This is a genomic window from Nitrospira sp. BLG_1, assembly GCF_047338595.1.
In the GTDB taxonomy this organism is placed as follows: domain Bacteria; phylum Nitrospirota; class Nitrospiria; order Nitrospirales; family Nitrospiraceae; genus Nitrospira_D.
On the sequence record NZ_JBLFBO010000005.1, the window covers coordinates 57,672 to 115,342 of the forward strand.

Sequence of the window (57,671 nt, forward strand, 5' to 3'; positions counted from 1 at the left end):
CTAATATATTCAAGTCAGTTGTGGAATATTTTCAGGATCCCGACGTGATGTGGGTAGTAGGGAATCTCACATATCGTTTTGAAGACTCGAACGAGTCAATCCCAGGCAGAAGTCCTGTCATATCGTTTGATCGGCTCCTCAATAATCCTGATATTGTACGGCAGCAGTCAGCCTTTTTTCGAAAAGCTTTTATAGAGCGGGTAGGGGGGTGGAATTCAGAATATTTCATGGTGATGGATTTTGATCTCTGGGTACGTATGGCCAAGATATCCGCACCAATGATGGTTGATGAGAATTGGGCTTATTTTCGGCTGCACTCACTTCAGAAAACTTCCTATACCAATACGCTGCGGCAGGCAAGAGAGCTCGGTGCCATTCTGAAATGCGAAAAAGTGCATTGGGTAATAATAGCAAATCTCTGGCTGCGTAAGAGGTGGGCGAGTATGAAGGGATGTCTCAAAGAGTGTCTTGTAAATTCCAGGATTATCAATCCCAGATATCGCAGCAGACCTATGCGAATCACACGGGAGAAATAAGTCGTGAGGGTTGCTCATTTGATCTGGAGCTTGAAGGTCGGTGGCTCTGAAACTATGTTGGTGGACATCGCGAATGAGCAGGTGAATAACAACGAAGTAATTTTAGTAATAGGAAACAACGCTATTGATACGACGCTTCGAGAGGAGCTAAGCGATAGGGTCCATTTGCGGTTAATTGGCAGACCTGCTGGTAGCCGTAACCCTTGGTATGCGCTAAAGGTATTTCGCACCTTACTGAAGATTAGCCCTGACGTTATCCATACCCATCAGGAGAGCTTCCTTGATATTATTCGGTGGTTGCCCACTCCCAAAGTGCTTACTGTTCACGACACTCGCGTGCATCTGCGCACGGCAAACAAGTACCATGCCATTTATGGCATATCCGAGGCAGTATGTGCGGATATTGTCACGCGATGCCCTGCTACTTCTCCAACCGTCGTACACAATGGAATATGCCCTTCGAAAATTCCACAGAAGACACGATATGGGCAGCATCCGTTTAGGGTGGTTCAGGTAAGTCGCCTGTATCATGAAAAGAAGGGGCAGGATATTTTACTCAGGGCATTGCACTGCATGAGTGACGTAATTGAAGGAGGGCAAGTAGTAGTGGATTTTATCGGGGAAGGACCATCGATGGAATATCTAAAAAAGCTAGCCAGTGAATTAGGAGTGGCAAGATGGTGCAGGTTCTTGGGTGCCCGTCCGAGGAGGATGCTCTACGAACAGTTGCACACCTATGATCTACTGGTTCAACCTTCGCGGTATGAGGGATTTGGGCTCACGATAGTGGAAGCCATGGCGGCAGGTGTACCGGTCCTCGTGTCGAACATCGAAGGACCAATGGAGATTATCGACAATGGAAAATATGGGTATTATTTTCAGGTTGGCGACTATTTGGATTGTAGTCAGAAGATTGCCCATATCATGAAGAAGTCCGAGTGCCAAACCCTTCCAGAGCAACTTCAAGGAATTGCAGAATACGCCAGGCAGCGATTCAACATCACCGACACCGCAAATCTGTATCTTGACGCATATAGAAAGGTAATTTCACAAACTGTGAAGTGAACGAAGTCTCCCTTTATAATCATACCAAATGACGAGCTTGATTTGATGTCATCCCCGATCATTAGGCCTAGGTGTTTAGTCCCACCATTTGATGGGTTGGGTTAGAGGTAAATCGTTCTGGTTCTTGTGTCCAGATTTTGCCGGTGTATTCAAAGGGCGTAAGACCCTTGAGGGTTTTGAGCTGCCGCCCAGAATTATACGCGTTGATGAAGTCGTGAAGGTGGGCGTCGAGTTGCCGATAGCTCTCGTCATGATAGCGCTTGACGGTGGCGTCCTTGATCGTCCGGTTCATACGTTCCACCTAGCCATTGGTCCAGGGATGCTGGATCTTGGTGCGGTGCTCAATCCCGTGTTCGTGGCAGCGTATGTCGAACATATGGGCGATGTACGTGGCGGTCGGGCCGTCAGCGTAGCGCGGCGGAAACGTGAACTGGATCCCGTTGTCCGTCAGCACGGGGTGGATTTTGTAGGGAACCGCTGCGATCAGCGCAACCAGGAAGGCGGAGGCGGTGCTTCTGTTCGCGTGGCGCACAAGCTGGACGAAGACGAACTTGCTGGTGCGGTCGATCGCCACCTACAGGTACAACTTGCCTTCCGTCGTTCGGACCTCAGCAATGTTGATATGAAAGTAGCCGATGGGGTCTGTCGTAAATTTCTTCTTTGGTGGCTTGTCTCCGGTCACGTCGGGTAACCGGCTGATCCCGTGGCGCTGCAAGCACCGATGCAAGGACGACCAGGTCAGATGCGGGATCGTGGCTTGCAAGGCATAGAGGCAGTCATCCAGTGGCAGTAGCGTCTGTCGGCGGAAGGCGACAATGCTGGCTTCTTCCTCACTCGATAGTGTGGTGGACTTGGCCTGCTTCGGGCCGGTGGGGAGATCGTGGACAGACGTTCACCGCTTCCACTTCGCCACCGTTTTGGGGTTGGTCCCGTGACGGTTGGCGAGAATGATCAGGCTCTCTTGACTCTATTGGATCGCTCGACGCACCGCCGCTGTCGTGCGGGCGCTCCCGTGCAGTATTTGCCCCATAGCGCCTCCTTCCATTGATAGCTGAAGAGTACACCATCAAATGCTGGGGCTAAACACCTAGAGACTCTCTCCTGATGATTATCTAATGTTTTGCAGAAAGGTCAACCCCACCAATCGATAGACTCGTCCTGAAACGCTATTCTCCATCAAGGACATAGACTTTACACTCCAACGGACGGAATATATCATGGATACGGCCACTCACTATGGGAATCTCTCGAATTCCGAAGAAAGTCTTCGCGTGTAGGGTTCGATTAATAAATAACGACGCAGTTTCATGGGTGAAGGTTTCTGTCTCATTCCCGTTATGAGCCACGATTAGGAAAATACGCTGCCCTTGCTTCCATGCCGAAAAGAAGAAATTGGCTTTAGTAGTTGGGGAAAGGAGCTCACGAGCTTCTGGATTGAAAAACAGCTCCTCCGAGAGAAGTTTTACTTCCCGGTTTATTGTGGCAAGTCTGGCCCAGGTATCCTTGGAATTGGACTTGGTGTCCCAATAGCTTATATAGCCACCATAGATGAGATTGAGGTATGCCATATAATTGAGCTCATCGCCTGTTGGCTCTCGCCAGGCATCCATACTTCCATACAGCTGAATCCATGAATGAGATAGTCTGTTCCTCATTCTCGCTGTTGATAATGTCCGAATGGAAGTGCTTGTGAACCCTTCTAAGTTATGTCCCTGGCCAGTAAACGGATAGTAATCGCTGGAATACACGTCGGTGGAATGAAGTGTGCCGCGAGGTTCCTGTCCGATCACGGTTGGGATTCCATCGTATGCCCAGTTGATGAAAATAAGTCGGTAGGGATCGAGACGCTTGATTGAATCGTGAATTTCCAGTATCTCCTCATCTCGCCATGTATGAGCCGCCGGCTCGTCCACTGGAAACCATCCAATCACAGTAGAATTATCTTTGAAGTGTGTAATGAGTTTTGCAAAGCCAGCTAGACGTTGGCGCCAGTTTGCTGATTTTGCCCCGGCCAGAGGAATCCCGATAATGGCTTTCAGGCCATGGCGAGCAGCGCCTGAAACAAAACCTTCGACATTCTGAACCTCGTACTCGCCATTCTTGTCAGATGGACGGGTATAGAACACTGTATTTATTCCATGTGTGGCAAGGTCCTTGAAATACCAATCCGGCGGTGACTTCCAACTTCCAACTCCCATGCCGACGATGTGAAACGGTTCCTCGTTGATGAACATAATGCGCCGAAGTTGGTTGATTCGAACTTCAGTGGTGCTCGGCGGCCGTTTAACCAGCTTTACTGAAGTGACCGTACGCTTCGTGATCCCCTTGGCCGGCGAAACGATACAAGTGTATTCACCCGGAGACAAATCGCGAATGGAGACATCCACCGCAGTCTGGGAATCCTGGTGAGCCACCAAGTCACCATGAAGTGGCGTCGATACGTTCACATTTGTTACATCTGTACACTGTATCAGGAGTTTAGGGGTTGCAGCCGATTCTCTTGCTAGGATCAAACGAGCGATTGGCTGAGATGTATAGTAGTTGTATTCAAAATAGGCTGAGACGGCGGCCTGCTGATAGGAGGTGAATACCTTGCTCGCGTTCGTCAGGAAGTGCTTGAGCTGTTCCCGTGAGGAGTTCCTCGGCGCAGTAGGCATTTCGTCTTCGAGCGAAGGATGGAATGCGGTCGCGGCGTCTCCTTTTTCAAGCTGCGGTGCCGAAACATAGTATGTTCCCTGAGCAGGGAAGTACATGATTGGCTGAACCGGCGAGGCATTGCCCCGCACACCAGTGAAGGTAGCTGAGTATCGCCTCCACTCCGTCGTTAACTTATATGTGACAGATTCAGTGTCAGCCCAAGCACGAACCACCTTATATTCCATCCCCTCTCGCTCAGCTTTCACATACACAGAAAAAGTGTAAGCACTATTCGATAAGGGGGAATGAATCTTTCTAGGCATGACATTGAGGTGAGGGAACTGACTCTCACTGTTTGTTACCTTTAGTACTTTTGTGCCCGCTACTGGTGATTGTGCTGTATCGTCGATACCATATTGGTCGTGTAAATTGTCAAACGTGAGGGCTGCAGAATGATGGAGATCCCAATAATCCGGAAGCGAGTCATTCGTCTGCTGTTGAAAGGAGGAATTCCGAAGTAGGTTAGGGCTACCCGGATGTGGAGCTGCAACCCCAGACGAAGTCTCAAATTGATACCTGAGACGAGGTTCTCTAATCACATGTTCCCAAACAACATCCCTCTCTTTTGTGAGCAATTGGATTCTTGCCGGCGCGATACGATCCACGCAGCAGTCTAATCTATTGTAGAGTACGACGCTGCTGACTCGGCGCTCTTTCCCGAGGTTCAATTCCCACCACGAATGGCCTTCGATTGAGGTGCTGCTGACTGAATGGGCAAAGTAGTCCCCATTTGTATTTCCATCAATTGCTCGTTCAGCAAGGGCACCACTGGACGTACTACTTTGGGTCGCCTTCCCTTGACCAGCGATATTGATCCCATCTTCATACACTTGGACTTCCGCTAGTGAAAGGATTCGCTCGTCACCGGGCAATTCAATTCGAAGATACTGAGACTGACTGGTGTTTAGGGCTAATGTCGTGTCGGCCCACAGCGCAGCAAATATGCAAACGGACATGTGCGGAACCCAACCATTTCTGAGAATGCTCATAATGACTTAGGTTGCCCTCCCTGTTGTCCATTCATGGGATCGTCTGGTTCTTGGAGAAGCGTCGGCCCTCCACTAGCTGCGAATGGATGTGGCATAGCAGCTTGGATATTCGTCGTGTCTCTTTTCAAGAATACGCATATTTCTCGATCAATCTCAATTGAGGTTATATACTCGAAACTAGCACAGAGCAGGAATCTATCATTTTGTACACCAATGGCAACCTGAATGTAATAGTTGGTAAGCACCTATTGAGGCAGGCCAGAGGAGTTTAGGTGATGAAAACAGTATTCGAATAGGAGTGCCTCCTCAAGAGTACAGGTGTGAAGTGAATTCTAGGCAACGCATTCTGGCTGCTAAGCGAAACCTTTTCTGCGGAGAGCGGAAATCGTGATTCGAAGGAATGTGCCTTGTGTACTCGTGACCGTACCGTCTGCTAGTCAGCCCGGGGGAGTGTCTCAGTTGTTTGACGTACTCCGTGGGCACCTTGGTGACCGAGTGGATTATTTTGAGGTAGGGGCTCGGTCAGAGAGCGCCGGATTCAAGTGTGTTCTCTCTCGGTTAATTAAAGATTATGCTCGATTCATAAGAGTTCTATTGTCAGGCCGTTACGATGTTGTACACATTAATCCGTCACTGCTCCCTAAAGCGATCGTGCGAGATGGTATTTTTCTCATCCTGGCGAAGCTGCTTGGAAAACGTGTGTTGGTGTTTTTCCACGGGTGGGATGTCAGCTTTGAGAGAAAGTTGTGCCACTATTTCTCCGGAATATTTAAATGGACGTACTTTCAAGCCGATGTAGTTCTTGTCCTTGCGAGTGAATTCAGCTCTCGACTGATATCCATGGGATACTCGGGACCAGTGCGCATAGGCTCGACAGCGATCGATGACGTAATGCTTCTAGGTGGAGATTCTGAATCCTGTGCTCTGAAGTGCTCCCGAGAAGGCGAGCAGTTCCGCATTCTGTTTCTTAGTCGAATCGTGAAAAAGAAGGGTGTATTTGAGGCGGTGGACGCCTATTGGACTTTAAAGAGACGATATCCCCAAGTAAATTTAACCATTGCAGGTGAAGGGCCAGATCTAGGGAGTGTAAAGGCTTACGTTAGTGACAAATCCATTTCAGATGTCCGTTTTGCTGGTTTTGTGACCGGGAAGCTCAAAGTGGATGCCTTCAGGGGAGCGGATGTCTATCTCTTTCCCACCTACAGTGAAGGCATGCCGCTCTCTGTACTCGAGGCCATGGCATATGGTCTGCCAGTTGTTACTCGCCCTGTAGGAGCGTTACGGGATTTCTTTGAGGATAAGAAAATGGGCTGCATCATTGAAAGTCTTGCTCCCCACGATATCGCAGATGCTCTTGAATATCTATTGTCGAACCCGGAGCTATGCTTAAGAGTTTCAAAATACAACCACGCCTACGCCAAGCAGCACTTCGGTGCGAGGGGCGTTGCGCAGAAACTTTCTCGACACTATGAAGAGGTGCTGCTTTGATGCAGCGGATTCGCTGGGCTATCAAGCGGGCGAGCGTAATGCACCCACAAGAGGTGATGTACCGCATCGGGGAACGCCTTGTTCTTACTCAATTGCGCAATGCCCATAGAGAGGGTGGAGCACAATTGTCAATGGTTGAGCAGCCTGATCACTATACGTTTTGTACGGCAGCTGATGCGCAGCTTCCTCAATTGAACTGGCAGTTTGATCTTGCTGAGCCCGAAATCACTCGCCTTTTGGAAGGAAAATGGAAGGCTCTCGGTCATCCATGGAAATGGGATCCGACAACACCTACCTGGAATCTTTCGCCGGATACTGGAAATGTCTGGCCAAGAACGTTTTTTGGTGCCATTCAGTACCAAACAGGCAACCCCATTGGTGATATCCGTGTGGCTTGGGAACCGTCAAGGCTACAGCAACTTGTCAGTCTGGCACTACTTGCACGGTATCGGGAGGCGAGCGCTGCTGAGGCAATTCAACTATTAGAATCCATGTTGGCTTCATGGGTTGAGGAAAACCCGCCACTGACCGGTATTCATTATATTTCATCTATGGAGTGTGCTTTACGGTTAATTGCTGTATGCCATGCAGTGGACTTGGTGCGCACAAGACTCATAACCCCCTGTCATACATGGGTAAAGCTATTGCAGCTTGTCAGTTCTCATGCGTCTTTAATTGCCAAGCGATTGTCTCTGTATTCCTCTGCCGGAAATCACACCATTGCGGAGGGGTGTGGGTTGACTTACGCAGGAACGCTATTTCCTGAGTTCTTGGAGGCAAGAGAGTGGAAGGCCATAGGTATGCGCATTCTACTTCAGGAAGCCAGGAGACAAGTATTGCCTGATGGGGGTGGTCTCGAGCAAGCATTTGCCTATCACCGCTTTACTGTTGATCTGCTGGGACTGGTGAAGTCATTACTTGAGCATCATGGTGAAGGTGTGCCGACTCCCATCGCTGATGCTGTGCGGAGTGGTGGGGCTTTTGTGCGGGCCTTTAGAGGTCAGAACGGGAAATTGCCTCAAATTGGAGATGATGACAATGGGCATGCGCTTTCGGCCCATCTTCGCTTCAATTATGAAGAGGGAGGCATCCAGAGCACATCAAGCGTCACATTCCCCGATACTGGGTACACACTAGTATTGAGGCGTTCACCATTCCCTTTTTGTTTAACCTTTGATCATGGCCCGTTAGGTATGTCTCCATGCTTCGGACATGGTCACGCTGATGCGCTATCCATCATCTTAGACTATGGCGATCAGGAAGTGTTTATTGATCCAGGAACATATACATATACCAGCGATGCAGTATGGCGCTCATACTTTCGTGGAACTCGGGCACATAATACTGTTTTTGTCGATCAAATCGACCAAGCCGTTCAGGAAACTGCTTTTATGTGGTCGAAACCATTTCGTGTCCAGCTGATAGGCAAGAGCGAAGATCCTAGTGGTGGTTTTACGCTGATGGCGCGTCACGACGGCTACAAAGAGCGCCTCGGCGTCATCCACTGGCGTGGTATAGCATTTAGTCCTCACGGTGGTTGGTTGGTATGGGATTACCTATCTGGATCGGGCAGTCATTCCCTTGAGCTGAACTGGCATCTGGCTATTAGACCGACACGAACAACGGCTGGATATGCTGTGCAGACGGATTGGGGAGCTCTGCATTTGCATATCGATGGTGGTGCCACTTCCCTGCACAGAGGCGAGATGTCTCCCATTGGTGGTTGGAGGTCAAGAATATATGGCGTACGAGAACCAATCTCTACGCTCCGCACCATGTTCACCGGCACCTTGCCTCACGAATTTGTCACAGAAATTAGGTGTGAAAATTCCAGCTTTTCCGTTCCGCTGTCACGTGCCATTTCATCTTTTCGAGGAGTCATGCATGAAGCTACCTCGCATTGAAATTCTTGGCGTGCCAGTTGACTGCGTTACTATGGGTGAGGCGGTTGATCTCGCTGAATCCATGGTGAAGGACCAACAGCCGCGCGCCATCCTTGCGGTGAATCCTGAAAAGATTGTACGTGCTCAGCAGGATAGAAGTCTTCTTGCTCAACTCCGGAATGCAGCGCTAGTGATTCCGGACGGGATTGGCGTTGTTTTTGCGGCTAGACTATTGCGGGGTAGGTGTACGGAGCGTGTTCCTGGGTCGGAACTCATGCCGTTGCTTTGTCAGCGAGCCGCAACGAAAGGATATACAGTTTTTCTGTTTGGAGCGAGCCACGAGGTGGTCTCGCGTACTGCGGAAGTCTTACAGCAATGGTTTGCCGGTCTCAAGATCGTTGGTGCTCAGCATGGCTATGTGAAAGAAGACGAGATGCCAGTGATCATTTCAAAGATCAATTCTGTTCAACCTGACCTTCTCTTTGTGGCGTTGGGCAGTCCCAAGCAAGAGATGTGGATTACTCGATATTTGCCAGAATTGAGAGTTGGCGTTTGTCAGGGAGTTGGTGGCACCTTTGACGTTATTGCGGGTAGGGTGAAACGTGCCCCCGTTGTGTTTAGAGCCATACATCTTGAATGGTTTTACCGCTTGATTTCGGAACCCAGCCGTATCGGCCGTCAGGTCGCACTCCCCTTGTTCGTCTATCATGTCTTCAGAAGTCTGCTTCTAGGACAACCTTACCAACAACCTGATGCGGCAAGTAATGAGGCCACTAGGTTGTTGAGGGAGATGACTGAACTGGAGCAAGAGATTTATCAGAAAGACAAGGCTGCGTAGCTTCTATGGAAGGTTGTATGACTCGCTGCTTTTGCCAACCCTTGCGGCACAAATTTGAACGTTGTTGCAGGAATGTTGACACAGGTGCGGGAAGCGTCCACTGTCCACTACCTTAGTTTTCATGGACATAGCAACTTTGTGTGTTGGTCTGAGGTTTGCTAGAGAGTTATCCATTCCTACGTGTCCCTAATAGAGTAACCATTCGACAACCTCTAACAGGAGTGGTGGTATGCAGATGATGAAACAATGGTTTAGGCGAGGATTCATGCTTTCGGCTGCAGCGATATGTGTCCTCTCGGTTCCAGTCACGGCAGCCCAAGCAGCATTGATGACATACTCCTTTGCCGGCAATCTCGACGGTGACTCGACTGGTTCGTTTCAAATTGACGGACTGTTTAAATATGAGAGCTCGACGGTCGGGAGCGGTGGTGTCTTCAACGGCACGGTAAAGGATTACAACTTCAATCTGAGGTTTCTGGGCCCTAGTGGCCCACAGCTTCTCTACACGTCATCGTTCTCAGCAGGTGCGAATGCTGTCACGATTTCGAAGAATATTCCATTAGGAGGCGGCATTGGTGACCGATGGGAATTAGTTACTGCCGCTAGCGGTGATTCCCTTTCTGATGGCAGCACCCCATTTAGTTTTGGTCTTCGCCTAAACCAGATTGGAGGAGGATTGAATCTGAACGTTCAGGATCCTCCCGGTTTGGGCAGCCTGAACGGCGGGAGTGCGAGGTGGCGACTTCTTTTTGAGGATGCGGATGGTGTTCCCGGCGCCTATGTAGGGAATATCAGCAGTCTCACGGCCGTGCCGTTGCCGGCGGCGGTGCTGCTGTTCGGTGCGGGGCTGATCTCATTGGTGGGGCTGGGGGCTGGCGGATTGCGAAATCTTCGTACATCCAAGGTCTAGACGATTCCCTCGTTTCCGACTGCTGGGGCTTGATACCTCTACATAGGTATCAAGCCCGCTCTTTCTCCGAAATCAATCGACAGAGAATCGGTTCCGATAGACAATCAGGTTTCGCCGCGGTTGTTCGGATCGGCGTCGCTTGTTTGCCCCTTTACAATATTATCGAGTGAGTGAATCTGCCTTATGGCCAGTACGCGCGCTCTATGTGTTTCCTCGATCGTGATCATCGTATTTCTTGGCTATCTCTATGCCGACAGCCTTGTGTTTCTGATCAGTCGGTGGTTTGGGAGTGAGGATTATAGTCATGGATTGTTCGTCCCTTTCATTTCAGGGTTTCTCATCTGGCAATCCCGACACCGGCTGTCTCAACTGCCAAGAGAGCAATCATGGTGGGGCTTGGCCGTTGTCGGTCTTGGTCTCTTTCTCTATGTGGTCGGTGAACTCTCGACACTTTTTCTCGTCTTACACCTGTCGTTATGGATCGTACTCGTCGGATTGGCGATGACTCTCGTTGGGATTCGTGGCACGAAGGCGATTGCGTTTCCCCTCGGCTACCTCCTGACTGCGATCCCGCTTCCCACGTTTTTTTATGCAAACCTATCAAGCCAACTGCAATTGTGGTCGTCTTCGCTCGGCGTCGGCTGTCTACAACTTGTTGGGGTGATGGCATTTCGTGAAGGCAATGTCATCGATCTTGGGCCCGTTCAGCTGCAAGTCGTCGAAGCCTGCAGTGGGATTCGCTATCTGCTTCCTCTGCTCTCGCTTGCGTTGCTCTGCGCGTATCTCTTCAATGACAGGATGTGGAAACGAGTCCTCTTAGTACTCTCTGCTATCCCCATCTCGATACTGATTAACGGGTTCCGGATTGGCATGATCGGCGTGTTGGTCGAATTTTATGGGAAAGGTGCAGCAGAAGGGTTCTATCATCTCTTTGAGGGATGGGTCATTTTCATGGTCAGCTTTGGGTTGCTGATCCTCGAAGTGGCGTGCCTCGGAAGCCTTGGCGCAGAGACACCAGGGCGATCGTTGCGTGAGCATTTGAAATGGGGAACTCAGGAAGTGGAGACCGTCGTGAAGGGCGAGGTGAACGTCCTCCCCAACCGGATACTCTCACCCGGTCCAGCCTACTTATGCAGTGTGGCGCTGTTTGCCCCATGTGCATTGCTTGGTACTCTGCTTATGGATCGTGAGGAAAGTCCTCCTCCCCGAACCGCCTTTGTAGATTTCCCGATGGAAATCAGCGGATGGCGTGGCCAACCCTATCCGCTCGAACAGCAGTACATCGATACCCTTCGGTTTGACGATTATGTTCTCGCGGATTATCGACTGAGTCCCCAGCAGCAGGTGAATTTCTATGCTGCCTATTATCGGTCACAACGAAAAGGACAGTCGGCTCATTCACCTCAAAGTTGTCTGCCGGGTGGTGGCTGGGAAATTTCCTCATTGGCGCAAGCCGAAATACCGGTCTCGGATGCGACTATGCAACCGCTGCGGGCCAATCGTGTGGTCATTCAGAAAGGGGATCAAAAGCAAATCGTTTTATATTGGTTTAAACAACGCGAGCGTCAGCTCACGAGCGAATATCTGGTCAAAATGTACTTATTGTGGGACGCATTTTCTCGGCAGCGGACTGACGGGGCGTTGGTGAGGTTGGCTGCGCTTGTCAGCCCGGGTGAATCCGAATCCACAGTCGACCAACGTCTCCGGGAATTTGCAGTCGCAGTTGGGGGGGAGCTGCCGAGGTTTGTGCCGGACTAAACAACCCTGTACCTGATGAGCGAGCGTACCAATGCTGAATGAACTCTTTTTCAGTTCCATGACCGCCTTGCTGGTCTGCATGGCTCTGATTCCATTCCTGCGGATTGTGGCAGAGCGCTTCCAGATCATGGATCAACCGGGAGGCCGGAAAGTTCATGCGCATGCGGTGCCGCGGATCGGTGGGATCGCATTTGCCGTCGGTGCATGCGCCTCGATTGCCTGGTGGGGGCCTAAGGATACTACAACATTCTCGGTATTATTAGGATGCGGGATTATCGTGGTCTTTGGTGTATGGGATGACCGCGTTGATCTCGGCTACAGAACCAAAGTAGTCGGACAGCTGTGCGCGGCTCTTACTGTAGTATTAGGCGGAGATATCTGGTTTACCACTCTTCCCTTTCTCCCCGATGTAGAAGTGCCGGCATGGATCGGGATGCTTGTGACGGTGGTGTTCCTGATCGGCGTGTCCAACGCCGTCAATTTGACAGATGGTTTGGATGGTCTGGCTGGTGGACTGTCGTTTCTCACGCTCAGTGGGATCGCCTATCTGGCCTATCTTTCTGGAGACTCGACGGTTCTCGTGCTCGCTGTTCCCTTTCTTGGAGCAATCTTGGGGTTCTTGCGGTACAACACCTATCCCGCACGTATCTTCATGGGGGACGGAGGTAGCCAACTCTTGGGATTTATGATGGGTGTGCTGGCCGTCTTGCTGACAGACTCATCCCGTGGTCCCTTCAGCCCTAGCCTTGCGTTATTTCTATTGGGATTGCCGTTCTTGGACACGCTTGGGGTCACGGCGCAGCGGTTGGCTGAGGGGCGATCGCCGTTCGTTGGGGATCGCGCTCATATCCATCATAAATTGCTTAAAGTGGGGCTCACGCACTATGAAGCCGTAACCGTGATCTATCTGATACAGGCTGGTATGTTGGGGGTGGCTTATATGCTACGCTGGCAGTCCGACAAACTTATTGTTCCGCTCTATCTGACGCTCGTGTTCTTGGTCTTAATGCTGTTTATTGCGGCGGGACGAGGACTCCTTCCCTCTCCAACCTCAGGAGCAGGGTATGTTCTTTCAAATGCCACCATTGTCAGATTCGTCAATGGCCCTTGGCTGACGGATCTCCCGATCCAGTTCTTGGCGGTGACTGTTCCGTTGTTCCTGATTGCATTGGTATTTCTTCCATCGACGGTTCCCACCGACGTGGGGTATGTCTCGATTGGGCTCTTCGCGGTGGTGTTGATCGGACTCTCCTGCTCCTCGCAGGTTGCTCCGTACTTTGTGCGAGGAGGGCTTTATGTTGGGACCACATTCTTGCTTTATGTCTGTGAGGGTTCTCGGATAGGTGCTGTTTCTGCCGTCGCCATGGCGCACAACGTGTTCTTTGTCATTGCCGCTATTATGGTGCTATTAAGTCTTCGGTTCAATCAGGAGAGCCGTTTCCAGACGACACCGCTTGACTATTTGATGGTATTTATGGCTGTGACGTTGCCATTGCTTCCAGAGGTCAGCGCGGATGTCTCGCATTTAGGTGTCTTTGCGGCCAAATTGGTGGTGCTCTTCTTTTCCTTCGAGTTGCTCCTTCATGCATTTTCGACGCGTGTCAGACAATTAGGACTCGTGTCGCTCTGGATTCTCTTTGGGTTGGGAATTCGGATTTTGTTGTAGCGAACCGCATTACGTAATAACGTACAAGTATGAATTGTGAACACTTACAGAAGAGCTGTGGGCAGGGTGTCAGTAAAAGCGGAAGTGTCGGCATTCTTCTCCTCGCGGTACTGGCCTTGACCGCTTGTGGTGGTCCTGAAGAGAGAAAAGCAAAGTATTTTGCTCGAGCCACTGAGTATATGGAGGCTGCGAATTATCCCAAGGCAAGGGTGGCACTGAGAAATGTGTTGAAAATTGATCCCAAGGATCCGGATGCCTACGTTTTGTTTGCTCGAGTTGAAGAGAAGGAAAAGAATTGGCGCAATGCGGTGCAGCTCTATCAGGAAGCCGTACGACTGAGTCCTGATCATACCGCGGCATTGATTGCCTTAGGCAAATACTACCTGGAAGCGCAGTTGACCGATCGTGTAGTGGAAGTGGCAGAGGCAGTGCTCAGGGGCTATCCCGGCCATGCTCAGGCGCAGGCGCTAAAGATTGCCTCACAGGTGGTCTCGGACGCAGCCGTTCTTCCAGCGATTCCCAAGGCGGAAGCCCTGGCCAGAGAATTTCCTGCGGAGCCGGACGTTGCGATTCTTCTTGCGACGTTGTACGGCCAGCGTCAACGCTATCATGATGCCGAGAACGTATTGCGATCTGCCTTAAAAGCACATCCAGCTGATCTCGATCTCCTGAGTAGTTTGAATGCGGTATTGACCAGAGTCAATGATTCAGCCGGTGCGGAGAGAGTGATTCGTCGGATGATCGACGTCGAGCCGGAGTCGTTTGATCACCGGCTGAGACTGGCTCAGTTCTATGTCAAGGAAAGCGCCTATGGTCAGGCGGAAAGCGTGCTTCGTGATGCGGTGGCGCGTGACCCAAACAGTGAGCAGCGCAGACTTGTATTGGCGGAGTTCTTTGTCAATAGGAACGATCTCTCGTCCGCTGAACGCGTACTCTTGGAGGCCACGTCGCAGTTACCGTATGCGAGTCAGCTTCAATTTGGAGTTGCTGCGCTCTATGTGAGGATGGGCCAGGAGGCCAAAGCGCGCGATCAGTATGCTGCCTTGGTCCGTGAATACAACGAGAAGCCGGCTGGACTGGAAGCTAAGGTGAAGTTGGCGGAGATGGATTTCCGTGCCGGCAAACAGATCGACGCGGAACGTCAAGTGCAGGATGTCTTGAAAGAGAACCCTCGATCAACGGAAGGGTTGATCCTCACGGGGCGGATGGCGTTGACCAGAAGGAAGGGGAAGGACGCGGTCCAGGCGTTTCGCACCGTTCTGCATGATCGGCCAGAGTTAGCCACGGTGCATTATCTGCTTGGCCAGGCGTATCAACTCGCCGGTGATATCAATCTTGCAAAGGACAGTTTGGAACGGGCAGTGGCACTGTACCCGGACCAGGTGGATGCCAAACGATCCCTGGCATTGCTGGAGAGCCGAAGCGGACGACACCAGCAGGCCCGTGCGCGACTCGAGGATCTCTTGAAGCAACGTCCTCATGATATTACCGCGCTCGACATGCTGATGACGTTGGATGTGGTGACGAAGAATTGGCAGGAAGGGGAGAGAACATTAACACGACTTCGCCAGGTGTCGGGCGGCAATCAGGCTATTGCGTTGGTGGCTGAAGGGCGGTTCTATGAAGCGCAGCGCCGCCTGAGTGAGGCAAGTCGGGCCTACGAGCGAGCAACGGCAGTCGCTCCAAATTCGCCGGAGCCGTTACTGTCGCTTGTGAAAGTGGAGGTAGCGTTAGGGCAGGCTGCCCGCTCTAAAACCAGGCTGGAGTCTATCCTGGCTACCGATCAGAACCATCTCTTCGCGCACGGTCTCCTGGGGGAGATTTTGTCTCGTGCACAGCTGCACGAAGAGGCTGCATCCCACTATAGGGAAGCAGTTCGAGTCAATCCGAAGTGGGTGACCCCATGGCTCAATTGGGTCACAGCGGCATTGTCTCAGAAGAAACCTGACGTGGCGTTGCAGATCGTGCAAGAGGCACTTACAGCGAACCCCGAGAGCGAGGAGTTGCATATGCTATTGGCCTCGGTGCAGTCCGAGCGAGGACAGCTCGATCTGGCCATGGGCGCGTATGAAGCCACCTTGCGAATCAATCCGCACAACGTGTTGGCGGCGAACAACTTGGCTGTGCTGCTTGTCGATCACAAAGGAGATCCGGCAAGTTTGCAGAAAGCCTTCGGTCTCAGCAGAGAGTTTGAGAAGGAGGCACCGCATCCGTTGTTCATCGATACACTCGGGTGGGTTCGATTCAAGATGGGTCAACAGGAGGAAGCGATCCGTCTCATGAAAGATGCGGTCGTTAAATCTCCAGAAATGTCTATCCTTAATTATCACCTTGGGATTGCATTCTTGCGGTCCGGTCAACGAGCTGAGGCTCGCGCCTACCTCTCCAGAGCACTGAAAAGTCCGGATCTATTTGAAGGGCGACGAGAGGCCGAGCAGGCCCTCGCACAGCTAAGGGGGTAAAGAAGAAGCCATGGGTCGTTCAGTTCGATCAATGCTGAGTGGGGGACTGATCATAGGTGTCGTGTTAGCGGTGATGCCCGTTCATGCCGAAGATGCGATGCCTGCGTCGCTGGCGTCGCAATTTGAGCCGGGATATCGACTCGGTGCAGAAGATGTCTTGTTGGTATCGGTGTGGAAAGATGAGCAGTTGACACGCGAGGTCGTGGTTCGTCCGGACGGCATGTTTTCGTTCCCCCTCGTTGGAGACATCCAAGCGGAGAATCAAACAGTTGAAGATATTCGTGGAGAACTGGTCAAGCGCCTCACGAAGTATATACCGAATCCCAATGTTTCCGTGGCTGTGACGAAAGTGGCTAGTTACAAGGTGTATGTCGTTGGGCGAGTCAATAAACCGGGTGAATACGTGATTGGCCATTACACTGATGTCTTACAGGCGCTCAGTCTTGCCGGAGGGCTGACTCCGTTCGCTGGAGAAAACGATATTAAAGTGATGCGGCGAGTGAGGGGGGGGCAGCAGGCCATTCCCTTCCGCTATGGAGATATTCGAAAAGGGAGAGACTTGGAGCAGAATATTCTTCTCCAACGCGGCGACGTCGTCATGGTGCCGTAATCGATGCATGAAAGGGATGGGGCTCGAGGTCGTAACCACTATCGATATGTGCGAGGCGTCGGGCGGTTCTTGGTGCTGCTCTGGCTCTTGGAATGCACTACGGCAGGCCAAAGCGAGGCAGCAGAGTGGTCCTTGGCTCCATCGATTGGGGCGAAGGGAGTCTACAACAGTAATCTATTGTTGACACCGCTTCCCCATCACGACACCTATGGGTATTGGGTTACCCCCGCGACGGAATTCTCCGGTAAGACCGAGCGCCTGGACGTCAGTAGTAGGCTCGCCGCAGACATTGTTGGGTATTTCGGCGGTGAGGACCGGCAGTTTACGAACGTCTTTGCTCCCTTGTCGGTGCGTTATAGAACAGAAAAGGATCTCTTCGGCTTCCATGGAGGATTCACCCGGGACAATACGTTGCTCAGTGAATTGCAGGCGACCGGGGTTGTTCTGCAGTTCGCTCAACGTAATCAGTGGACCTTTAATCCAACGTGGACAAGAGCTGTGACGGAAAAGTTGTCACTTCAGTCAAGCGTACAGTTGTCCGACACGACGTATGAAACTGCCAGGTTGACTGACCATCGCGTGGTGGGTGGCTCCGGTGGACTGCAGTATCAGTTGACAGAGCGCGACCAGATTCTTTTATTAGGATCCTATACGGATTTTCGTACAAAGGATTCACCATTTTCATTTCGAGCGAATTTCCCTGGAATCAATATGAGTCTTACCCATGCCTTTGATGAATCGTTGACGGGAACTGTTTATGGCGGACCCAGGTTTTTGTCTTCCACGACGCAGATACCCGCCGGCTCCTCTGATGCCAATGAGACTGTGTGGTTGGCCGGGGCCAGTATGACGAAACAGTTTGAACGAGCTATGGTTCAAGTTACGTTTGCTCGAGATCTGAGCCCTAGTGGATTTGGACTCTTAATTCAGACGAATCGAGGCGAAGTCTCCGGCACCTATGGCGTTTCGGAGACTCTGGCCTTGGGGCTGAATTTGGTTGGAATGATCACGACCGGAAAGGCAGGCACGGCTATCGGAGCAACCTTTCCGGAAAGCCGGTATGTCAGTGTGGCACCGAAGTTGACGTGGCAGTTTCTCGAATGGTGGCGGGCAGAAGTGTCATACATGTATCGATGGCGGGATACTGACATTGCGATTAGCTCGGCCGAATCTCATGGGACCACGTTTATGGTGACCTATTCTCCGGCACACCTCTTGTTCTCTCATTAATGCTATGGGACAAACACAAGGATCCGGACAGCATTCCGAGCGAGTCATGAGCGTGAAGGACTACATTACGGCGTTTCATCGGCGTCGCAAGCTCGTTCTCCTCACCAGCCTCGGTCTTTTGATGGCGTCGTTGCTCTTGGCGTTCTTCTGGCCACCGACGTATAAGTCCACGGCCACGATCCTGATCGAAGAACAGGAAATTCCATCAGATCTTGTTCGGTCGACCATTACAAGTTATGCCGACCAACGGATTGAGACGATCAAACAACAAGTGATGAGTCGAACAACGCTCTGGAAAGTGGTCGAGCAATTTAATCTGTACCAGGACCTTCGCAAAAATACACCGGCAGAAGAGATTGTGAAGAGATTCATCAAGGATATTGAAGTTGAAGTGATCAGTGCGGATGTTGTGGATAAGCGTACGCAACATGCCACTAAGGCAACCATTGCCTTTACCGTGTCGTATCAAAACCGAACTCCTGAATTGGCTCAGAAGGTGGCCAATGAGCTGACAAGCTTATTTTTGGGAGAGAACTTGAAGAGCCGTGAACGACAGGCGCAGGAGGCCACGTCGTTTCTTCAGCAGGAAGCGGAAAACCTTGCACGTCATATCAAGGAAATCGATGAACGTATCGCATCGTTCAAACACCGAGCGAAGGGAGCGCTCCCGGAATTGATGCCGTTGAATCAGCAACTGCTGAATCAGGCCGAACGTGAATCGATGGATGTCGATCAGCAGATTCGGAGCCTGGAAGAACGCAAAACCTATCTTGAAGGGGAATTGGCCACAGTGAAGCCGAATACTCCCATCCTATCCGTGACCGGGGAGCGTATTCTCGATTCGACGGAACGGTTGCGCGCTCTGCGTGCTGAATATGCCGGCGCCACCGCGAATCTATCTCCTGAGCATCCTGACATCGTGAAGATGAAACAGGAAATCGAAGCGTTGGAGAAAGAGGCAGGGGAGACATCCGATGCCGATGAAGCTTCGAAGCGGCTTACCGAGGCACGTACTGCGCTGGCAGCGGATTCGGAACGATTGGGGCCCGAGCATCCCGACGTACTCCAGGCTCGTAGAAAAATCGCAAGACTTGAACAGGAAGTGTCTCGACTTGGAAGCGTGCCACGGAAGGTTGTCAATCAACGGCCCGAGAATCCGGCCTATATCAATCTGCAGGCCCAGTTGAACTCCGTGACGTCTTCGTTGGAGGCACTCCGAAATACCCGTACCGATATCAAACGACGGCTACAAGGGTATGCGACCAGGCTGGAGCGCGGGCCTGAGATTGAGCCGGAGTATTTGGTACTGATGCGAGACCGAGATACCTCCGGACAAAAGTATCAAGAAATTCGCTCCAGATTGTTGGAAGCAAAGGTGTCTGAGGGATTGGAGGTTCAGCGGAAAGGCGAACGCTTCTCGCTCATTGACCCGCCCAGTCTTCCCGAGAAACCCTATAAACCTAATCGATTCGCAATCGTTCTTCTTGGCTTCCTTCTCGCAGTGGGCGGGGGAATCGGCGTAGGCGCGGCTGCGGAAGCACTTGACCATTCCATCCGGACCCCCGAACAGCTTGTCGCCCTGACGCAACAGTTTCCCCTTGCGGTGATTCCATTCATGCCGAATGAAGAAGACTTGTCCCACGTCAAGCTCAGGCGACGGGTCGTGCAAACTGCGGGAGTCGGCATGGTCGCGACGGCAATTGTATTGGTACATGTCTTTGTGACCCCATTGGATGTCCTGTGGTTTTCTGCATTGAGACGGTTTGGAGTGGAGTAACCCGGAAGGCTATGTATGGATCGTATCCGTGCCGCACTAGATCTGTATAAGGACTACAGGGGTTCTTCTATTCGTAGTGAGACCTCGGGGCGAGCGGCCACCCAGTCGGTACCGCCTCCGATTACGTATACCAAGACCAGATCGCTGAGCATTCCACACACGGTTTTGCGTGGGCATCGCGTGATGGCCGCACACAAGAAGGGGGCATTCGTCGACGCCTATAAAATCCTTCGAACCCAAGTCACACAGCGGCTTCGGGAAAACGGATGGAATGTCGTCGGTGTAACGAGTCCCGGGTATGGAGAAGGGAAAACGTTGACGGCCGTCAATTTGGCGGTCAGTCTTGCCATGGAAACAACGCAGACTGTGTTGCTGGTGGATTCTGATCTTCAGGATCCTACAGTACACCAGGTCTTTGGCTTGAAAGACTGTCTTGGTCTGGCCGATTACCTGCTTGATGATCACCCCGTTGAGGATTTGTTGTTGCACCCTGGGATCGGGCGGTTTGTCTTGTTGCCAGGAGGGCGGGCAATCTCGAACTCCACGGAAATCTTGACCGCCCCGAAGATGGTTGCACTGGTGGAGGAGTTGAAGCATCGCTACCCCTCTCGAGTCGTGATTTTTGATCTCCCTCCATTGCTCCATACGGCTGATGTCTTGGCGTTCTCTCCGTACACGGATGCGCTTCTGATGGTCGTTGAGGAGGGAAAGACCACGGGCGAGGAATTGCAGCGTGCCCTCTCATTGGTCAAGCACTCACGGCCGGTCCTAGGGACGGTCCTCAATAAGGCTGGACGATCGTCCTTGACCCTTGCGGACATGAAAGCCATGTTGGCTACCTAACCTGCACCGGCGTGTCTAGCAGGATGCTGAAAACGTCCGCCAGCGGCGTTCTCGCATCGCTCAGAGGCTCAACGTACCGGAACGTACGCCTCACCTCTTCGCTTGCTGCGGCCTTGCTGGAAGCCATTTCTGAGCATCCTGAAGTTGTTGAGAGGCGTTCCTGTAGGCAACATTCCAGCGACTTGTTTGGGAATGACCAAGTGTTTCAGTAAACTGCTAGAGCGGCTGACCTCTATGTACGAATCCTTCTATCAGCTCAAGACAAAACCATTCGCCCTCCTGCCGGACAGCAGTTTCCTCTATCAAGGCACAGAACATCAGGCGGCGTATAGTCTATTGGAATATGGCATTCTGAGTGAGGCCCCGTTTATGGTGCTGACGGGTGATCCCGGTGTCGGGAAGACCTCCCTCCTCCAGAAGCTCATCGCTGAGCATGGTGCCCGGCACAAAATTGGGCTGGTGACCAATGCGCGATATGATATCGAGCAGCTCTTGCCATGGATTCTGTTGTCCCTCGGATTAAGCGCCAAACGGCTTGATCCTATCGAAGCCTACCACCTGTTTTCTGAGTTTCTGTCACAAGAGTCGAGACGGTCTCGACGCGTCATTCTCGTCATAGATGAAGCTCAAAGTTTGGGGGCCGAGTTGCTTGAAGAGTTGCGATTGTTGTCGAATATGAACGATGGGAGGGCATTAAAACTGCAAATCATCCTCTCGGGTCAGCCCGATCTCTATACGCTGCTTCAACGGATCGATATGACTCAATTCGCCCAACGGATTGTCGTCGACTATCATCTCAAACCATTATCGGAAACCGATACGGCAAATTGTATTCGCCATCGACTCCATGTCGCGGGTGGGCGTCCTACGCTTTTTACCGATCAGGCCTGTGCGCTTGTGCATCGCTTGAGCCAAGGGAATCCACGACTGATTAATCAAGTCGCAGATATTACCCTGACCTATGGATACGCTGAACAAGCACGAACCATTACCGCAAAGTTGGTCGCTCAGGCCGCCATTGACAGGATCAAGGGGCGAATTCTCCCGCTCGCTGCCACGGAGGAATTAGTTGCTCTTGCATCGGCCCCGGACGAGCCCGCGGAACACCAAGGTTCCAGCCGAACGCTCTCATTGGAGCTGGTTGTCGATGAACCTTCCGAAGCCGCTTTGAGTCAGTCTTCGGAGGAGAGCTATCAACGAGCCATGGTCTTAAAAGAGCACGCGCAATTCAAAGAGGCCGTGGAACTCTTTCATGCAGCTGCCAGGGACAAGTCCCTGTGGTTCAAGGCCAATGCGCAGGTCGGTTTTTGTTATGTCAAGATGCGGGAGCCTCAGGCGGCGATCCAAGCCTTTTGCACCGCTCTGGATGATCCGATGGCACCGCCGAACGAGATCACGGATGTCCTCTACTGTTTGGGGCGCAGTCTTGAATCCGTTGGAAAGGTCGATCAGGCTCGAGAGGTGTATGACCGGATCAATCAGTCCACTCCATCTTATAGAGATGTTCCCAGTCGGTTGAGACAACCGGGAACGTCTTCGAAGCGATCGGAGAAAGTTGATGGGCAGGCTCCAGCCAGACATTCTTGGTTCAGTGGAATGATTGACAATGTGCAGCGGTTTCTTATTGGCAGCCACAAGTGAGTGTGTTCCACCATTCAGTGTGATCCTCGAAGACCTTCATGTCTGATTCATCACAGGATATCTCCGATCTGTCCGTCAGTCCTGCGGAGCGCTATGAGCGAGGACTTGCGCTCAAACAGGCTGGACTGCATAAGGCTGCGATCGACCAGTTTGAAATGGCTGCTGTCGAGGCCGCATTGGCATTGAAGGCGTATGCACAGATCGGACTTTGCTATAAACTGGCTGGTTGCTATGAAGAGGCTGTTCCGGCCTTTCAAAAGGCGCTGAATGTGACGACGGCCTCATCAAAGGAAACCGTGCAGATCCTGTATGTTCTCGGTCGCACGCTGGAATCATTAGGGCGTGTTGCGGAAACACTCGAAGCGTATCGGTGGATTCGACGGGAAGATCCGGACTACCGAGATGTGACAGTACGGATTGCGCGTTTGAGTACCAGGCGTCCGGCTGTCGGTACGAAAAAGAATTAATGCCCAGGTAAACTTTGCAGGTGTCTACATTTGGCAATCAGATTCTCGCCGCTGCAAGCGCATGAGTTTCCGGCGGATGAGATCATCTGCGGGCAGGAGTATTTGATTCCAGGTTCATTCAGGTCGGTATGACGGAAGGTCCTCCAGTTAGATCTGCTGAGGCTCTTGAACGATCGCAAGTAATGTGGTCGATATCTGCTGAGTCATTGTCTTCCTCCTGGTTTTCCCAAGCATATAAAGGATTTCAGGTGCCTCTGCTTGGAGTGGTTCTGGCGGGGAGCAGCTGAACTCCGGCGGTTGGTATAACATGCATTTCGTTTCAACCACGGTGAGGTCGTTCAATACACTGTTTTCAGAGTTCCAACTATGGGATGGTGTCAAATTCGGACAAGCGTGGCTGCGCTGATGGAAGCAGTCTGGACTGTTGCAGACCCTTGGGGTGTGTGACTCCGGCAGGGAAGTCGGTTGAGTGTGGTCAGGAAGGCAGGGCCTTGGTGTTGAACGTAGGTGCCTGGTTTTGGAGAAACGAAAGAAGTTTACCTCTCGGGTACGGCGTGGTCTTGAGCAGCACGGATTGTGTTATGATTTCCGGATTTCCATCGGTACGCCGGTGAATTGAACCCGCCGGCGAAAGACCTGTTCGAAAAGATCGGCTCGGCTCTTCGCGGCCCAGAGTTCCATCTCTGCGTCGCCCGTGAGCTGCACCTCGATGGTAACCAGCTTCCCAAGTTTGACCTGCAGGCGTTGGATCAGCGAAAAATGGGTCCGGTCGAGCCCATCCGCGATTCGCAACAGCGAGGCTAGGATCTTGACAGTGCGTTGGAGGCGAGGCGGCAGGCTAGTGAATTCTTCGTGTTTGAGCGTCGGCAAAGACCGTCGGTGGTAGCGAGCGATATTGGCGACCACATCAATGTCTTCAGCCGTCAACCCACCAAGATCGCTGTGTTTGATGAGGTAGTACGCGTGCTTGTGATGTTGTCTGGGATTAATATGATACCCCACGTCGTGCAGGATGGCGGCATATTCGAGCCAGGTACGTGCCTGGTCTCCGAGGTGATGCTCGCGCTTGGTCTGGTCAAACAACTGTAAGGCCAAATCAGCCACATGGAGCGAATGACTCTCCGGGGCATGACAGCGCCGAGCCAGACCGATTACGTTTCGACGGCGGACGTCAGGAAAATCCTGTTCGGCCTTCAATCCTTCGCGATGACGGGCGATAAAGTCATAGATGATTCCCTCTCGAATGGCCTTGTCACAGAGCGTGATCTGCTGAAGACCGGATAGTTCGAGCAGGCATCGAAGCACGACGGTGGTGGGCAGTAGGGTATCGACTCGTTTGGGATCCAGACCTGGAATAGCCAAACGGTCTTTCACCGATGAACGGGCCAGCTCAGCTTCAAGGCTTCGGATATGTTTCAAGAGAACGGTTGCCAGGTTGTGTTGTGGAAGCGGCCGACCCGTTTGACGAAGATGGACGACCTCGCCCACGTTGCCGGCCATGCCTGAGGTGGCGACCAGCGAGTGAAAGTTCTTCATCTTAAAGGATCCAATGGCGTCACGGAGATGGGTCGTGACGAGGGTTGCGAGTGTCCGCATCATGGCTTGCGATGGCGGTGTCTTCGGGAGGCATTGCTCGGTGAGCCGGATTGCCCCCAGTTTGAGGCTGGTGCCGTGCATCAGGCCATCTCGATTCCCCACGATCAACTCGACCGATCCACCGCCGATATCAACAACCAACGTCGGTCCGTCCGGGAGGGCGATACTGTGTTTGACGCCGAGAAAGATGAGCCGGGCTTCTTCCACCCCGCTGATCACACGTACTCGTAGGCCGATCTGTTCCAGAATCATCGCAACAAACTCGCCGCCATTTTGAGCTTCACGCACCGCGCTGGTCGCCACAGCGATGATACGCTCGAACCCCTTGTTGCGGGCGAGCGTGACCAATGTCTTGAGTACATTCATCGCACGAGCCATGGATTCGTCGGACAAGCGCCTGGTGGCGAACACGCCGTTGCCCAATCGGGTCATGTCTTTGAACCGATCCAGGATTTTGAAGCTGGCATCAGGTAGGATTTCTGCCAGCACCATGTGAATGGAGTTTGTTCCGATATCGATAACGGCAAGTTTGGACACGACACGACCTCTCTTGCAAGCCAGTAGGGACCTTAATGAACAACAAGGGGTCTGTCAAGAAGCGGAGTGTGAACAACGTGTGACAATCGCGGGAGAGTCTGCCGGCGTGGCGCAGCGCAGTTTTATCCGATGGTCTACTGGACGACCAGATGAACACTTCGATTCTTTTGTCGACATTCGCTGCTGTGTTCAAAGCAGAGCGGACGGTCTTTGCCGTAGCTGGTGGTTGAGATGTCTGTCAGGACACCGAGTCGTCGAAGATAGGCCTTGACGTTCTTGGCCCGACGCTCGCCCAGCACGAGATTATATGCGGATGTGCCGATATCATCGCCGCGCCCCTCCAAGATGAGCCGGGTGATACTGTCTTGCTGCAGCTGTTTTGCATCGGACTCCAGGACGTGGAGGGCGTCCCCCTGGATGGCCTCTTGATCGAAGTCAAACAAGATGTCGGCCAACATTCCGGCATCCAAGCCAGTGGCGTTTCGTGCCGTCAGTTCAGACTGCATGGCAGGATGTGTACGTGAGCCGGTGAGGTGGGCATCATTCGGGGGGATCTCCTTAATCGCTGGTTCAGCGATCCGTTCTTCCTGCCCACGCAGATCTTGTCCGATGAGGGAGCCTGATTTAGAAGAACATCCATGCATCAGCAGAACGGTAAGGCCGAAGAGGCTGACGAGCGTTACACTGCGTACCGGTGTCATATGGTCTGCCTTTGAGTGAAGGGCATGCCGACCGTCACTGGAGGAGTGCGTGTGCGGCTTCATAGATCGGCCCGAGCTCGCTGATCGGTGTCCAGTTCAAGACGGCTAATGAATCCTCAACATACGATGGCGTTCGCATGCCGTTGAGGACGCAGGTCACTCCAGGTGTGCTGCTGAGTATCCAGAACATGTTCTGGGAGAGAGAGGCAGCGCGCGGTGCGTCCGGCAAGAGCGGAGCAATGGCGCGGGTGATTTGTTCGGTCTGGGCTCGACTCCGCAGGGTTGCTTCATGCCTGAATGCACGGAGAAGAGTCAGGAACTCAGGAATATAGCGTTGCCGCCAGTGTTCCCACTGTTCAGCCGTAGTCCCGGAGAGCTGGCGCGAAAGCAGTTGGAGAATCCGATTCACTCGGGGAGCAATCATGTGATGCTCGAGCTGTTCCCAATGTTCGAGCCCTTGAATCTGTGGAAGGATACCGCGCAGCTCCCCGGCCCAATTGAAGTAGTCGCTCGGCGACATCTCGGTTCCAGTCGATTGGATATGTGGGGCCAGGGAGGCCAGGTATTCCTGCTCAAGTGCCTCGATGGTGCTCAGTTGCTGATCGAGCGCAATCGACGTGTCCTCAACGGGAAGTTCCGCGAGTCGGATCATCTTGTTCCGTGCCACCATGGCGTTCAGCGGCCGATTCACCAGCACGGCAATGTTGTGCTGACGGGCATAGGCAAGAACGGTCTGTGCGCATGATGGGCCTGTATTGGCTTGTGTGGCGGGCCCTGATTCGAAAAGATTCATCGGGCACTGTACGACCTGAAAGTGGTGGGGAGATGCTCCGAGAGAGCGTGCGGCTTTTTCAGCTGCTTGCACCATGAGCGAGAGGGATGTCCCTTCTGGATCATCGGCGGACGATGCGATGGTATTCGAGGATACACCATAGTATTGAAGACGTCCAGCCGCCACCTGGGTCTCAAAATAGGCAAAGGCTCGCTGCAGGCGATCGTAGAACTCGGTACGCAGCTTCTCGATATCTGCAACGCTGCGATGCCTGGCCTCCAAGAGAAAATATTCCGGATTATGAAGCAGGCAGATGTCGAGCGTAGTCAGCCCAAGGCGATCCAGTGATGATGTCAGCTGGTCCGCCAAGAATTCCGGATGAATGCAATGCCAAATCCCATCCCCATACTTCACCATGTCGGGGTACGGGTGTCCAGTCCGTTCCTTCGCTTCGGCGATCTTCAGATTCTGTCCTTGGATGTACCCGATTTTTGAGACCACGATGATCTCATTGCGCTGAACCTCACCGGATGCAACAAGTTCGGCCAGCACGGAGCCCACCAACCGTTCGCTGTCTCCGTCCGTGTAGTTTGTAGAGGTGTCGATGAGGTTGCACGAGGTTCGTAGAGCCTGTATGAGAGCAGCCCGATGCTCAGCATGCTGAGTGTCGACCCGATAGGTGCCAAACCCAATCCTTGTCGTGGTGAGGCCTGTCGTACCGAGGGGCGTCAGCCCCTGTGCCAGATTAGCCTGTCCGCTCCGCGACAGTATACGGGATGCGTAAGTCGCTGTACCCTGTGTGGTCGCTTGTCCCGGCAGCCGGGCGCCGCTCAGCATCCTTGGTTCATTCTGTACGTTCAAGGAGGTGGACTGATCGGCTTGTATGGCCTCCGTCACAAGACGAGGGTCTGTGATCGGCTGTCGGCAGGTGTAATTTCGGCAGATGTAGAGGCTGGGCATACCGGAAACGGTTGGCCTGTCTTTCAAAAGAGGCAAGGATGACGGTGTCAATGGTGAGCTTGCCGCGATGATGCGATTGGGCAGATAGCATTGGGCCACGGCTTGTTGAAGCGAGCTAAGCGATCCCTGCACGGCATTACCGATAAAAGCCAGTTCCACCGGACCTTCGGTCAAAAAGTCAACGACCGCAAGACTCTTGGCAAATGCACGGGGATAGCGGGTCATCTGCCGGCCGTAGGCACGCATTGCGGCGGTCGCAGCACGGCGCCAGTCGTCTCGATCAAAGTGAAAGGACAGTCGAGCCAGGGCAGATGCTGCCACCGCGTTGGCGCTTGGCGTCGCACCGTCTGTACCCTCGCGGTGACGCAGGATGAGCGCTTCGTGCTGTTTTGCCGTGGTGAAGAATCCGCCCTGCTCCGCGTCCCGAAAGTCTGTCATCAAGTAGTCGGCCAATCGTGCGGCGGCAAAGAGATAGGATTCAGCGGCGCCAGCTTCGTAGAGATCCACCAGGCCTTCGGCCAGGTAGGCATAGTCTTCCAGATAGGCGTCGAGATGTGCGCGGCCGGCTCGTGAGGTGCGGAAGAGGCGTCCATCAGGTTTGGTATGGTGTCGGAGTAAGTAGTCGGCTGTCTGGGTAGCGTGTCGGAGATATCGAACGTCGCCAAAGACTCGCGCGGCTTCAGCCATGGCTGAGAGCATCATCCCGTTCCATGAGGTGATGATCTTGTCATCAAGTCCGGGAGGGACGCGCTGCCGCCTGGCTTCATACAGCAGGGGCTTCACCCGTGAGGCGGTATTCAGGAGCTCATCCGGTGTGAGCTGGAGTTGTCTCGCCACGTCCTCAATGGGTTGGAGACGATTGGGGATGCTTGTGTGTTCCCAATTGCCTGATTTCGTGATGTCGTACAAGGCACAAAATCGCCGACTGTCTTCGTCGTTCCGGAGCACTTCCTGAACCTGAGTCGGAGTCCAGACAAAAAACTTTCCTTCCTCACCTTCTGAGTCGGCATCAGTCGAGGAGTAGAATCCACCATCAGGCCCGGTCATTTCACGGCAGATATAATTAAGCACATCAGACGCCACGTCACGATAGCGTGGCGTCTTGGTGACTTGGTAGGCTTCGACATACACACGTGCCAGCAACGCGTTGTCGTAGAGCATCTTTTCAAAATGAGGGACCAGCCATCGGGCGTCCGTTGAGTAGCGCGCGAAGCCGCCACCGACATGATCGTAGATCCCACCGGCTGCCATCATATCGAGAGTCTTGGTGACCATGGCAAGTGTGTGAGCATCGCCCGATCGTCGATGGCTGCGAAGGAGCAATGATAATCCCGTGGCGGGGGGAAACTTCGGCGCCGTTCCGAAGCCTCCATGGGTCTCGTCGAACTCGTCTTTAAACTGAATCACTACCTCTTCCATGACTGCTTCACTGATCGAGACTGGAGAGATCTGCTGACGTGAGCCTTGCAACTGCGCGGTCAGCTCTTGAGCCTGCTCCAGGACCTCTGAGGGGTGTGTCTCCCAATAGTCGGCAATCTTCTTCAACACGGAGCCGAAGCCTGGCCGCCCCCAACGGTCTTCGGGGGGAAAGTACGTGCCGGCAAAAAACGGTTGCTGCGCAGGTGTCAGAAAGACGGTCATCGGCCACCCACCTTGCCCATGATTCATGGCGATTGTGGCGGCCATATAGATCTCATCGAGATCGGGTCGCTCCTCCCGATCGACCTTGATACAGATGAACCAGCGATTCATGAGTTCCGCAATGGCCTGGTTCTCAAACGATTCCCGTTCCATGACATGGCACCAGTGGCAGGCGGAATATCCGATGGAGAGGAGAATGGGACGATTTTTTTCTTTCGCGAGCTGCAGCGCTTCTTGCCCCCAGGGGTACCAGTCGACCGGGTTGTAGGCGTGCTGCAACAGGTAGGGGCTGGTTTCGTGAAGGAGTCGATTCGGTTTCTTTTCGGTATAAGGTGATGACATAAGCTCAACCTAGCATCGTGATGAGAAGAGCGTCAACGGAGATGAGACGCAGGCGAAACGTCTCTCGCCCTTCGACGGGACTCAGGGCCGTGAGTATGTCGAACGGTGAAGCGTGAATCGCATTTTACGAACCCAGAACAAGATAACGATTTCTTCCCACCCTACGCTTCATGAACGACGTGTTTGTGGTAGGCTTCATCGGAGGAAGGGGAGCCCTATGGTGTCTATGAGCGAGATCGGCCCATATTCGAACTACCGCTTGACGGTGCGACTGGAGCTGGCGAATAAACCAGGAATCTTTGCACACGTTGCGGCGCTATTAGCGGAGGAACAGGCGAATCTCGGGGCGGTCGACCTGGTGTCGGCGACCAAGACGCGCATGGTGCGGGACATTACGTTCGACGTCCAGAATGAAGAACACGGTGAAAAGGTTTTAGCACGGTTGAATGCGTTGCCCGATGTCACCGTACTATCGGCTTCCGACCGGATTTTCCTCCTTCACCTTGGAGGCAAGATTCGGGTGGGCAGTAAAGTGCCGATCAGTACCAGGAACGTGCTGTCCATGGTCTACACGCCGGGAGTGGGACGGGTTTCTCAGGCCATCGCAAAAGAAAAGTCCAAAGTCTATACCTTTACGAGTAAGGGCAATAGTGTCGCGGTTGTCTCGGATGGATCGGCTGTACTGGGGCTTGGGAATCTTGGTCCGGAGGCGGCTCTTCCGGTCATGGAAGGCAAGGTGATGCTGTTTAAAGAGCTTGCCGGGATCGATGCCTGGCCCATTTGTGTGAGTACGCAAGAGCCGGATGCCATTGTCCGAATCGTCCAGGGCATTGCTCCTGGATTTGGCGGGATCAATTTGGAAGACATCAGCGCACCGCGTTGCTTCGAAATTGAACAGAAGTTAAAGCAAATCCTCGATATCCCTGTGATGCATGACGATCAGCATGGCACGGCGGTGGTATTACTCGCTGCGTTGACGAACGCGCTCCGGGTCACGGGCAAGCAACTGGATCAGGTTCGGATCGTCGTCAATGGGCTTGGTGCAGCTGGTACGGCCTGTTGTCGCATCTTGCTGGCGGCCGGTGCGGCGCATGTACTGGGTTGTGACAAGGAGGGGATCATCCTCCTCGGGGAAGCTGAGCAACTTCGAGCATGCCGAGCCGATCTTCGTGCCTGTTTGACCAGGGACCATCCGAAGGGTACGTTGCGTGATGCGTTAAGAGGTGCCGATGTCTTCATCGGATTGTCTGTCGGCAACGTGCTGACGGCGGACGATCTCGATTTGATGGTACCGGATCGAATCGTCTTTGCGTTGGCAAACCCGGATCCGGAAGTGCCTCCGGAAGTCGGCAGCGCCCACAGCGCAATCTTTGCCACGGGACGCTCGGATTATCCGAACCAGATCAACAATGCACTGGCCTTTCCGGGAATCTTTCGCGGGGCGCTCGATGTGCAGGCCAGTGAGATCAATGAGGCCATGAAGTTGGCGGCGGCCCAGGCCATCGCCCATGTGATTCCGGAGCATACGCTAGGTGAGGATTATATTATCCCCAGTGTCTTCGATAAGGAAGTCGTTCCCCAGGTTGCGCGGGCCGTGGCGGCCGCAGCTCGCGCGAGCGGTGTCGCCAGAAGACGGGCACGAGCGGATGAGCCACCTCTCCCTGAGTAGTTTCGTTTTCTTATATCGGGCTGGTTTTGCAAGGCTTCTTGAGCCTTCAGACCGGCGCATCCCCTGTGGTAGAATGCGCCCCTTGGAAATCAGGGGAGTGCGATGCCGTTCTCAACCGCGAAATTCTTGAAGTTCCGAACAGGGATGCAAAAGCGGATCGGGTCATTGCGCGCAAAAACCGAGGAGAGTCTGGACGTGGCGGTCGAGACCATGATGGAAGAACGGGTGGACGGGTTTTTTCAGGTGGAACATGGCCTGGAGGAGGTCATCAAGTCGCTGGTCGAAATTGAAGAAGAGTTGGAGGTCATTCGGGATCTGAGCGGCGCCATGCGGTTGGAGTCACGGTTGGAGTTCGTCGAGGATCGCTGGGATGAGTTCGATAGTGAAATTCGGGAACGCCCGCGACGGCGGCGCAAGCGGGTCAGTCTGGCCGACATGTTGAAAGCCGCGAGCGGAGCGGGACCTTTGTCGGAGAATCCGGCAGGAGTGAACAACGCGGTGGATGCCTATGCCATTATGGGAGTTGAGTTTGGGAGCTCGCTGGCGGATGTGACGGCGTCCTTCAGGACGAAGGCCAAGCAGCTGCATCCGGATGCCAACAACGGTGATCGTAGTTCTGAACCAGAACTACGCCGGATGTTGGAAGCCTATCAATTCCTCAAGGAATATCTCAGTCTGAGCAACACAGAACCGATGCGACCGCCGGATCGTCCCTACAACCCATCGGAATGATATATCAGGGATAATGTCCACTCCACCACAGTATATTACGAGTGCCAGTGAGCTCGGCGAGTTGTGCCGGCAACTCCGTGACAGTCCCCGCTTGGCCTTGGACACCGAATTTGTCGGGGAAGACAGTTTCGTTCCCAAGCTGGAGCTGATCCAGGTCGCGACCGAACAGACGGCAGCTATTATCGATTTTCCAGCGGTCTTGTCGGAAGGGGGCCTCGATGAATTCTGGGAAGTCGTCTGCGATGAGCAGGTTCAGAAGGTTGTGCATGCTGGGCGACAAGACCTAGATCTCTTTGCGGTCCATGCCGGCCAGATACCGAAACCTTTCTTTGATACTCAGATCGCCGCAGCCATGGTGGGTTTTGGCCCGCAGGTTGCCTATGCCAATCTTGTTCAACGGGTGCATGGGAGACGATTGGACAAGGCCCATACATTCACCAATTGGAGTGCACGCCCGCTGTCTCACGATCAACTGGCCTATGCATTGGAAGACGTGACGTTTCTATTGGCGATTCATGACCATCTGCAGACCAAGTTATCCAAACTCGGCCGGTTGCCGTGGGTCCACGAAGAGTTCGCGCGTCTGGAAGGGGCAGTCGGCGAGTCCAGACGGGAACCGCAGGAACGCTATCAACGGATACGGGGATGGGATCAGCTGAAGCCGAAAGCAGCCGCTGTTCTTCGGGAACTCGCGGCATGGCGTGAAGGCGAAGCGAAGCGGCGCAATGTGCCTCGAAGCCGAGTCGTCCGGGATGAAGTCCTGCTCCAATTGGCGCGGCATCCGCCGCGGCACCAGGATGAGTTGCGCAAAGTCAGAGGGCTTCACGGTTCCGAGATTGACCGGAATGGAGAGTCGATTTTTGCGACGATTCAGGCCGCGCTCGCGCTTCCGTCGACAGCCTGGCCGGTGCTCAACAAAGAGCGCAAACCCGAGCCGGAATTCAATGGATTGGTGGAGTTGCTGCAGGCAATCGTAAAGGCGCGAGCGTTGCAGGAAGAGATCGCGCCGACCCTATTAGCCACGACGTCCGACCTTCAAGAGTTAGTCGATGCCAAAGTCAACCGAGCGACGTTGGATCTCCCGCTCCTCAAGGGGTGGCGACGAATCTTGGTCGGAGATCTTTTGCTCGGGGCGTTGGATGGGAAGCTGGCCTTTACCGTTGACCCAGCCACACGCGCGATTCGATGGTCGCCCTCCGAACCGACCACCGATCGGTAAGCCGTTCATAGTCTGCCGACAATGGTTGGCCGGTAAGGCTGCAGCGAGTGAAACCGAACAGGCGAAGGTTTGAGGTTATGCGTGGGGATCTGCTGAAGCTGAGCCTCAGCCTTGACCTTCCCTGAAGCTGGAGGATCGGTTCACCCACCTACGCAGGAAGCCACAGCTGCCAAGCTGTGGAGGAATGCGCAGCGGGTGTCCTCCGACCCGTCGGCCAGAGCCTATGGGCGGCGTGCCGAAGCCTTGGCGAAGGAGGACACGCTTCGGCGGGTTCCGCCGAAGACACAAAACAGCGACCACGGCTGGTAAGCCGTGGGGTTCCACCATTGCTACAAAAGCTTCTCGATCGATTCCGCCGGCCGTGCCAGAATCGCCTGCTCTCCTTTTTCGACGATCGGTCGTTGAATCAGATCCGGGTATTGGACCATCAGATCAAGTAACTCATCGTCGGACAGCTGCTTTTTTGAGAGCCCCAGCTCCTGATAGATCTCTTCCTTGGTACGAAGGACATCTCGGGGAGAGAGTCCGGCTTTCTTGAGCAGCTTCTTGAGTTGAGATTTTGTGAACGATTGTTCGTAGTAATTGATGGCGGTGAAGGGCTTGCCGCTGTCCTTGAGCCGTTGCACTGCCTGTCGGCAGGTTGTGCACGTCGGTTTGTGATAGATCGTGATGTCCGCCATAATACCTCCTTGGTTAAACGTGTCCGCCTTGACGTTGTTTTTGAGTCCGTGGTAGATCCCAACCAGTCAGGTTTCAAGATTGCGGTTTCGGGTGTTGGGTTTCTGAACAACTTGAAACTTCAACCGTCAAACTTGAAAGAGGGTTCTGCTATGCCCTGGGTTGGAACCAGTTCCGCCGGCCAATTTGCCTGTGCCATGTCCTCTCAACGAACCCTCAAAGACCTTCGTATCAAACGCAGGGGACAGCCGGTATTTGTCCAGGGACATGTGTTGAGTCGCAAAGGTCAGGAAGCTGCCTTTGAGGCCTTCAACGACCGCCTCGCTGTCGTGAAGTTCAGTGATGAAGCGCTGGTAGGGTATGATCCGAGTGAGCTCCTCCTTCCGACCGAAATCGATGACCAGGGGGTTCCCTACTTTGAGATCCGTCGCTGCCGATCCTGCGACATGCTGTTCCCATTGACGCTCGAAGAACGTGAGTCCGACCATGAGCCTGAGCAGTGCCCAGACTGTACGGTCTGATCGGCATCGCCTCCGGCCGCTGGTTCGTATCCCGTCGTCTGTTCCTTCGATCCAGAGTTTCGGGTTTCATGACCAGAGTTTCAGGTTTCGAGTTTCATGTTGTCGGAAAACCTGAAACTCTGAACTCCGCATCCGGAACGCGAACCCGTCTGCCAAAACCGCTTCACACCTTCAGAACGTGATGCAAGAACGAATCGCTGAAGTAGTGTTCAGTATCCTGAGTGATGTTAATCGACAAAGGGACCAACATCCAAGGCTTTTTTCAACAGACAATCTCCTTCAAGCCCTTGCAGGACCATCGGTAACATGGCGCCGTCAATGGCGCGCACGGTGTGGACGCGAAACCCTTCAGGGGTTTTGTATCCTTCCAGCTTCAAGGCATGACAGAATTCTAATTGCTTCCAGGCCAAATTCGACAAGATCTGATCGGAGGCCAGCAGTGTCATGTCGGTGACCGATCCCTCGATGGCCACTTTGGCCGGAACTCGTGTCCTGTCCTTTGGAACCTCGCTTACGACGGCGAAGGCAAGGACACCTTCTTCCGCTGAGGCGGGCAATGTTGGCGCAAGGCTTGCGACGAGGAGAAGAGGGCTCGCCATGAGGATGGTCGCTCGGTTCATCTGTGTCCGAATCCCCTTCCCATATCTTGCCGGCTGTCCACGTTGGTGACGGTGTATTGCTAGCTGAAGTATGCCAAGCAGCATGGTCCATTGCAAGAATGACGCATCGCGGTGATTTCGGTATGATGTTAAGAAGACCGATCGCATTCATCTATTGTTGTTACGTCTGAGGGAGGCCTTATGCCACATGATTTCATGCCAGGTCTTGCCGGAGTGCCGGCCGCCACCTCATCAATCAGCGATGTCGACGGTGAGCGTGGGATTCTGGAGTATCGTGGGATTCGAGTGGAAACGCTCTGCTCCGATTCATCGTACCTGGAAACAACCTATCTCCTCCTGTTCGGCCATCTGCCTTCGAAGAGCGAATTTCAAGAATGGACGGACGATGTCACCCATCATCGGCGCATCAAGTTTCGCATCATCGATCTACTGAAGTGTCTTCCTGAAACAGGACATCCCATGGATGCGCTGCAGGCGGCCGTGGCGGCACTCGGGATGTTTTATCCTGGTCGCAACGTCAAGGACGTCGAGAACAACTATTGGAGCGCTGTCCGGCTCGTGGCGAAGCTGCCGACGATCGTGGCGGCCTGGGCGCGCCTGCGTCATGGTGACGATCCCATTCCGCCACGGGATGATCTCGGGTTCAGCGAAAACTTTTTGTATATGTTGACCGAGTCAGTCATGCCGCCAGTATGGGCGCAAATCTTCGATGACTGTCTGATTCTTCATGCTGAACACACCATGAATGCTTCCACCTTTACCGGGCTGGTCACGGCGTCCACGCTTGCCGATCCCTATACCGTCGTGGCTTCGTCGATCGGTGCCCTGAAGGGGCCTCTGCACGGAGGAGCGAACGAAGAAGTGGTGATGATGCTGAAGGAGATTGGCACGACTGAGAACGCACGGACATATGTTGAGCGAGCACTGCAGAATAAGAAGAAGCTGATGGGGTTTGGCCATCGTGTCTATAAGGTCAAAGATCCTCGGGCCACCGTCCTACAAGAGCTCTGTCGGCGGTTATTCACGGAGTGCGGCAGCTCCCCCCTGTATGACGTTGCGGTGGAGGTTGAACGGACGGCTGGTGAATCACTGAACAAGAAGAGTATCTATCCAAACGTCGATTTCTACTCCGGCATCATCTACGACAAGATGGGAATCGATGTCGATCTTTTTACGCCGCTCTTTGCCATGGCACGGGTGTCGGGCTGGTTGGCCCACTGGTTAGAGCAGTTGCGAGAAAATAAACTATTTAGACCAGACCAAATCTATGCGGGCGAGCATAACCGGCCCTACGTGCCGATCGACCGGCGGTAGCCTGAGTATGGTGCAACAGTCCTTTTGGGGCGTTCTCGCGTCGCTTCCACGCACATGTAGCGGTTTGGCCCAATGGTTTCAAGCTTCAGATCTGAAGTTCAAAGTTTCAGGTCTCAGGTTTAAGGTTTTCCGATAACATGAAACTCGAAATCTGAAACTCGTGCCTGAAATCTCAAACTCAGGCGCCCGTCCAGACTCTTGACTTCTCGCTGGATAGATTTATCTTTTGACCAAGCAGGTGAATCGGCGCAGCGCCAGCGCAAACAACCAGAAGTTTAATAAAGGAGGGTGCTATGACGCTCGTACGATGGGATCCATTTCGAGAGTTAGAAGAAGTGTCAGATCGGTTGAATCGCATGTTTGCTCGTCCGGCCGCACCGCGTACTACTGGTAAGGAAACCATGGTCGTGGCGGATTGGACGCCGTCGGTCGACATCAGTGAGACAGAAGGGGAGTATCAGATCAAAGCTGAAATCCCCGATGTGAAGAAAGAGGACGTGAAGGTGACGCTGGAGGACGGCGTGCTCACGATCCAGGGTGAGCGGAAATACGAGAAGGAGGAGAAGGGGAAAAAGTACCATCGGATCGAGCGCTCGTACGGGAGCTTTGTCAGGACCTTCTCGCTGCCCGATGTGATCGATGAGGAGAAGGTCAAGGCCGAGTTCAAGGATGGAGTGTTGAATCTCCATCTGCCGAAGTCGGAGAAAGCGAAACCGAAGGCCATCGAGGTGAAGGTAGCGTAAGTTGGGTCCAATTGGGTTCTGAGAGCAATAGCCTGCCTCCCGAGGTGGGCTATTGTGTTTTTGTCGAACTATCCGGTTCCGACCATGGCGGCTAGGGAGGGTGACTGACTCGCTCCTTCACTATGACGGCGGTTGGCGTGTTCTGTTACGGTCGCTTCCGTCGTCGAGACTGGTTTCGGTAGAGGTCGAGGAATTCGACCGGTGAGACCACGGTCATCCCCTGCCGTTTCGTTATAGGGAAGTGTTTTGAGTTTCCTGTGATCACACAGACGGCGTCACCGGCGAGCGCTGCCTCTAAGAATGGCTCATCTGTGGGATCAGGAAGTCGGCTTGCGAGAGGAATGCCTGCCACGCCGATTCCATCCATTCTGATCTGTTCGAGCAGTGTCTGAACCTGTTCGGGCTCAAAGTGAAACTTAGCTCTGGTCAGGACATCGGCATATTCCGTCAGAATTCTGGCGTCGATGCAGACGCACAGGGCACCCGACGCGATCATCCGAACGATCTCACCGGGAGGGCCGAACGGAGATAAAAGCCCAGCCACCAGGACATTGGTGTCCACCACTACTTTCACCGCCGGCGCGCCTTGCGGGATGCCCGGATTTCAGTAGCGATCTCTGCGGGTGACAACTTATCGGTACCGGCCCGAACTGACTGGCGCTGCAGGTGTTCCACAGCGGCCACTGCTCGGGCACGCCGTACTGCGGCAAGTGATTCTTCCAGCGTCTCTTCGGAGACGGCGGTGAGAATGGCAATGGGCTTGCCGTTCGAGGTCAGGATCATGTCTCGCTCGCGGGCGAGCTTGTTCCAGACTTGGCCTGAACGTCCCCGCAATTCTCTGACCGTAATAAATTTCATAACGTCCTCTAGTGTGTGACGAAAGAGTACACGATTGAAAGCAGATGGTCAAACGGAACCCTTCATTCCGGCGGGTGTTCCGAAACGCAGCCTCATGAGAAAATGGAGAGGATCCGGTTCATCGGATCGAACACTTGTACGGGAGCTTTGTCCGGACCTTCTCGCTACCCGATGTGATCGATGAGGAGAAAGTCAAGGCCGAGTTCAAGGATGGAGTGCTGAATCTCCATCTGCCGAAGTCGGAGAAAGCGAAACCGAAGGCCATCGAGGTGAGGGTGGCGTAAGTTGGTTTAAAGAGGTTCTTCTACACGAACGGCCCGCCTTTCCAGGCGGGCCGTTTTCGCTTCACTTCTCAATAGCGCCATCCTCGTCAAAAAGACGTGGTTTCCCTATTTCCTGGGGAGATCCCGCCACCGCTTCAGGAGGCTGGTCGTCGAAAGCAACCAGAGTAGTTGCCAGTCTCGCTGTCTCCATCATTCCGTAGTCTGTCGCTCACAAACAACGTGGGTCGGAGCCGGCACAGGCGTTGTTGACTAATGTCACGATATTCGAGCTCGAGAACGGACTGGCTCCCTGCTGCCTGATCGCGGCATCGGTGTAGCCCCAACTAGTCACTCCTACCACAATATTGGGAGTGGCATAGGTGCCTGCTGGTCCGGTGCCCACGGGCTGAATCCCGAAATTGTTGAGCCATGGCCCTCCGCTTGCCCCGCCTGTCATCAAAGACCCAATGATTGTGTTGCTCATGAGTGTGGCTGATGCGACAAATCCCTGTGAGTCGGTTCTTTGCATCAAGAGTCCTCCGTCAAGGGCGACGGGATAGCCGAGTTGCGTCACTTGCGTGAGGCCCGCACTGGTGAAACCCCACTGGTTCCACCTGTAGCCATACCACCCAGTACTTGTGCCGGGATAGGTGGGATTTGTCTGGGGAGCTAATTCGATGACTGCGACGTCATCCTTACAGACCACACCGGGAGCCGTCGGAGCACATTGAGTTGCCGCACCGTTGAAATATTTGGTTGGGACCCATACTCGAGATGCGGCCCATACGCGGTAGGGAGCTTGTCCTTGTCGATACCCCGGGATAAATTTAAAGTTCGTAAAGAGTTTTCTCGTTCCATAGTCGGTGACACAGTGAGCCGCGGTCACAACCAGGCCTCGCTTGATCAGTGAGCCGGAGCACACAAATGTGTCGGAGCCGATTGTGAAAAACAGTTTGCCGGTCGCCCGATACGGATACATCGTATTCGTCGGAGTCGGAACTTTCGTCAAACCTGAAGCAAGATCCGCTCGTGCGGTTGTAAAGGGATAGTTGGATTGGCCGAACTGTTGGGATTGGAAATCCAGCCCCTCCTGGGGATCACCTGTGAGCAGCGGAGTGCCAAGTTCGACAGGATCGGTGATCCCATCACCTTCGAATCCAGGGGCTTCACCGATATCGCCATCGGCGGAGGCTTGAGCGGGTGAGTGGAATTGATTAACCAGATTTTGAATGAGATCCTGTTCCGCCTGTGCAGAGACGCTCATAGGAGCTTTGGGAAGGGTACGTACCCTGGCTGTGATAAAGTCGAGCTTCTGTGTATTCCCTGGAGTGACCTTCACCCCTGTCGCGCCGCCTTTGTGGATGATCTCTTGAGCCTGTACGGACGTCGACACGATGGTCAGGGTACATCCAAGTATTGTGATCAGTCGTGTGACAGAAGATAATCCTTGCCTCATCTGCTTCTCCTTCTTGTAAGCTGCCGCGATTATGTACGTCGTGTGTTCCACACCCATCGTTGCACATTGAGCTACATTATCTCGTTTGAATGATTCGTTCTGGGGGTCCTGCATGACGCACCGCCCCTCGCAGGTATCGCTTGCTCATGTGGGAATCTATCGATCACCAGGCAATCCGTAAGGGGATGCAGTGGGTTTGGCAAGGATGCAGGAGGTCTTGCCGTGAACAGCGAGAGTCATTGCACAAATAGCCGATGTCTCGTGGCATGCTCGATGACGCGATGAGATGCCACAAGCGAGGACATTGGTTCTGCTCAAGGTCCTGCGTAATTTCAATAGTGTAAATGTTTTCGATCAGCGAGGGAAGCCCCTTGGAGGGATGCAGGTGATGGCTGGTTAGGAGGGGGCGATGCGGTATTGACTGAGGCTGATGCTGCTCGGTGAGCTCAAGAGTGTCTAAAGCGTCCTGAGTTTAAGTGGCAAGGTCTGTTTGGTTTTGCGATGACGGTTGCTCGCAAGCGGAAGTTTGCAGGAAATGTTATGAGCAAGAACACGATTGGTATGAATCGGCCCGGGCGTTCGTGGGTATCACTGCGATGGCTGAGTAGTCTCAACCAGAGGGCACATCAGTTAAAAATTCATCCGGAAGGTTGCTCCGCCGGCGTGGTTCGTGGTGTGGTAGGTGCCGTTGACGGTGGGATTGGGGCTGCCGGTCACCGTGCGGGTATCAAAGACCAGGGCTTGTAGAAGAGGTCTAGGCCAATAGCGGATCGTGCGAAGAGGCCGTTCTCAGCATCGGCGCATGCAATCATTCATGAGTACTCCTGGGGCATTTTGTGAGTAAAATGTATATCTTAGGTGGATGCCCATCTAACCCGTCGGCCCAGTATAGTTGCATCTTCCACACTCGTCACGGATCAATTCTTCTATGCTATGCATGTTCCTGATCGTTAGCAGGGCGCACCTGATGTTGCTCGGCCTCTGTACCGCGATTCTCAGTCCTCTGTGGGCAAACGCCCAAGCCTTGGATCGGTCGGATCCCGTGATTGTGGCGGTCGGTGATATCGCATGCCCGCCATCCGACCAAGGCCATAAGCAAGAGCTCAAGCTGGTCGAGGTCTGTCGACAGATGGAGACCTCGGATCTGGCGCTGCAGATCAACGGTCTGTCAGCGGTGTTGACATTGGGAGACAACCAATACCCAGCCGGCGCTATTGAGGATTTTCAAGACTCTTACGATCGTTCGTGGGGTCGACTCAAGTCGATCACCCATCCGAGCATGGGGAACCATGAAGGGCTCGGGGAGGGCTATTATACGTACTTTGGAGCAGCAGCAGGATCGCGCGATCAAGGCTATTACAGCTTCGACATCGGGGCCTGGCATGTGATTGCCTTGAACAGCAACACCGAATGCCGGATTGTGGCCTGTGACTCGACGTCTGACCAGCTTATGTGGCTTCGCGAAGATTTAGCGGCGCATCCATCCCTCTGCACGCTGGCCTACTGGCATCATCCGCGATTTTCGTCCGGTCGGCACCAAAACAACAAGGTGATGAGTCCGATATGGGAGGAACTCTACGCCTCGGGAGTCGATGTGGTGCTCTCCGGGCATGATCATGACTATGAGCGGTTCGCGCCTCTGGATGTAGAGGGCCGAGTCGACAAGCTCCGCGGGATCCGCTCGTTCACCGTCGGGACCGGTGGAGCGCACCATGCCGAGTTCGGCACTATCAAGATTGGGAGCGAAGTGCGAAATAATGATACGTTCGGAGTTCTTAAATTGGTGCTCCACCAAACTGGCTATGAATGGGAGTTTGTTCCTGAGGCTGGGAAATTGTTCACTGATAAGGGGAAGGGGCGCTGTCATTGATCGACAGTATTCAAGGCTGTTAGTGACGATATCGCCTAGGTCGCGTATCTTGTAAAGTGTTTCTGCTAACGGTTTCACGGTAGAGTTTTAGATTTCATGTTTCAAGTTTGAGGTTTGACTGCCGTGAAACATTGAACATGAAACCTGGAACTGGGGATCGCAGGAGCGATTCTCGTGTACGAGGTCTAGGCTATTCGGTACAAGGACCATCCTGATCCAATCAGATCTAGGGGTAGGGGCATTCTGCTGGATTGCACCGGTGGTGAAATCGAGTAGAGTGCCGTTGGTACTTCGTATCTCGCGGTCACCCGAATCACCAATGGGTATCGTGCGTCGTTCGCCATGCAGGCGCTGGGACGGGAGGTAGGTTCTCCGTTCGACTGTTGAACTGGTTCATACACTTGACCGGTTTGAGGAGGCGAGGATGAAAACTGTCTGTTACGTGCTGATGACGGTTGGGATGGTGCTGGCGCTCGGAGGGATCGTGGCGGTCTTCAACTTCGATCAGCCTTCGGACATGTTTTCATTGGTCTGGTGGATGATCGTCGGTGGATGGTCTCTTGCCTTGGTCGGGATGAGTATCGACATTCTGCAGCTATTCCATGTTGTGACACCCAAAACTACATTTGCGTTTCAGCCAGAGGTCGAGAGCGGGAATCGGGCTGAACAAGACGTGACTCGGATGTGAGAGTTATAGAACCGTACCAGACTCGTCGTGTATGTTCTCACAACCGGGCGCTCGTGGCCAAAGTAATTATGGTGAGATTTCTGTCCATGAATCTGGCATTTCAGTGCCTATTACCCCCCACTCCTGCCGTGCGCACTCTTCAGCTGTTTTCAGCCGTGTAACCTTTTAGCTTGCAGAGCCTTCTGATTGTCGGTTTGGATGAGCATACTCAGGCTGGAGATATTTCCCAGAGGCGATTGGCCAGCACTATCAACCTGTCGATGATCAGATTGTGATGAGGGCGAGTCCCGGGGCGATGTGTGGCGCACGCCTGCTGACGGCTCAGCGGTGAGTTTGCCATCCATGCACTTGTGAAAAACGACGTACTGAGTTTATCATGGCCAGTGCTTCCGGGTGGGTCGAGTCAGGCAGTTGTGACTACGAACCGTGTTGCATGATGTCATCATGATGCGTATAATTTGATGCATGCGCACCACAATCACCCTGGACAGAGATGTTGCCGCACGACTTGAGGGCTTTCGCAAGCGACAGGACCAGACCTTTAAAAAGGCTGTGAATACGGCCCTGCGTGCCGGGCTTGATCGCTTGGAGGCTCCGGAAAAGAAACCGGGGAAACGGTACACCCTTCATGCAGTTTCCCTTGGGCCGCGTTTGCCAAATCTTGACAATGTTGCCGATGTGCTTGCGGCCATCGAAGGTGAAGACACCAAGTGATCTTGATCGATGCTAATCTCTTACTCTATGCAAAAGTCAAAGATTATCCGCAGCATCAGCACGCGCGTCACTGGTTAGAAGATCAACTCAATAGCGGGAAGCGAGTCGGTCTTCCCTGGCCGACCCTACTTGCGTTCATCCGAATAGGAACCAATCCCAAGGCTTTCAATCGTCCGCTGAGCGTCAGAGGGGCATGGTCTCAGGTCAAAGAGTGGTTGGCGATTCCAGCCGTGTGGATTCCGTTGCCGACAGATCGTCATGCGGCTATTTTGGGAGAACTGCTCCACGACACCGAGGCACTAGCAAATCTCGTTCCGGATGCTCACCTCGCTGCGCTTGCTCTTGAACATGGATTGATCCTCCAGAGTACGGACGGAGATTTTGCTCGCTTTTCTCAGCTGCAATGGCAGAACCCGCTTCGAAAGAAGCATCTGGACTAAGGCTCACGAGTCATAAGAATTCCCTACATCAACAGATGGAGCATTGTGTATGAACCAAGATCAGAGCAAGAAGCCGTCAACCGCCACTCGCATTGAACGAGATACGATGGGGGAGCTAGCAGTCCCAGTCGAATCCTATTATGGAGTGCAGACTGCCCGTGCCATCGAGAATTTTCCAATCAGCACGCTTCGAATGCCGCGATCCGTCATCCGGGCAATGGGCATGATCAAACGGGCGGCTGCGACCGTGAACCACGCCCTTGGGTTGTTGGACAAACAACCGGCGGAGGCGATTAAACAAGCGGCTACAGAAGTGGTCGATGGCAAGCTGGACGCCGAGTTTCCTGTGGATATTTTTCAGACCGGTTCCGGCACATCCACGAACATGAACACCAACGAGGTTATCTCAAATCGTGCCACGGAATTGCTCGGTGGTGCGCGAGGCAGCAAGCTGGTGCATCCGAACGACCATGTCAATCTCGGCCAGTCGAGCAACGACGTGATCCCCACGGCCATTCACATCGCCGCGTCGGAGATGATGCAACACCAGCTTCTTCCTGCCTTGACTCGATTGCACAAGGCATTGAAGAGCAAGGCGAAGGAGTTCGACAAGATCGTCAAGATTGGACGGACGCACCTCCAAGACGCCACGCCGGTTCGCCTGGGACAAGAATTCGGCGGCTATGCGCGTCAGATTGAGCTCGGTATTCAGCGCGTCACACAAGCCCAGGCAGCCTTGAGTGAAGTGGCCTTGGGTGGAACTGCCGTAGGGACGGGGCTGAACTGCCATCCGAAGTTTTCTGCGAAGGTGATGTCGATTATTTCGAAAGAGACCGGCTGTTCATTCAAAGAAGCCAAGAATCACTTTGAAGCTCAATCAGCGCAAGACTCGCTGGTCGAGGCAAGCGGGCAGTTGCGAAACGTCGCGGTGAGCTTGATGAAGATTGCCAATGACATTCGCTGGCTCGGGTCCGGTCCTCGTTGTGGGCTCGGGGAAATCAATCTGCCGGAGACGCAACCAGGGTCATCCATCATGCCGGGGAAGGTCAATCCCGTCATTGCCGAGTCTGTGACGATGGTCTGTGCCCAGGTCATTGGAAACGATGTCACGGTAACGGTGGGCGGGCAGGCGGCGAATTTTGAACTGATTGTGATGATGCCGGTCATGGCCTATAACCTGCTCCAGTCGATCGAATTGCTCGCGACGGCGTCGAATAATTTTTCTGCAAAATGTATCGAAGGCATCAAGGCGAATGAGGAGCGTTGCAAGAGTCTCATTGAGGAAAGTCTGGCCATGTGCACGGCGTTGGCGCCGGAGATCGGGTATGAAGCCGCGGCGAAACTGGCAAAGGACGCCTACAAGTCCGGGAAGACCGTTCGGCAGGTGGCAAAAGAGCAGAAGGTGTTATCAGAGAAGCGGCTTGGGGAGCTTCTGGATCCGTGGCGCATGACGGAGCCAGGCGGGCCGGTAGGCAGCGCGGGAGGGTAATAGAAACGTATTGACGGTATGAGCAGAGCAGTAACCTGCGGAAATTTTTGATCTGTGGCATAGGCTTGAACCACGTGGGCCAGCAGGCGGTGCGAGAGGCGGTGAGATGAGAGAACGAGTCTTGTCTTCCGGCAGCGGATCTGTATACTGAATGACAATGAGTCGAGCCTCGTCCTATTTTCCTTGGACAAGCCGTGTTCTCGTCTTACTGATCGCCGGGACAATCTCCGGCTGCGTTACCGGAACTCGTCACACAACCACCTCTGATCGGACAACGATTCCCACAATGGGAACGCGGGGCATGTCGTGTTGTGCCATGGCGAAGGCAATGCCACGGCAGACGGCACTGGCCAAAACAGCGGTACGATTTGTCGGACAATCTCGAATTCAGATCGGGGGCCGAAGTTTCAATCCGGATTGTTCCGGTTTTGTGCGAGGTGTCTATGCCTCGCAGCGCGTCGATCTCTATAGTGGATTAGGAGAGCTTGATGGTGGAAACGGGGTGGGACGCATTTACACCCACGTGATGGAGCATGGGCGGATTCATTATGGCCCTACCGTTCATCCAGGAGACTTGGTCTTTTTTCATAACACGTGGGATTTCAACGGAGACGGCTTACCCAACGATCCGCTGACTCATATTGGAGTGGTGGAGAAGGTCGAGCCCGATGGCACCGTGCTCTTCGTCAGTTCACTATCACGCGGGATTGAACGCTACCGGATGAATCTGCAGCATCCCGATATCCACAAGACGGCCGATGGTCGAGTCTTCAACGACTTCCTTCGTCGCAAGCGGTTTAGTGACGGCATGGGGACCCATTACCTGGCTGGGCAGTTGTTTGCGGCGTTCGGAACCCTTTCACCCTAGCCTGTGGGCTACTCTCGCGTCTTGTTCTGTTCTCCTGCACATGAGCGATTGTCCTGCATACAATGACATTCTCTTCTTCAACTCTCGGAGAGCGCGGACTGATGACGCGTTCGGAAAGATAGGCGTGTGATGCCGATGACGACGGAGACGACCGACACAACTCATATCCCAGCCGATGTCCTGCAGCGAAAGATTGTCCCGACTATCGCCAAGGAACTCACTGTTGGAGGTCCGCAAGTAGCTGCTGCGGTGGCATTGCTCGATGAAGGAGCGACGGTTCCTTTTATTGCGCGGTATCGGAAAGAGGTAACAGGAAATCTTGACGACACACAACTCCGGACGTTGGAAGAGCGGCTGCGCTATCTGCGTGAGCTGGAGGAGCGGCGCGCGGCCGTGTTGGCTTCTATTGAGGAGCAAGGGAAACTTACGGATGCCTTACGCATGACGATCGAGGCGGCTACCACCAAACAGGCTGTCGAAGACCTGTATCTTCCATTTAAGCCGAAACGACGCACGCGTGCCCAGATCGCGCGTGAAGCGGGGCTCGAGCCGTTGGCCGATACTCTCTTAGCTGATCCTCTGTTGGTTCCTGAGCAGGAAGCACTTAAGTTCATTCGTGTTGTGCCGGCTTCGGAAGGAGTGGAAGCCGTCAATGTGCCGGATGTCAAAGCCGCACTCGAAGGGGCTCGGGACATCTTGATGGAACGGTTTGCGGAAACCGCCGATCTTCTCGCCGCGATACGAACACGTTTGTGGAACGAGGGCGTCTTGACGTCGACAGTGATGAAGGACAAGGAAACGGCGGAAGAGGAAAAGTTCCGTGACTACTATGCCTATTCGGAACCGATCAAGGCCATTCCCTCGCACCGAGCGCTGGCCCTGTTCCGAGGTCGTACCCTCGGGGTATTAAAGCTTGAGCTGGGTTTGGGAGAGGCGCTCGAGGCCATGGTCCCACATCCCTGTGTCACCATGATTGCCGCTCATGCTGGCATTGCCGATCGAGGGCGACCGGCCGATAAGTGGCTGGCCGGTGTGTGTGAATGGACCTGGCGTGTCAAAATGCATCTGACCATCAGTGCGGAGCTGCTCGTGCAATTGCGGGAATCTGCTGAGGCGGAGGCGATCAGAATTTTTGCAAGGAATCTCCATGAGCTGTTGTTGGCGGCTCCGGCCGGGCCCAAGGCCATCCTTGGTCTCGATCCTGGGATTCGCACTGGGTGCAAAGTGGCTGTCGTTGATGCGACAGGAAAGTTGTTGGACACAGAGACGATTTATCCTCACCAACCGCGTAACGATTGGCAAGGGGCATTGGAGACCCTGATCCGGCTGATTACTCAGCATGGGGTGGACTTGTTGGCGATCGGCAATGGCACCGCGAGCCGGGAGACGGACAAATTGGCGGCGGAGGTCATCAGAGTGGTCGCTGCGCAAAAGCCTGAGCATAAGCTGGCTAAAATCGTCGTAAGCGAAGCAGGGGCATCGGTCTATTCCGCGTCGGCCTTTGCCGCAGCGGAGTTTCCTGAGCTGGATGTCAGTTTACGAGGGGCTGTGTCAATCGCGCGACGGCTTCAGGACCCACTTGCGGAGCTGGTGAAGATCGAGCCGAAGGCCATCGGAGTCGGGCAGTATCAGCATGACGTGGATCAGAAGGCCTTGGCGAGATCGCTTGATGCCACGGTCGAAGACTGCGTCAATGCCGTTGGAGTCAATGTGAATACGGCCTCGGTTCCGTTACTTGAACGGGTCTCGGGGCTCAACAAAGCCTTGGCTCGAAACATTGTGGACTATCGCAATACAAACGGACCGTTTCCCAATCGAACAGCGATCCGCAAAGTCCCTCGTCTTGGTGACAAGACGTTCGAGCAAGCGGCAGGCTTCCTGCGCATTCCGGATGGTGATAATCCGTTGGACTGTTCTGCCGTCCACCCTGAGGCCTATCCGGTCGTTGAACGGATTCTGACCAAGTTAGGAACGGGGATAGCCGAGGTGATGAGAAAGCCCGCTGTTTTGAAGGGGGTATCGGCAGAGGACTTTATCGATGAGAAGTTTGGCTTGCCGACGGTGCGAGATATTTTGAGCGAACTGGAAAAGCCTGGCCGCGATCCTCGGCCTGAATTCAAGACGGCGACATTTCGTGACGGGGTTGAATCGGTGAGTGACTTACAGCCGGGCATGGTGCTTGAAGGAGTGGTCACGAATGTCGCAGCATTCGGAGCCTTCGTCGACATCGGGGTGCATCAGGACGGACTGGTGCATGTGTCTGCATTGGCTAATCGATTCATCAAGGATCCGCATGAGGTGGTGAAACCGGGACAGGTTGTCAAGGTGAAGGTGATTGACGTCGATCTGAAGCGCCAGCGCATCGCGTTAACGATGCGCCTTGATGATACCGCAAGTCGTGCCAGTTCTTCAGCACAGTCGAGCAACAATACCGCCGGTACTCAACGTGGGCGAGGAGCATCGGGATCGGCCCAGACCGCACAACCGTCTCAGCCGCTCAGCGCCATGGCCATGGCGCTGGCCAAGGCGAGGCAGAGGTCGTAGCGCTGGTCTGTTCTTCCGCTGGATCTGACTGATTCGATAAGATGATTTACGACTAGCAGCTGTGTTGCGGTTGCAGACCGTTAGAAATTTCTGTGGCGTTTTCGTGCTCAAGTTGCGGGTGGGAACTTTCCCACTATCCGTACCTGATTTTCAGTGCAATGATTCCACACTGGAGCAGGAGGGTGACGGCGTTTGCGAGAATGACGGGTAACGAATCAATCCAAATGCCGTAAATGAGCCACAGCAGCACACCCGTGCTAAATGTCGTCACCATCCCCCAGGAGAGATCACCGGTTGATTTGGATTGCCATGCCTTCACGATCTGGGGAATGAAGGCGATCGTGGTCAATGTTCCGGCTGTCAGTCCCAGCGCCGTGACTCCGTCCACTTCCTACACCGGCCACTTTTCTTCGCGCCAGGCCATGTCCCAGAACATCCACTCGTATCGTGAACTGATGATGAAGGAGTCTTCCATTCGTCGGAGTTCGTCTTTTCCGGCTGTCTTGGCCCACTGATCAACTTTTTTCCGCATCCATACCTGGACTTCCGCAAACTCGGGAGATGCATAGAGCATGAGCCAATCACGGTAGGGGTGGTGCTTGGCCGGTGGACCTTTGTGCAGTAGATGTTGGCCGACGACACAATAGACCCATGCGCAGGGGAGGGCCACAACCGTGATTTCCGTCGCAGTTCCTGTCGCGGCTACTGCCAACATGTGTCTGGTGTACGCATAATTGGTCGGTGCCATGGGGACAGATGTCATCTGTTTGGCGGTCATGTTCCAACGTTTTCCGTAATTTTCATGCAGACTGCGTTCGACGACGATTGTCTCCTCCGCCAGCTTGTTGAAGCGGAGGCCGCTTTCCGAGTCAGGCGCTTTCACGGCTGCAGCAGAGAATACACGAGCGAGATCGCCGAGAAACCGTGCGTCTTGCAGGATGTAGTATTTGAACTTCTGCTCAGGCAAGGTTCCATCGCCGAGTGCAACAACGAAGGGATGGGTTAATTGGGAGTCCCAGATCGAGCTGGCGAGTTTGCGGAGGTGGTTTGAAAATGACATGCGTGCTCCGGTTTGAGAAGTTGTTCGACTTGTGTGTGCGTGTTCAATCGACCGGTGAAATTCTAAACACGCCACTCCACATGTACTATGATATGCTTCCATATTAGAGATATGGAATCCAGGGTCTGGGGAGACGGTTCATTCCATCCAATGCCGCGACCTTATAGCACTCGGCCAAGGTCGGATAGTTGAAAACCGTATCGATAAAGTAATCGATCTTACCATGAAAGGCCATCACGGCCTGCCCGATATGGATCAGTTCGGTGGCGCCTTCCCCAATGGCATGCACACCCAATAGATGGCGAGTGTGCCGATGAAACAGTAGCTTCACCATGCCTGCTTCGTCACCAATCAACTGTCCACGCGCAATTTCCTTATACCGGGCGATCCCGACGCCGTACGGCACATCGGCCTGTTTGAGCTCTTCCTCGTTCCTCCCGACCATGGAGATTTCCGGAATGGCATAAATGCCGTAGGGGAGGAGTGCGGTATCCATACGATCCGGATGGCCGAAGGCATGGCTGGCTGCGTGGCGCCCCTGTTGCATGGACGTCGAAGCTAGAGCCGGAAATCCAATGACATCACCGGCTGCATAGACGTGAGGAAGCATAGTTTGGAAATGTTCATTCACAGTCAGCCTTCCACGGGCATCAGGTTGAAGACCGATCGATTCCAGATGCAGGGCTGAGGTCGCTCCGACGCGACCGATGGCATACAGGAGTGTGGTGGTGTGAAGCGGGGGATGCTTCTGTAAGGACACCTGGACCGCCTGTGTTCCGTTTCGTGTGATCTCGACCACCTCTTCGTCGTGATAGAGCGTCACGCCTAAATCTCTCATCTGGCGCTGGAGCGTCTCGATGATCTCCGTATCGACGAATTCCAATAGCCGTGGGCGTTTGTCAATGAGCGTGACGGGAACTCCTAAGGCGGCAAGCATCGATGCATACTCGGTTCCGATCACGCCTCCTCCCACAATGACGAGGGATTTGGGAATATGTCGTAAAGCGAGAAGGCCGTCCGTATCGATGATCGTGTGGTCGTCGAAGGGAACCTCAGGTGGCCGAGCGGGCTCGGTTCCCACGGCAATGATGAAAAAGTCGGCCGTCAGTTCCAATGCTGCATGGGAAGTCTGTACATGAAGCCGATGTGGATCGAGAAAGCTGGCCGTGCCGAAATACATATCCACTTGGTTTCTGGCCATCTGCTGCTGAACGATCTGAATTTCGTGTTTGATGACGTGATTAGCGCGGAAGGCCAGGTCTTCGATCGTGATCGTCTTTTTCAGTCGGTATTCGCCTCCGTAGATATTGCGCTGTCGAAATCCTGACAGGTAGAGGACGGCTTCACGGAGTGATTTGCTGGGAATGGTTCCTGTATTAATGCAGACGCCGCCCACGACCATCTTGCGCTCGATGATCCCCACTTTCTTGCCGAGTTTGGCCGCCTGAATGGCAGCCTTCTGCCCTGCCGGCCCGGTCCCGATGACGAGTACATCATAGTGAGGCATGGATGTTAGGAAAGAGTAAGGCTGAGGTTGAGGAGAACAGAAATGCGTGCTCCTCGAACCTCAACCTGCTTCTCTCTCAGCTCTCCGTGACCAAGCGACGGGCGAACTGGAAGGCTTCTTCCATGTCCGGTAGCTGGGTGAGTTCAGGGGTGATTTGGAGATAGCGAACGGTATTGGTCTTGTCGATGACCATGACGGCTCTGGTCAAGAGGGATGGTCCTTCCAAGAAGAGGCCATGGGTTTTTCCAAACTCAGCTCCACGATAATCGGAGAGGAAGGTCACGTTGGCGATCTTGGCTTCTCCGGCGAATCGCTTTTGAGCGAAGGGCGTATCGATGCTGACGGTGATGAGTTCTACCATCCTATCAAGGCCTTTATTCCGTTCGCTCAGGATGTGGGTCTGTTGTTCGCAGACCGGGGTATCGAGCGACGGCACTACGCTGATGATACGGACTTTACCCGAGCCCTTGGTCTCTCCAATGTTCACAAGGGACAAGTCATTCTGTGCCACCTTCACATCACGGAGCGTGTCGCCGATTTTTACTCCGCTCCCGGCGAGGGCCAACGGGCTGCCCTTGAAGAGGATCTTATTGCCTTCGCCCGCGACGGCCGTGCCATCTGCCACCGGCATACTCTTATAGGTGAAGTTGTTGCCCCCAGTCGTCTGGCAGCCGACGAGGCCAAGCAGAAGGCACAGCATCGTGCCCATGATCCCAGAATATGGTCTTCGCATTGTATGCTCCTTTCTCAACACAGGATGGGACGAGGTTCTCACACAGATTTTGCCTCAGGGTGACGAGTGAATATACTCGATCAGCGAGCGGTTCACCAGCTCCGGCCGTTCCCATTGCGGCAGATGTCCGGCATGGGGGACTTTGACGAAGGTTGAGCCATGAATCCTCTGGTGCAGTTCTTCACCGACGGCCAGGGGAAACACTCGGTCGTATTCTCCCCAGATGATCATCGTTGGGTGCGTGATGCTACTCAGACGTGGGGCAAACTCGGATTCCCATGGTGGGAGCGCATTTCGCACGGCCATGAGGGGTTTGATGATGCCGGGGCGTTGGCGATTCTGGTTAGACCGTTCAAGAACGGTTGGGGTCAGGAGCCGGTGGTCGTGAATGATTTCCTTTAAGACGGGCGTGGTGATCAGCCCTCCAAAGAGCCAGTTGCCGAAGGAAACCAGCCAGGAAGGAGCACGGGATTCCAGGGCCTGTTTGAACGACCGGCTGGTGAGTTTGTCCTTTACGTACGACGGTAACCCACTGATGAGCACAAGTTTGTCGACACGGCTTGGATGAGTCAGCGCCATGCCGATCGCCAAACCGGCTCCCATCGAATTGCCCACCAACGTAGCTTTTTCAATGTGAAGGGCATCCATAAACCCGACACAAAAGTCCAACATCTGATCCGGTAGGTAGTCAATGTCCGGCTTGTCGGATAAGCCGGAACCAGGGAGATCAAGCGTCAGCGTACGGAAATGTTGAGGCAAGTCGTGCTGTTGATGTTCCCATTGCCACATGGATCCGCCAAAGCCGTGGATCAGAATGACGGGTGGTCCTGTGCCGGCATCAAGATAGGCGATCCGTTGATCCTGGACGAGCACAGTGCTGATCGGGATGCGCTTGCTTGGGGAGCGTTCCAGTGTTTCAAAGTAGGGTGGAATTGGTGGCGGGGTGGTGCATGCGCTCATGAGGGACGAGACGAAGCCGAGGATGAGCAGTGCCGACCGACAGCGTCTGGATGGGCCGAGGATTGAACTAGTGATGGAATCACTCCAGTTGAATGACCGTCTCATCCGTTTTGACGTTGTCGCCGTCGTTAACCAAGATCGCAGAGACCTTTCCGTCAATCGGTGCCGGTACCCGGCTTTCCATCTTCATCGCTTCGATGATCAACAGCGGGTCACCGGCCTTCACGCAGTCATTCACGGCAACAAGAACCTTTACGACGCGACCGGGCATGGGAGGAGTCACATCACCTGGTTTCGCGGGTCTGGGACGCTTGGGTTTTCCTCCCGTCCCGATCTCCGGAGACTCGGGAACACCGGCGAGCACTTCCTGGATTGGTTCAAGTGAGACTTCTTCCAGCTTATCGTTGACACGGATATAGTAGGGTTTGCGGCCATCGACCTTGCGTCCGGAGCCTGAAACCTTCACATGATAGGTCTCACCATGAACTGTGACATTGAATTCTACCGGAGCCAAATGTAACTCATGTGCAGTCGAAGGGCCTTTTGCTGATCCGACGTCCAACGGCTCGGGGGTCAGGTCACCCTTCTCACGTGCCTCAAAAAAGTCAGACGCGATAGCGGGGAACAGCACAAACGAGAGCTGGTCCTCGGCGCTCTGAGCCGAAGCCGGCAGTTCTTTCTTGGCCTCATCCAGTTCCGGCTCCAGTCGATCAGCCGGCCTAGTCTTGATCGGAGTTTCGTCACCGGTGGCGCGTGCCATGATATCGAGATCGACCTGTCCCGGCGCACGGCCGTACAGTCCCAAGAAATAGTTCTTGGTCTCAGTGGTGATGACTTTGTAACGCTCACCGGTCAGCACATTGAGAGTCGCCTGCGTGCCCACGATTTGGCTGGTCGGGGTGACCAACGGAGGGTAGCCCATTTCTTTTCGCACGCGTGGAACCTCATCGAGCACTTCTTTCATCCGGTCAAGCGCGTTTTGTTCCGTTAACTGGGCCGCCAAGTTTGACAACATGCCGCCGGGAATTTGGGAGGTGAGGATTTCTGCATCGACACCGGTAAAGTCGCTCTCGAACTGGCGATATTTGCGGCGAACCGTTCGGAAATGTTCGGTGATCGGTTGAAAACTCGTGAGATCCAGTCCCGTCTCGTAGGGCGTGTTTTGGAGTGAGGCCACCAATGTTTCCGTCGCCGGATGAGAGGTTCCACCTGCCAATGGGGAGATGGAGGTATCAAGCATGTCGAGGCCTCCCAGGATCGCCATTAACGAAGCCATGGAAGCCATTCCCGACGTGTAATGCGAATGGAGATGAAGCGGAACTTTCACGGCGGATTTTAGTCGACGCACCAGGTGATAGGCATCAAGCGGAGCCAGCAATCCGGCCATATCCTTGATGCAAATTGTGTCCGTTCCGAGATCCTCCAATTTTTTGGCCAAATCCACAAACCGATCGATGCTATGGACCGGGCTGACCGTATAGCAGATCGTGGCTTCCGCATGTTTCCCGCAGGCCTTCACTTCACTCACGGCTCGGTCAAGATTCCGCACATCATTGAGCGCGTCGAAGATGCGGAAGACGTCAATGCCGTTCGTCGCCGATCGCTCGATAAACCGCTCCACGACATCGTCGGCGTAATGGCGATAGCCGACCAGATTTTGGCCCCGTAACAACATCTGGAGCTTGGTATTGGGCATAGCCGCCCGCAACGCTCGAAGTCGCTCCCAGGGATCTTCCTTTAAAAATCGGAGACAGGTATCGAAGGTGGCCCCACCCCACACCTCCAGGGACCAATAGCCGACCGCGTCCAGCTTTTGGGCGATGGGTAACATATCCTCGGTCCGCATCCGCGTGGCCAGTAAGGATTGGTGTCCGTCTCGCAGGGCGACATCGGTGATCAAGACTGGTTTGCCGACGGCTGGCGTGATGGTGAATTCGCTGGGATGCGAGCGGAGCGCCTTTACCGTCTTACTCGTCGGAGCCGATTGTTTGGTCTTTTTTTGCGGTTTCTTTGTTGGTGGTCGTCTTTTTGCCATGATGGTTCATCCATCCTGTTGGAAGCGATTTCGGTCGTGAAATTAGAGTCCTTCGTAGGCGGCAATCGCTGCCGAGAGCGCCAGGACCAGATCTTCCGGCGGCTCAAACTCGGGGTACGCATACAAGTCCTGGTGCGTATCCAGGTAGGACGTGTCGAACCGCCCTGCAATAAAGTCTGGTTCCTGCATGATCGCTTCCATAAACGGGATCGTCGTTTTAAGTCCGCGAATAACGTATTCTTCGAGGGAACGTCTCATGCGACTGACGGTTTCTTCCCATGTACGGCCTCGGACTGTCAGCTTAGCCAACAGGGCGTCATAGTAGGGCGGGACGGTGTAATCTTTATAGACTGCTCCGTCGATGCGCACGCCGATTCCGCCGGGAGACAAATACGCCGTTACGGTTCCTGTACAAGGCAGGAAATTGTTTTTGGGGTCTTCCGCATTGATCCGACATTGAATGGCATGGCCTTGCAAGATGACATCTTTCTGCTGGATGCTGAGTGGAAGGCCCGCCGCGATCTTAATTTGATTCCGTACGATGTCGATTGCCGTGATTTGCTCCGTGACGGTATGTTCCACCTGGAGTCGTGGATTCATTTCGATAAAGTAGAACTTACCGTCTTGGTCGAGGAGAAATTCCACAGTTCCCGCGTTGTCATAGTTCACCGCGCGGGCGATGGCAATGGCGGCGTTGCCCATCTCTTCACGGAGCTCCTGCGTCAAGATCAACGAGGGAGCGATCTCGATCAACTTCTGATGGCGTCGCTGGATCGAGCAATCCCGTTCTCCGAGATGGATAATGTTGCCGTGGCGATCTCCCAGAATCTGGAATTCAATGTGATGCGGCCGCTCGATATATTTTTCGATAAACACGCTGCCGTCGCCAAAAGATGCTTGAGCCTCGCGTGCCGCGACTTCCATGTTTTCGCGAAGCTCCTCATCGGACCGGACCACCCGTAATCCGCGCCCCCCCCCGCCGGCGCTCGCCTTGATCATCACCGGATAGCCGGCTTTGTGGGCGAAGGCCAGCGCTTCTTTGACGTTGGTAATGGCACCGTCCGTACCAGGCACGATCGGCACGCCTGCTGATTCGGCAAGTTCGCGAGCCTTGACCTTGCTGCCCATCAGAGTAATGGCATGGGTAGACGGGCCGATGAATGTAATATTGGATGCCTGGCAGAGTTCGGCAAACTCTGCGTTCTCCGAGAGAAATCCGTAGCCTGGATGGATTGCATCCGCACCGATGCGCGTGGCGAGGTCCACGATCTGCTTGCTATCGAGGAAGCCTTTCACCGGCCCCGGTCCGACCAGATACGACTCGTCGGCTTTCTTGACATAGATACCGGTTGAATCCGCTTCGGAATAAATGGCGGCGGTGGCAATGTTCAATTCCCGGCAGGCGCGGATGATTCGCATGGCGATTTCACCGCGATTGGCGACTAAGATCTTCTTGAACATGTCTGTGCCTGTGGACTCTCGTGTCGAAAGAAATGAGTATAGAAAAACAAGCGCGTAAGCTAGCATAGGATCGAGAGGCCTGTCGAGAGATGCGGGGACAAATCAGTCAGCATGCGCCGCACAAGAGGAAGGATTGGTCGGTATCGGTTATCAATCTATTTAGCCAAATTTAGTCACGACCACGGGGTGAGTCAGGTAGAATTCGCTACTTTATGGCAGCTCAACATCCTGAGCATGTTCGTGCTTAGCCTGGTAGTAGTAAGGTCAGATGGTCTTATGAAAGGGTATCGGTACCGATGAAGAGGAAGTTGGCTTTAGGAGATGCTGCATGGTTGGGGCGACGAAACGCAACAGTGATCGGTGGCGTTCTTCTGCTCGTCGGAGGCTTCTCCGCTCCTGCCTGGAGTGAAAGCCCTGCCCCGTCCGTGCATTGGGGGAGCACGGCATTCCCTGATCAATATTCGACTGTCACCTCGGGACTGACGCTCAATCGGTTTACCCCGGTTGATGGCATAGGAAATAAATATGACTCCACGGTAGGCAATACGCTCGGTTTCAACCTCATCACACTCAGCTGGACGAAACATTGGGACTATTCGGGAACGAGTTGCTTGTGGAAAAACTGGAGCACCAATCTCACTGCTGGGATCAGCCCCACCAGTGATGAACCTTCACAATACTTCCAGAACAAAGTGGTCCATCAACTGCGCCAACTGCCGTCGGTGCCCACTGTGGACCCTCGGAAGGAAACCGATGTCATGATCGATGGGTCCATCACTCGGTGGATGTCGCTGTTTGATCGAAAGGTCATGTTTGCCGGTGGAGGCTTTTCCGTCGGAACTATCTACCAACAAGGGTTTCTGCGGGGCGGCATCCGTCGACTACAAATCACCCCGTCGGTGTGGCATTCTGAGAAATGGGGCGATATCAATGCTCGGGTGTCCGCGATGGGGCGGATCAGCTATCAGAGCAACGGCGGGGTGCTCCACTCCGTCAGAAGCACGGCGGGGTTGGTTCAGCCGGCAATCGCCATCGGACAGTATCGGACAACGGCCACTGGGGAAACGATTCCAACCTGGGAAATCGAATTGGCACTGATGTGGGATTCAGGGATCTTCGTGAATACCATGGGGCAGAGCCAAAAACAGTTCGCGTGGTCGCTCGCAGCCTCAGCAGGGCCTGTGCGCTTCGAAACGTGGAATGACAGCATGGGCCACCTCTCTGAGCGAGATTATGGCCCCTCCTATGGCGCAGCACTGACCGTCGATGTCCTACGAGTGTGGAACTTCGTTCAAGAGTTTCGAACGATGCCGACTACGGACCAATCGGCGCAGGGATAACGGGTTGTTCCGGGTTTACGCGACTGGCTGCAACAGCCTCACAACCCCCTTCGGGAATGTAGAGGCGCGAAGCAGCTTGCGGCGGCCTTATTTGGATGGTCACTACTCGTGTTCATGTGGGGCGGCTGAAGCCGTCGGCATGGTAGCCGAAATGCACCCCTCAATGAATTCAACCTTGCACTGCCAGGAGGATGCGGCCTCGTTGACACGATTGATCACATCCGCCGACTTCACGGTGCTGGGGGTGATGTCCACAAGCACATGATTGGGGACACGGTTGAAATCGACACTGATGACACCGGGAATGGCCTGCAAGACCTTGTTGATCTCGGCTTCTTTCTCGCTGCAACCGGCTCCACTCATTGTCAGGGGAAGACGTTCCTTGACTGGTGGCACGGCCGAAGCCGGGAAGGCGATGCATACACTCACAGCAAGGAATGCGGCAGAGATCGCTTGTTGAGACCAAGAGAATGACATCGG

At 53.9% G+C, this 57,671-nt stretch carries 47 protein-coding genes and 2 pseudogenes (1 of these 49 only partly in view); 31 read left to right on the forward strand and 18 right to left on the reverse strand.

Translation table 11 applies throughout. The features are described from left to right. On the forward strand, positions 1-536 hold the 3' portion of the coding sequence (locus ACMTNU_RS06825) for a glycosyltransferase family 2 protein (protein WP_413934483.1). Its footprint begins 355 nt before the window's first position; the window shows 536 of its 891 coding nt (coding positions 356-891); its start codon lies beyond the left edge, outside the window; its stop codon occupies positions 534-536. 3 nt (positions 537-539) lie between these two features. Next, complete coding sequence (locus ACMTNU_RS06830; RefSeq protein ID WP_413934484.1) at positions 540-1,601, forward strand: glycosyltransferase; 1,062 nt, start codon at positions 540-542, stop codon at positions 1,599-1,601. A 67-nt stretch (positions 1,602-1,668) separates the two neighbouring features. Here ACMTNU_RS06830 and ACMTNU_RS06835 read toward each other — a convergent pair. Together ACMTNU_RS06835 and ACMTNU_RS06840 are read right to left on the reverse strand one after the other, a co-directional pair. Then, positions 1,669-2,556 (reverse strand): annotated as a pseudogene (locus ACMTNU_RS06835) (IS481 family transposase). Between the two features lie 211 nt (positions 2,557-2,767). After that, a complete protein-coding gene (locus ACMTNU_RS06840; RefSeq protein ID WP_413934485.1) occupies positions 2,768-5,287 on the reverse strand; it encodes a discoidin domain-containing protein in 2,520 nt (839 codons plus the stop codon). Between the two features lie 651 nt (positions 5,288-5,938). On the opposite strand from ACMTNU_RS06840, the gene ACMTNU_RS06845 reads away from it, so the two are divergent. From ACMTNU_RS06845 to ACMTNU_RS06905, 13 genes are all read left to right on the forward strand, one after another. Continuing rightward, complete coding sequence (locus ACMTNU_RS06845; RefSeq protein WP_413934486.1) at positions 5,939-6,775, forward strand: glycosyltransferase family 4 protein; 837 nt, start codon at positions 5,939-5,941, stop codon at positions 6,773-6,775. Further along, entirely contained in the window at positions 6,775-8,679 is a 1,905-nt protein-coding gene (locus ACMTNU_RS06850) for an alginate lyase family protein (protein ID WP_413934487.1), read from the forward strand. Before ACMTNU_RS06845 ends, ACMTNU_RS06850 begins: the two co-directional genes overlap by 1 nt. Beyond that, on the forward strand, positions 8,660-9,496 hold the full coding sequence (locus tag ACMTNU_RS06855) for a WecB/TagA/CpsF family glycosyltransferase (RefSeq protein WP_413934488.1): 837 nt from the start codon (positions 8,660-8,662) through the stop codon (positions 9,494-9,496). Before ACMTNU_RS06850 ends, ACMTNU_RS06855 begins: the two co-directional genes overlap by 20 nt. A 229-nt stretch (positions 9,497-9,725) precedes the next feature. Further along, positions 9,726-10,406 (forward strand): hypothetical protein, encoded by a 681-nt coding sequence (locus ACMTNU_RS06860; protein ID WP_413934489.1) that lies wholly within the window; start codon positions 9,726-9,728, stop codon positions 10,404-10,406. A 183-nt stretch (positions 10,407-10,589) separates the two neighbouring features. Then, complete coding sequence (gene xrtD / locus ACMTNU_RS06865) at positions 10,590-12,164, forward strand: VPLPA-CTERM-specific exosortase XrtD (protein WP_413934490.1); 1,575 nt, start codon at positions 10,590-10,592, stop codon at positions 12,162-12,164. A 31-nt stretch (positions 12,165-12,195) separates the two neighbouring features. Continuing rightward, a complete protein-coding gene (locus tag ACMTNU_RS06870; protein ID WP_413934491.1) occupies positions 12,196-13,830 on the forward strand; it encodes a glycosyltransferase family 4 protein in 1,635 nt (544 codons plus the stop codon). A 29-nt stretch (positions 13,831-13,859) separates the two neighbouring features. Then, positions 13,860-16,292 carry a tetratricopeptide repeat protein gene (locus ACMTNU_RS06875; RefSeq protein WP_413934492.1) on the forward strand — a complete coding sequence of 811 codons (2,433 nt, stop codon included), beginning with the start codon at positions 13,860-13,862 and terminating at the stop codon, positions 16,290-16,292. Between the two features lie 10 nt (positions 16,293-16,302). After that, a complete protein-coding gene (locus ACMTNU_RS06880; protein ID WP_413934493.1) occupies positions 16,303-16,902 on the forward strand; it encodes a polysaccharide biosynthesis/export family protein in 600 nt (199 codons plus the stop codon). Between the two features lie 3 nt (positions 16,903-16,905). Further along, positions 16,906-18,132 (forward strand): hypothetical protein, encoded by a 1,227-nt coding sequence (locus tag ACMTNU_RS06885; protein ID WP_413934494.1) that lies wholly within the window; start codon positions 16,906-16,908, stop codon positions 18,130-18,132. A gap of 52 nt (positions 18,133-18,184) precedes the next feature. Next, on the forward strand, positions 18,185-19,909 hold the full coding sequence (locus ACMTNU_RS06890) for a Wzz/FepE/Etk N-terminal domain-containing protein (protein WP_413934495.1): 1,725 nt from the start codon (positions 18,185-18,187) through the stop codon (positions 19,907-19,909). 15 nt (positions 19,910-19,924) lie between these two features. Continuing rightward, positions 19,925-20,752 (forward strand): CpsD/CapB family tyrosine-protein kinase, encoded by an 828-nt coding sequence (locus ACMTNU_RS06895; RefSeq protein ID WP_413934496.1) that lies wholly within the window; start codon positions 19,925-19,927, stop codon positions 20,750-20,752. Positions 20,753-20,986: 234 nt separating this feature from the next. Continuing rightward, entirely contained in the window at positions 20,987-22,393 is a 1,407-nt protein-coding gene (locus ACMTNU_RS06900; RefSeq protein ID WP_413934497.1) for an AAA family ATPase, read from the forward strand. A gap of 38 nt (positions 22,394-22,431) precedes the next feature. Next, complete coding sequence (locus ACMTNU_RS06905; protein WP_413934498.1) at positions 22,432-22,860, forward strand: tetratricopeptide repeat protein; 429 nt, start codon at positions 22,432-22,434, stop codon at positions 22,858-22,860. A gap of 579 nt (positions 22,861-23,439) precedes the next feature. Here the strand turns inward: ACMTNU_RS06905 and ACMTNU_RS06910 are convergent. The 3 genes from ACMTNU_RS06910 to ACMTNU_RS06920 all read right to left on the reverse strand — a co-directional run bounded on the left by ACMTNU_RS06910 (position 23,440) and on the right by ACMTNU_RS06920 (position 29,409). Continuing rightward, complete coding sequence (locus tag ACMTNU_RS06910; protein ID WP_413934499.1) at positions 23,440-24,993, reverse strand: HD domain-containing protein; 1,554 nt, start codon at positions 24,991-24,993, stop codon at positions 23,440-23,442. A gap of 134 nt (positions 24,994-25,127) precedes the next feature. Further along, entirely contained in the window at positions 25,128-25,694 is a 567-nt protein-coding gene (locus ACMTNU_RS06915; protein ID WP_413934500.1) for an OmpA family protein, read from the reverse strand. Positions 25,695-25,728: 34 nt separating this feature from the next. Next, positions 25,729-29,409, reverse strand: a complete 3,681-nt coding sequence (locus ACMTNU_RS06920; protein WP_413934501.1) for an aldo/keto reductase — start codon at positions 29,407-29,409, stop codon at positions 25,729-25,731. 217 nt (positions 29,410-29,626) lie between these two features. On the opposite strand from ACMTNU_RS06920, the gene ACMTNU_RS06925 reads away from it, so the two are divergent. The 3 genes from ACMTNU_RS06925 (at position 29,627) to rnd (ending at position 33,029) form a co-directional block, all read left to right on the forward strand. After that, entirely contained in the window at positions 29,627-31,078 is a 1,452-nt protein-coding gene (locus tag ACMTNU_RS06925; RefSeq protein ID WP_413934502.1) for an NAD-dependent malic enzyme, read from the forward strand. 102 nt (positions 31,079-31,180) lie between these two features. Beyond that, complete coding sequence (locus ACMTNU_RS06930; protein ID WP_413934503.1) at positions 31,181-31,810, forward strand: J domain-containing protein; 630 nt, start codon at positions 31,181-31,183, stop codon at positions 31,808-31,810. Positions 31,811-31,823: 13 nt separating this feature from the next. Then, positions 31,824-33,029 (forward strand): ribonuclease D, encoded by a 1,206-nt coding sequence (gene rnd / locus ACMTNU_RS06935; protein ID WP_413934504.1) that lies wholly within the window; start codon positions 31,824-31,826, stop codon positions 33,027-33,029. 329 nt (positions 33,030-33,358) lie between these two features. Here the strand turns inward: rnd and arsC are convergent, their stop codons facing one another. Then, positions 33,359-33,709, reverse strand: a complete 351-nt coding sequence (gene arsC, locus ACMTNU_RS06940; RefSeq protein ID WP_413934505.1) for an arsenate reductase (glutaredoxin) — start codon at positions 33,707-33,709, stop codon at positions 33,359-33,361. A 150-nt stretch (positions 33,710-33,859) separates the two neighbouring features. Here arsC and ACMTNU_RS06945 point away from each other — a divergent pair, with 150 nt between their 5' ends. Next, positions 33,860-34,228: a hypothetical protein gene (locus ACMTNU_RS06945; protein WP_413934506.1), complete on the forward strand. Its 369-nt coding sequence runs from the start codon at positions 33,860-33,862 to the stop codon at positions 34,226-34,228. A 227-nt stretch (positions 34,229-34,455) separates the two neighbouring features. Here ACMTNU_RS06945 and ACMTNU_RS06950 read toward each other — a convergent pair whose 3' ends face one another. Further along, positions 34,456-34,848, reverse strand: coding sequence for a hypothetical protein (locus tag ACMTNU_RS06950; RefSeq protein ID WP_413934507.1), 393 nt, complete (start codon positions 34,846-34,848; stop codon positions 34,456-34,458). Between the two features lie 180 nt (positions 34,849-35,028). Here ACMTNU_RS06950 and ACMTNU_RS06955 point away from each other — a divergent pair, with 180 nt between their 5' ends. Together ACMTNU_RS06955 and ACMTNU_RS06960 are read left to right on the forward strand one after the other, a co-directional pair. Further along, positions 35,029-36,162 carry a citrate synthase gene (locus ACMTNU_RS06955; RefSeq protein ID WP_413934508.1) on the forward strand — a complete coding sequence of 378 codons (1,134 nt, stop codon included), beginning with the start codon at positions 35,029-35,031 and terminating at the stop codon, positions 36,160-36,162. Positions 36,163-36,455: 293 nt separating this feature from the next. Next, a complete protein-coding gene (locus ACMTNU_RS06960; RefSeq protein ID WP_413934509.1) occupies positions 36,456-36,905 on the forward strand; it encodes an Hsp20/alpha crystallin family protein in 450 nt (149 codons plus the stop codon). 145 nt (positions 36,906-37,050) lie between these two features. Here the strand turns inward: ACMTNU_RS06960 and ACMTNU_RS06965 are convergent, their stop codons facing one another. Next, positions 37,051-37,479, reverse strand: coding sequence for a putative toxin-antitoxin system toxin component, PIN family (locus ACMTNU_RS06965; protein ID WP_413934510.1), 429 nt, complete (start codon positions 37,477-37,479; stop codon positions 37,051-37,053). Continuing rightward, positions 37,476-37,763, reverse strand: coding sequence for a type II toxin-antitoxin system Phd/YefM family antitoxin (locus ACMTNU_RS06970; protein ID WP_413934511.1), 288 nt, complete (start codon positions 37,761-37,763; stop codon positions 37,476-37,478). The genes ACMTNU_RS06965 and ACMTNU_RS06970 overlap by 4 nt, the downstream gene beginning before the upstream one ends. Before the next feature lie 119 nt (positions 37,764-37,882). On the opposite strand from ACMTNU_RS06970, the pseudogene ACMTNU_RS06975 reads away from it, so the two are divergent. Then, positions 37,883-38,047 (forward strand): annotated as a pseudogene (locus ACMTNU_RS06975) (Hsp20/alpha crystallin family protein); the annotation flags it as partial. Between the two features lie 208 nt (positions 38,048-38,255). Here the strand turns inward: ACMTNU_RS06975 and ACMTNU_RS06980 are convergent. Continuing rightward, on the reverse strand, positions 38,256-39,482 hold the full coding sequence (locus ACMTNU_RS06980) for a trypsin-like serine peptidase (protein ID WP_413934512.1): 1,227 nt from the start codon (positions 39,480-39,482) through the stop codon (positions 38,256-38,258). A gap of 540 nt (positions 39,483-40,022) precedes the next feature. On the opposite strand from ACMTNU_RS06980, the gene ACMTNU_RS06985 reads away from it, so the two are divergent. From ACMTNU_RS06985 to ACMTNU_RS07020, 8 genes are all read left to right on the forward strand, one after another. After that, positions 40,023-40,229 carry a hypothetical protein gene (locus ACMTNU_RS06985; protein ID WP_413934513.1) on the forward strand — a complete coding sequence of 69 codons (207 nt, stop codon included), beginning with the start codon at positions 40,023-40,025 and terminating at the stop codon, positions 40,227-40,229. A gap of 220 nt (positions 40,230-40,449) precedes the next feature. Then, on the forward strand, positions 40,450-41,352 hold the full coding sequence (locus ACMTNU_RS06990) for a metallophosphoesterase family protein (RefSeq protein WP_413934514.1): 903 nt from the start codon (positions 40,450-40,452) through the stop codon (positions 41,350-41,352). Positions 41,353-41,776: 424 nt separating this feature from the next. Continuing rightward, positions 41,777-42,040: a hypothetical protein gene (locus ACMTNU_RS06995; RefSeq protein ID WP_413934515.1), complete on the forward strand. Its 264-nt coding sequence runs from the start codon at positions 41,777-41,779 to the stop codon at positions 42,038-42,040. A 465-nt stretch (positions 42,041-42,505) separates the two neighbouring features. Further along, positions 42,506-42,754, forward strand: coding sequence for a hypothetical protein (locus ACMTNU_RS07000; protein ID WP_413934516.1), 249 nt, complete (start codon positions 42,506-42,508; stop codon positions 42,752-42,754). After that, entirely contained in the window at positions 42,751-43,194 is a 444-nt protein-coding gene (locus tag ACMTNU_RS07005; protein ID WP_413934517.1) for a TA system VapC family ribonuclease toxin, read from the forward strand. Before ACMTNU_RS07000 ends, ACMTNU_RS07005 begins: the two co-directional genes overlap by 4 nt. 49 nt (positions 43,195-43,243) lie before the next feature. Next, positions 43,244-44,683, forward strand: a complete 1,440-nt coding sequence (locus ACMTNU_RS07010) for a class II fumarate hydratase (protein WP_413934518.1) — start codon at positions 43,244-43,246, stop codon at positions 44,681-44,683. A gap of 328 nt (positions 44,684-45,011) precedes the next feature. Next, the gene (locus ACMTNU_RS07015; protein ID WP_413934519.1) at positions 45,012-45,551 is read left to right on the forward strand and encodes a hypothetical protein; all 540 of its coding nucleotides are present in this window, start codon (positions 45,012-45,014) and stop codon (positions 45,549-45,551) included. A 129-nt stretch (positions 45,552-45,680) separates the two neighbouring features. Continuing rightward, positions 45,681-48,095 carry a Tex family protein gene (locus ACMTNU_RS07020; protein WP_413934520.1) on the forward strand — a complete coding sequence of 805 codons (2,415 nt, stop codon included), beginning with the start codon at positions 45,681-45,683 and terminating at the stop codon, positions 48,093-48,095. Between the two features lie 133 nt (positions 48,096-48,228). Here ACMTNU_RS07020 and ACMTNU_RS07025 read toward each other — a convergent pair whose 3' ends face one another. The 7 genes from ACMTNU_RS07025 to accC form a co-directional block, all read right to left on the reverse strand. Continuing rightward, positions 48,229-48,483 (reverse strand): SemiSWEET transporter, encoded by a 255-nt coding sequence (locus ACMTNU_RS07025; RefSeq protein ID WP_413934521.1) that lies wholly within the window; start codon positions 48,481-48,483, stop codon positions 48,229-48,231. 3 nt (positions 48,484-48,486) lie between these two features. After that, positions 48,487-49,155 (reverse strand): thiaminase II, encoded by a 669-nt coding sequence (gene tenA / locus ACMTNU_RS07030; protein ID WP_413934522.1) that lies wholly within the window; start codon positions 49,153-49,155, stop codon positions 48,487-48,489. A 103-nt stretch (positions 49,156-49,258) separates the two neighbouring features. Next, on the reverse strand, positions 49,259-50,662 hold the full coding sequence (gene sthA / locus ACMTNU_RS07035; RefSeq protein WP_413934523.1) for a Si-specific NAD(P)(+) transhydrogenase: 1,404 nt from the start codon (positions 50,660-50,662) through the stop codon (positions 49,259-49,261). Between the two features lie 76 nt (positions 50,663-50,738). Continuing rightward, positions 50,739-51,395: a thiol peroxidase gene (tpx, locus tag ACMTNU_RS07040; RefSeq protein WP_413934524.1), complete on the reverse strand. Its 657-nt coding sequence runs from the start codon at positions 51,393-51,395 to the stop codon at positions 50,739-50,741. A gap of 54 nt (positions 51,396-51,449) precedes the next feature. Next, the gene (locus tag ACMTNU_RS07045; RefSeq protein ID WP_413934525.1) at positions 51,450-52,460 is read right to left on the reverse strand and encodes an alpha/beta fold hydrolase; all 1,011 of its coding nucleotides are present in this window, start codon (positions 52,458-52,460) and stop codon (positions 51,450-51,452) included. Further along, positions 52,435-54,390, reverse strand: a complete 1,956-nt coding sequence (gene oadA / locus ACMTNU_RS07050) for a sodium-extruding oxaloacetate decarboxylase subunit alpha (protein ID WP_413934526.1) — start codon at positions 54,388-54,390, stop codon at positions 52,435-52,437. The genes ACMTNU_RS07045 and oadA overlap by 26 nt, the downstream gene beginning before the upstream one ends. Before the next feature lie 42 nt (positions 54,391-54,432). After that, the gene (gene accC / locus ACMTNU_RS07055; protein ID WP_413934527.1) at positions 54,433-55,851 is read right to left on the reverse strand and encodes an acetyl-CoA carboxylase biotin carboxylase subunit; all 1,419 of its coding nucleotides are present in this window, start codon (positions 55,849-55,851) and stop codon (positions 54,433-54,435) included. 296 nt (positions 55,852-56,147) lie between these two features. On the opposite strand from accC, the gene ACMTNU_RS07060 reads away from it, so the two are divergent. Further along, a complete protein-coding gene (locus tag ACMTNU_RS07060; RefSeq protein ID WP_413934528.1) occupies positions 56,148-57,191 on the forward strand; it encodes a hypothetical protein in 1,044 nt (347 codons plus the stop codon). Between the two features lie 102 nt (positions 57,192-57,293). On the opposite strand, the gene ACMTNU_RS07065 is transcribed toward ACMTNU_RS07060, so the two are convergent. After that, the gene (locus ACMTNU_RS07065; protein ID WP_413934529.1) at positions 57,294-57,668 is read right to left on the reverse strand and encodes a hypothetical protein; all 375 of its coding nucleotides are present in this window, start codon (positions 57,666-57,668) and stop codon (positions 57,294-57,296) included. Between the last annotated feature and the right edge of the window lie 3 nt (positions 57,669-57,671).

Bases quoted from the DNA above. Each gene is read 5' to 3' on its own strand.
- ACMTNU_RS06840 (WP_413934485.1), bottom strand. From the start codon at position 5,287: ATGAGCATTCTCAGAAATGGTTGGGTTCCGCACATGTCCGTTTGCATA.
- ACMTNU_RS06850 (WP_413934487.1), top strand. From the start codon at position 6,775: ATGCAGCGGATTCGCTGGGCTATCAAGCGGGCGAGCGTAATGCACCCA.
- ACMTNU_RS06855 (WP_413934488.1), top strand. From the start codon at position 8,660: ATGAAGCTACCTCGCATTGAAATTCTTGGCGTGCCAGTTGACTGCGTT.
- ACMTNU_RS06860 (WP_413934489.1), top strand. From the start codon at position 9,726: ATGCAGATGATGAAACAATGGTTTAGGCGAGGATTCATGCTTTCGGCT.
- xrtD (WP_413934490.1), top strand. From the start codon at position 10,590: ATGGCCAGTACGCGCGCTCTATGTGTTTCCTCGATCGTGATCATCGTA.
- ACMTNU_RS06870 (WP_413934491.1), top strand. From the start codon at position 12,196: ATGCTGAATGAACTCTTTTTCAGTTCCATGACCGCCTTGCTGGTCTGC.
- ACMTNU_RS06875 (WP_413934492.1), top strand. From the start codon at position 13,860: ATGAATTGTGAACACTTACAGAAGAGCTGTGGGCAGGGTGTCAGTAAA.
- ACMTNU_RS06880 (WP_413934493.1), top strand. From the start codon at position 16,303: ATGGGTCGTTCAGTTCGATCAATGCTGAGTGGGGGACTGATCATAGGT.
- ACMTNU_RS06885 (WP_413934494.1), top strand. From the start codon at position 16,906: ATGCATGAAAGGGATGGGGCTCGAGGTCGTAACCACTATCGATATGTG.
- ACMTNU_RS06895 (WP_413934496.1), top strand. From the start codon at position 19,925: ATGGATCGTATCCGTGCCGCACTAGATCTGTATAAGGACTACAGGGGT.
- ACMTNU_RS06900 (WP_413934497.1), top strand. From the start codon at position 20,987: ATGTACGAATCCTTCTATCAGCTCAAGACAAAACCATTCGCCCTCCTG.
- ACMTNU_RS06905 (WP_413934498.1), top strand. From the start codon at position 22,432: ATGTCTGATTCATCACAGGATATCTCCGATCTGTCCGTCAGTCCTGCG.
- ACMTNU_RS06915 (WP_413934500.1), bottom strand. From the start codon at position 25,694: ATGACACCGGTACGCAGTGTAACGCTCGTCAGCCTCTTCGGCCTTACC.
- ACMTNU_RS06920 (WP_413934501.1), bottom strand. From the start codon at position 29,409: ATGTCATCACCTTATACCGAAAAGAAACCGAATCGACTCCTTCACGAA.
- ACMTNU_RS06925 (WP_413934502.1), top strand. From the start codon at position 29,627: ATGGTGTCTATGAGCGAGATCGGCCCATATTCGAACTACCGCTTGACG.
- ACMTNU_RS06930 (WP_413934503.1), top strand. From the start codon at position 31,181: ATGCCGTTCTCAACCGCGAAATTCTTGAAGTTCCGAACAGGGATGCAA.
- rnd (WP_413934504.1), top strand. From the start codon at position 31,824: ATGTCCACTCCACCACAGTATATTACGAGTGCCAGTGAGCTCGGCGAG.
- arsC (WP_413934505.1), bottom strand. From the start codon at position 33,709: ATGGCGGACATCACGATCTATCACAAACCGACGTGCACAACCTGCCGA.
- ACMTNU_RS06945 (WP_413934506.1), top strand. From the start codon at position 33,860: ATGCCCTGGGTTGGAACCAGTTCCGCCGGCCAATTTGCCTGTGCCATG.
- ACMTNU_RS06950 (WP_413934507.1), bottom strand. From the start codon at position 34,848: ATGAACCGAGCGACCATCCTCATGGCGAGCCCTCTTCTCCTCGTCGCA.
- ACMTNU_RS06955 (WP_413934508.1), top strand. From the start codon at position 35,029: ATGCCACATGATTTCATGCCAGGTCTTGCCGGAGTGCCGGCCGCCACC.
- ACMTNU_RS06960 (WP_413934509.1), top strand. From the start codon at position 36,456: ATGACGCTCGTACGATGGGATCCATTTCGAGAGTTAGAAGAAGTGTCA.
- ACMTNU_RS06970 (WP_413934511.1), bottom strand. From the start codon at position 37,763: ATGAAATTTATTACGGTCAGAGAATTGCGGGGACGTTCAGGCCAAGTC.
- ACMTNU_RS06980 (WP_413934512.1), bottom strand. From the start codon at position 39,482: ATGAGGCAAGGATTATCTTCTGTCACACGACTGATCACAATACTTGGA.
- ACMTNU_RS06985 (WP_413934513.1), top strand. From the start codon at position 40,023: ATGAGCAAGAACACGATTGGTATGAATCGGCCCGGGCGTTCGTGGGTA.
- ACMTNU_RS06990 (WP_413934514.1), top strand. From the start codon at position 40,450: ATGTTGCTCGGCCTCTGTACCGCGATTCTCAGTCCTCTGTGGGCAAAC.
- ACMTNU_RS06995 (WP_413934515.1), top strand. From the start codon at position 41,777: ATGAAAACTGTCTGTTACGTGCTGATGACGGTTGGGATGGTGCTGGCG.
- ACMTNU_RS07000 (WP_413934516.1), top strand. From the start codon at position 42,506: ATGCGCACCACAATCACCCTGGACAGAGATGTTGCCGCACGACTTGAG.
- ACMTNU_RS07010 (WP_413934518.1), top strand. From the start codon at position 43,244: ATGAACCAAGATCAGAGCAAGAAGCCGTCAACCGCCACTCGCATTGAA.
- ACMTNU_RS07015 (WP_413934519.1), top strand. From the start codon at position 45,012: ATGCCACGGCAGACGGCACTGGCCAAAACAGCGGTACGATTTGTCGGA.
- ACMTNU_RS07020 (WP_413934520.1), top strand. From the start codon at position 45,681: ATGCCGATGACGACGGAGACGACCGACACAACTCATATCCCAGCCGAT.
- tenA (WP_413934522.1), bottom strand. From the start codon at position 49,155: ATGTCATTTTCAAACCACCTCCGCAAACTCGCCAGCTCGATCTGGGAC.
- sthA (WP_413934523.1), bottom strand. From the start codon at position 50,662: ATGCCTCACTATGATGTACTCGTCATCGGGACCGGGCCGGCAGGGCAG.
- tpx (WP_413934524.1), bottom strand. From the start codon at position 51,395: ATGCGAAGACCATATTCTGGGATCATGGGCACGATGCTGTGCCTTCTG.
- ACMTNU_RS07045 (WP_413934525.1), bottom strand. From the start codon at position 52,460: ATGAGACGGTCATTCAACTGGAGTGATTCCATCACTAGTTCAATCCTC.
- oadA (WP_413934526.1), bottom strand. From the start codon at position 54,390: ATGGCAAAAAGACGACCACCAACAAAGAAACCGCAAAAAAAGACCAAA.
- accC (WP_413934527.1), bottom strand. From the start codon at position 55,851: ATGTTCAAGAAGATCTTAGTCGCCAATCGCGGTGAAATCGCCATGCGA.
- ACMTNU_RS07060 (WP_413934528.1), top strand. From the start codon at position 56,148: ATGAAGAGGAAGTTGGCTTTAGGAGATGCTGCATGGTTGGGGCGACGA.
- ACMTNU_RS07065 (WP_413934529.1), bottom strand. From the start codon at position 57,668: ATGTCATTCTCTTGGTCTCAACAAGCGATCTCTGCCGCATTCCTTGCT.